A 55,071-nucleotide genomic window follows, 5' to 3' on the forward strand; every position below is an offset into this window, starting at 1 on the left:
GGAGTGAGCTTGCGAGCCCCGCAGTCGCGAACGAAAGGCCGGCTCGGTGAGCGCGAGGAGTGAGCTTGCGAGCCCCGCAGTCGCGAACGAAAGGCCAGCTCGGTGAGCGCGAAGACCTCCTCCCGCACCTCGGCCGACCGGCTGGCCCGGTTGCTCAACCTGGTGCCGTACCTGCTCGCCCGGCCCGGCATCGAGATCTCCGAGGCGGCCGGCGACCTGGGTGTCACCGAGCGTCAGCTCCGCGAGGACCTGGAGCTGTTGTGGGTCTGCGGGCTGCCCGGGTACGGGCCGGGTGACCTGATCGACATGGCTTTCGACGGCGACCGGGTGACGATCACCTACGACGCCGGGATCGACCGGCCGCTGCGGCTCACGCCCGACGAGGCGCTGGCCCTGGTGGTGGCGTTGCGGATGCTGGCCGAGACGCCCGGGGTGGCCAACCGGGAGGCGGTGGAACGGGCCCTCGCCAAGATCGAGGACGCGGCCGGTGACCAGGTCGCGGCGCCGGTGGAGGTGCGGCTGCCCGGCGACACCGGCCGGGTGGAGCAGCTCCGTGCCGCCGTGGAGGGCGGCCGGGCGCTGCGCATCACGTATTACACGGCGGCGCGGGACGAGACCACCGAGCGCGTCATCGACCCGCTGCGGGTGCTGATGGTCAGTGGCCGCACGTACGTCGAGGCGTGGTGCCGCCGGGCCGAGGCGGTCCGGTTGTTCCGGGCCGACCGGATCGACGCGGTCACCGAGCTGAGCGAGGCGGCCGTGGTGCCGCCGCAGGCCCGCCCGCAGGACCTCAGCGAGGGCGTGTTCCGGCCCTCGTCGGAGCTGCCGCTGATCACGTTGCGGATCGGCCGGGGGGAGCGGTGGATCACCGAGTACTACCCCTGTGAGCGGATCGAGTCCGACGGCGAGCGGTGGGAGGTCTCGCTGCGGGTCACCGACCTGGGCTGGGCCCGTCGATTCGTGCTCGGCCTCGGTCCGGACGTCACCGTCGTCGCCCCGGCCGAGTTGGCCGAGCAGGTCCGGGACGCGGCCGTGGCGGCGCTCGAGGCGTACGCGACGCCGGTGTCGCCGGGTGCGGACCCGGCGGGGTCGGCGGCCAGGCAGTAGGCTGACGCCGTGCTGAAGTGGATCGTGCTCGCGCTGGTGCTGGTGCCGTTGATCGTCCTCGCTCTGGCGGTTCGTCCGGTGATGGCCCGGTTGCCGCATCTGCGTCGTGCGGTCCTGCGGTTGCAGCGGCGGGCCGACGAGGCCGCCGCGCTGAGCGCCGCCGCGGAGAGCCTCCAGCAGCGCGCCGAGAGCATCCAGAGCCGGTTGGAGACGACCGAACAGCGGCTGACCCTGATCCGCGCCAGCCGGGGCGACTGAGCGCCGACCTGCCCCGATCCGACCCCGCATGATCGATTCGGTGGTTGACGGGATGCTCGTACGTGGTCGAGACTTCACCCACCGGGACGCCCCTTCGCCCGGCGGGTGGCAACAGCCGATGACGCACGTACGATGGGCTGCGGTACACCCTCATCGACACAGAGCGACTGGAGTTTCCCATGGGTGCCCTCAGGCCCTGGCACATCGCCGTACTCGTGGTCGTGATGATCCTGCTCTTCGGTGCGAAGCGGCTTCCCGACGCGGCGCGCTCCCTGGGCCGCTCGCTGCGGATCATCAAGGCGGAGACCAAGAGCCTCGCCGACGACGACCGCGACCTCGCCGGCAAGGCCGACGCGCAGGCCGGCTACCAGCCGTACCCGCCGCAGCAGCCCCAGCAGGCCCCGCAGCAGCCGCCGTACCAGGGCACTGTGCAGCCGCCGTACCAGGGTTCCGTGCAGCAGCCGGTCGCCGACCCGGTGCAGCGCGTCCGCGAGAACTGATTCCGGAGGCCGATCACCGTGGCCTTCGGACTCCGCAAACGCGGGCCGAGCAACTTCGAGCGGGCTTCCGACGGCTCGATGACCCTGATCGAGCACTTCCGTGAGCTGCGTAGCCGGCTGTTCAAGGCGTCGCTGGCCATCCTGGTCGGCTTCGGTCTCGGCCTCTGGCTCGCCCGTCCGGTGCTCGACCTGTTGTCCCAGCCGTACTGCCAGCTGCCCGGAAGCACCCTTGCCGACGGTCGGTGCAACTTCGTCCAGCTCGGCCCGGCAGACGTCTTCCTGCTCAACCTGAAGATCAGTCTCTGGGTCGGGCTCATCGTCGCCGCGCCGATCTGGCTCTACCAGCTCTGGGCGTTCATCGCTCCCGGCCTGCACCGCAACGAGCGGCGGTACGCGTACGTCTTCACCGCCCTGGCGGCGCCGCTGTTCGCGGCCGGCGCGGTGCTGGCGTACTTCGTGACCTCCAAGGGCCTGGAGTTCCTGCTCCAGGTCTCCGGCGACGACATCAACACGACGCTGGACATCACCCGCTACATATCGTTCGTCACCAACCTGATCCTGCTGTTCGGGGTGGCGTTCGAGTTCCCGCTGATCGTGCTGATGCTCAACTTCGTCGGTATCGCCAGCGCGAAGAAGCTGCTCGGCTGGTGGCGGATCGCCGTCTTCCTGTTCTTCGCCTTCGCCGCGGTGGTCACCCCGACGCCCGACCCGTTCGGCATGACCGCGCTGGCACTGTGTCTCTGCGCGCTCTACTTCGCCGCCGTCGGGGTCGCGTTCCTCAACGACAAACGGCGCGGGCGCGGCAAGGAGGTCTACGCCGGTCTCGACGACGACGAGGTCTCCCCGCTGGAGCCCGATCCGGAGCCGGTGCAGGCGGGTGCGCGGGTGGAGGCGTCCAGCCCGATCGAGGCCCCCGAGCCGGTCACCGCACCCCGGCCGATCGAGCGTCGCTTCGACGACGTGACCTGACCGGACCGATCACCACGAACGCCGCTCCCGTCGGGGGCGGCGTTCGTGCTGGGCGGACCGGGGAATTCGGCCCGTTCACCGCTGACCCCGGGACCGGATGGCGGGTACGGTGCACGCCGTGACCGCAGACGATCACCTCCCGAATCCCGACGGGCCTGTCGCCGTACTGGCGAATCCGACCGCCGGGCGCGGCCGGCACCGGGGCCTGTTGCCGGACCTGGTGGACCGGCTCTCGACCGCCGGACGTCCGGTCCGGCTGCTGCGCGCGGGCAGCGCGATCGAGGCGGAGGCGGCCTGCCGGGCGGCGGTCGCCGAGGGCGCTTCCGCGCTGGTCGCGGTGGGTGGCGACGGCACGGTCCACCGGGCGATGCAGGCGGTGGCCGGCACCACGGTGCCGTTCGCCCCGGTACCCGCCGGCACCGGCAACGACTTCGCGATCGAGACCGGATTCCCGAGCGATCCGCGCGCGGCGGCGGACGTGATCGCGGCGGCGCTGCGCGCGGGCCGCAGCCGTCCCGTCGACCTGGCCAGGATGACCGGGTACGACGACACGGTGCGCTGGTACGGAGCTGTGCTCGCGGCCGGCTTCGACGCGATCGTCAACGAGCGGGCCAACCGGATGCGCCGGCCGAAGGGCGCACGCCGCTACGATCTGGCGATCCTGGTGGAGTTGGCCCGGCTGCGCCCACGCCGGTACACGCTCACCCTCGACGGTGAGCGGGTCGACGTCGACGCGGTGCTGGTGGCGGTCGGCAACAGTGCCAGCTACGGCGGCGGGATGCGGATCTGCCCGGACGCGGACCCGACCGACGGGCTGCTCGACGTGGTGGTCGGTGGCCGGTTCGACCGTCGTACGCTGATCCGCGTCAAGCCGCGCATCTACGCCGGCACGCACGTGGACCACCCGCTGGTGCGCACCTATCGCGCCCGCACGGTCACGGTGGCCGCCGAGGGCATCACCACGTACGCCGACGGCGAGCGTTCGCTACCCCTCCCGGTCACCGTCACCGCCGTCCCCGCCGCCCTCCACCTCCTCCACTGACCCGCTCCCACCCCGCCTGCACTCCCCTGCACCCCCGCACTGCCCGCGTCACCCACCCCGCATCACCCTCCGCCCTCGCCTGCACACCCTCCCCGGCGCAAGCCAGCCCCCACACCCGCCCCGACGTTCCGCACCTCACGCTGACCCCGCCGATCATGGAGTCGCGGCGGCCGAGAATGCTGGCAAAAGCCGCGAACCAGCGACCACGACTCCATGATCGCGTGAGCCGCCCACGCCCGCCTCGTCGATCAAGAAGTTTGATCGCGCCCGGGGGCGGCGGGTGACGCAAACTCCTTGATCAACCGGACGGGGGGAGGCGGGGGAGGCGGGGGAGGGCGGGAGGGGGAGGGGGGGGGGGCGCCGCGGCCCCGGGGCCCCCCCGCCCCCCCCGGCGCCGGGCGGCCCCCGCGCCGCCGCCGGCGGGGGGGGTTAGGGGTGGGGGAGGAGGTCGAGGACGGAACCTAGGCCGTTGGGGCGGCCGGGGTCGGCGGGAGGCAGGACCAGCACGGCGCAACCGGCGGCCACGGCACCGGCGTCGGCGGGAGTGTCGCCGACCATCAGTGACTCCTCCGGGTCGACGCCGAGCATCCCGCAGGCGCGCCAGAAGATCGCCGGGTCGGGCTTGCAGCGGCCCACCTCGTAGGAGAGGACGAACGCGTCGACCAGGTCGGCGAGGCCCCAGGCGTCGAAGATGGGCCGCAGGTCGAAGCCGATGTTGCTGACCACGCCCACCTTTACGCCGGCCGCGCGCAGCCCGGCGAGCGTCGGGGCGGTGTCCGGGTACGGTACCCAGCCCTCCGGCACCAGCACGCGCTCGTAGAGAGCGTCGGCGAACCCGTCGATCCCCGCGTCGACCGTCTCGGCCAGCCCGGTGTACGCGCCCCGGTGGGCGTGCTCGTAGAGGTCACGGTCGGCCCACAGCTCGGCCAGTCGGGGCGGCACCCGACCCGGCAGTGGTCCTCCGGCCCGGCCGGCGGTGAGCAGCCGGTCGGCCAGCGCGGTGGCGCGAATGCGGTCCAGCGTCACGCCGCACGCCGCCGCGGCGGCCAGCACCCACTCCCGGGGCTCCTCGACCTGCGCGAGCGTGCCGTGGAAGTCGAGCAGCACGGCCCGTACGGGCCGGCGGGACGGCCTGCGACGGGTGTCGTCGACACCGGGGAGGGCGTCGGTCGGTTCGGGATGATCCGGCACGACGTGCACCCTACCGACCCACCCGGACCGCCCTGCCGGACGGCCTTGCCGGGTGGCCGTCGGTGGCACGCACTAATCTTGGTGACATGTCGAGCCCCGCCGAGCGGTACGCCGCGGCACGCCGCCGGGCCGCCCAGGCCTCACAGTTCCCGGCCCTGGAAGAGTTCACCGCCGATCTCGGGTTCGACCTCGACGATTTCCAGCGCGAGTCGTGTCAGGCCCTGGAGCGGGGCAGCGGGGTGCTGGTGTGCGCCCCGACCGGGGCCGGCAAGACCGTGGTCGGCGAGTTCGCCGTACACCTGGCGTTGCGGGGTGCCCCCGGGCAGCCGGCGCCGGTCGACGGCGCCCGCCGCAAGTGCTTCTACACGACGCCGATCAAGGCGCTGTCCAACCAGAAGTACCACGACCTGGTCGACCGCTACGGCGCCGAGCAGGTGGGGCTGCTCACCGGCGACAACGCCATCAACGGCGACGCGCCCGTGGTGGTGATGACCACCGAGGTGCTGCGCAACATGCTCTACGCCGGGTCGAGCACCCTCCAGGGCCTCGCGTACGTGGTGATGGACGAGGTCCACTACCTGGCCGACCGGTTCCGGGGCGGGGTGTGGGAGGAGGTCATCATCCACCTGCCCGCCTCGGTCACGCTGGTGTCGCTGTCGGCGACGGTGTCCAACGCCGAGGAGTTCGCCGACTGGCTGATCACCGTTCGCGGCGAGACCACGGTGGTGGTCAGCGAGCACCGTCCGGTGCCGTTGTGGCAGCACATGCTGGTCGGCAAGCGGATGTTCGACCTGTTCCACGACGCCGACGCCGCCCGCAAGCACGACGTGCACCCGGAGTTGCTGCGCTACACCCGGGACACGGTGCGCCGCCTCGACCTGGGCGAGGGACGGTCCGCCGGGCCGGGTGCCGGGCGGCGGGGGCCGCGCTGGCGGGGGCCGCTGCGGCCGGACATCGTCGACCGGCTGGACCGCGAGGGCCTGTTGCCGGCGATCCTGTTCATCTTCAGCCGCGCCGGTTGCGACGCGGCGGTGCAGCAGTGTCTGGCGGCCGGGCTGCGGCTCACCTCGCCCGAGGAGCGCTCGGAGATCCGCCGGGTGGTGGAGTCCCGGATCACCGCCATCCCGGGCGAGGACCTGTCGGTGCTGGGCTACTGGGAGTGGCTCGACGGCCTGGAGCGCGGGCTGGCCGCCCACCACGCCGGCATGTTGCCGGCGTTCAAGGAGGTCGTCGAGGAACTGTTCGTCCGGGGGCTGGTCAAGGCGGTCTTCGCCACCGAGACGCTCGCGCTGGGCATCAACATGCCGGCCCGTTGTGTGGTGCTGGAACGCCTGGTCAAGTACAACGGCGAGGCGCACGTCGACCTGACCCCGGGGGAGTACACGCAGCTCACCGGGCGGGCCGGCCGGCGGGGCATCGACGTCGAGGGGCACGCCGTGGTGGTGTGGTCCCCGGAGACCGATCCGCGGCACGTGGCGGGGTTGGCCTCCACCCGGACGTATCCGCTGCGGTCCAGCTTCCGGCCGTCGTACAACATGTCGGTCAACCTGGTCGGCACCGTCGGCGCGGCACCCGCCCGCGAGCTGCTGGAGTCGTCGTTCGCGCAGTTCCAGGCGGACCGGTCGGTGGTCGGCCTGGCCCGGCAGGTGCAGCGCAACACCGAGACCATCGAGGCGTACGGCGCGGAGGCGGCCTGTCACCACGGCGACTTCGACGAGTACTTCGCGCTGCGGGTCGCCATCGCCGACCGGGAGCGGGCCATCGCCCGTCAGGGGCAGAGTCAACGCCGGGCGGCGGCGGTGGCGGCGCTGGAGCGCCTGCGGGTGGGTGACGTGATCCGGGTGCCGTCGGGGCGCCGCGCCGGTCTGGCCGTGGTGCTCGATCCGGCGGCCGGCGGGTTCAGTGAGCCCCGGCCGCTGGTGCTCACGCAGGACCGGTGGGCGGGTCGGATCAGCCCCGGCGACTTCACCACCCCGGCCGAGGTGCTGGCGCGCATCCGGGTGCCCAAGCACTTCAACCACCGCAATCCGGCCGCCCGGCGTGACCTGGCGGCGCAGGTCAGCGGCACCGGGCTGGACCGGCACTCCCGTCGGGGCGCACGCGGCCGGCAGTCGGGGGAGGACCACCGGCTGACCCAGCTCCGCACCGAGATGCGGCGGCATCCCTGCCACGCCTGCCCGGAGCGGGAGGAGCACGCCCGCTGGGCGGAGCGTCGGCGTCGGCTGGAGCGGGACACCGAGGAGCTGCGGCAGCGGGTCTCCGGGCGGACGGGGTCGTTGGCGCGTACGTTCGACCGGATCGTGGCCCTGCTCACCGCGCGGGGCTACCTGACCGCCGAGGGCGCGGTGACCGACGCCGGGCGGATGCTGGGGCGGATCTGGACGGAGGCCGACCTGCTGGTGGCGGAGTGCCTGCGGCGCGGGGTCTGGGACGGGTTGTCCCCGGCCGAGCTGGCGGCGGCGGTCTCGGTGGTGGTCTTCGAGGCGCGCCGGGACGTCGACGAGCGGGCGTCGCTGCCGCGTGGCGGGGTCGCCGAGTCGGTCGACGCCACGTTGAAGCTGTGGAGCGAGATCGAGGCGGACGAGGCGGCGCGGGGCCTGACCGTCACCCGGGAGCCCGATCTGGGTTTCGCCTGGCCGGTCTACCGCTGGGCGCGGGGTGAGGCGCTGGCGAAGGTGCTGGCCAGCGGTCACGAGTTCGACGGCGAGATGCCGGCCGGTGATTTCGTCCGGTGGGCCCGTCAGGTGGTGGACCTGCTCGGGCAGCTTGCCGACTCGGGTGGGGCCTCGACCGAGCTGCGGGCCACGGCCCGGCAGGCGATCGCCGCCGTCAACCGGGGAGTGCTGTCCTACCATTCGCCGGCGTGAGGATGTCGCTCGGAAACCGACGCATCGCTGAGTAATCGTGACAACACGGCGTGAAGTGCCTCCGAACGCCTATTGTGCCTGCTCGGGTGCTCCCCGATCATGTCTTCGGCGCGTCGCTACGCGCTGGTAGCAGCTCTGGGGGGAGCCCGTTGTGGCGGAAATCAATCATTTTGAATACGGATGGATCACGCCGGCGATCAGTTATGCGCTGTCGGTGCTGGGTTCCATCCTCGGCCTGATCTTCGCGGGCCGGATCCGGATCGCGCAGTCCACCGGGCAGAAGATCTGGTGGGGGACGCTCGCGGCGTGGGCGCTCGGCGGCACCGCGATCTGGACGATGCACTTCATGGCGATGCTCGGCTTCGCGGTGACCGGCTCGCGGATCCGGTACGACGTGCCGATCACCGTCGTCAGCGCGCTGCTGGCGGTGATCGCGGTCGGCATCGGCCTGGCCATCGTGGGCACCGGCCGGCTGTCGGCGGTACGCATCCTGGCCGGCGGCCTGTTCACCGGTCTCGGTGTGGCGGCGATGCACTACACCGGCATGGCCGCGATGCGACTGGACGGCCAGATCGGTTACGACACGCTGCGCGTGGTGGCGTCCATCGTGATCGCGGTGGTTGCCGCCACCGTGGCGCTCTGGCTCGCGGTGACCGTCCGTCGCGGGCTGGCGATCTTCGGCTCGGCGCTGGTGATGGGCGTGGCGGTCAACGGCATGCACTTCACCGGGATGAGCGCCATGTCGGTGCACCTGCACGACCAGCGGACCGACATCGCCGGGGCCACGGTCAGCACCATGCTCCTGCCGATCGTCCTGCTGGTCATCTTCGGCGTGGTGGGCCTGGTGTACGCCCTGCTCGCCGCGCCGACCGAGGAGGACCGGGCGGCGATGGCGTACCTGGACTCCCTGCGCGACCCGGCCGTGGCCGCGCCGGCGCCGGCCGCCGTCACCGCTCCCGACCCGGTCGGACTGCGGGCCCGGTCGAGCCTGGCCCGGCCCGGCGCCCAGTTCCCGTCCCGCCGGGACCGCCCGACTCGCTGAGTGTCGGCCCGGCCCCAGGGCCGGTGGTGGCCCCGAGCAACGGCGCTCGGGGCCACCACCGTGTGTGCCGTGGATCAGGACAGGGCCTTGAGGAACGGGCCGTGGGTGCGGCCGAACTCCCACTGGTAGAAGCGGTCCCAGTTGATCGACCACGTCATCAGGCCACGGAAGTTCGGGTTGGTGCCGCTGCGGGGCGTGTAGCCGCCGCAGTTCTGCCCCCGGACCAGGCAGGTGACGGCCGCCTGCACACCGGCCGGGGCGACGTAGCCGTTGCCGGCGCTGACCGACGACGGTGCGCCGAAGGCGACCTGGTCCTCCCGCAGCGCGGGGAAGACGCGGTCCGGGTTGCCGGCCACCGGGAAGCCGGCGAGCAGCATGTCGGTCATCGCGATGTGGAAGTCGGCCCCGCCCATGGTGTGGTACTGGCCGTCCAGTCCGACGATCGGGCCGGAGTTGTAGTTCTGCACGTGCAGCACGGTCAGGTGGTCCCGCAGCGCGTGGATCACCGGCAGGTACGACCCGGCGCGCGGGTCCTGGCCGCCCCACGGTCCCGGCCCGTAGAACTGGTGACCGAGCTGGACGAAGAACGTCTCCGGGGCCATCGTGAGCAGGAAGCCAGGCCCGTAGCGCTGCGTGAGCGTACGGATCGCCGAGATCAGGTTCACCACGACCGGGGTGGTCGGGTTGCGGAAGTCGGTGTCGCCGGGGTTCAGGTACAGGGAGTGGCCCTCGAAGTCGATGTCCAGCCCGTCGAGGCCGTACCGGTCGACGATCGCCGACACCGAGCGGACGAAGGTGTCCCGGGCGGTGGTCGTGGTGAGCTGGACCTGTCCGTTCTGCCCGCCGATGGAGAGCAGCACCTTCTTGCCCTGCTGCTGCTTGGCGCGGATCGCGGCGGTGAATTCGGCTTCGCTCTCCACCCCCGGGCACTCGGCGACCGGGCAGAGCTGGAACCGGATGTCGCCGGAGGTGACCGTGGTGGGCTCACCGAAGGCGAGGTTGATGACGTCCCAGTCGGCCGGTACGTCGGCCATCCGCAGGTAGCCGGAGCCGTTGGCGAAGCTGGCGTGCAGGTAGCCGATCAGGGCCCGTCGGGGCAGCCCGCCGGTGGGCGGCGTCGTCGGGGGCGGCGTGGTGGGTGGCACCGTGGTCGGCGGCGGGGTGCTGGGCGGTGTCGTGGTGGGCGGCGGTGTGGTGGGTGGCGGGGTGGTCGGCGGGGTGGTCGGTGTGCCGCCGCCGCAGGACGCGCCGTTGACCCGGCAGTCGGTGGGGGATCCGGGGCCGGTGGCCAGGAAGCCGAAGGAGGCCGAGGCGCCCGGGGCGAGGGTGCCGTTCCACGACCGGTTGGTGAAGGTGTGCCGCTGGCCGACGCTGCTGACGGTGGCGTCCCAGAAGGAGCCCAGGGTGGTCCCGGCGGGCAGCGTGAAGGCGACCTGCCAGGAGGTGATCGTGCTGCTGCCGCCGTTGGTGACGGTGTACCTGCCCTCCCAGCCGGTGCCCCAGTCGGCGGTCTTCACGAAGCTGGCGGTGGGACCGGCGGCCTGTGCCGGGGTGGCCGCCACCAGCGTGGTGGCGGCGACGGTGGCCAGGGCCGCGACGGCGGTGAGCAGTAGATGTCGGGTGGGGCGACGCATCCGGACCTCCCGGGGGACGAGGGCCGTCGATCGACGGATGCATAATTATTAAGATTGTTTACTGTAGATGTCCAGGGTTCGGTGGTGGCCTGATGGGCGCGGTCCCTGATGGACGGTCGCGGAAAGTGTCGTACCCCGCACGCACCATGTATTCATGGCTGTCCCCGCCCTCACCCCAGGCACCGTCCCGCCGCGCTCGCTGCCGCTGCGCGAGGCGCGCACCCGGCTGAGTCAGCTCGTCGCCATGGCGGAGCTGACCGACACCGTCACCGTGATCACCCGCGACGGCGATCCCCGTCCGGTCGCCGCGATCGTGCCGGCCGGCGCGGTGCGCACCGCCGCCCAGGCCCGCGCCGACGCCGACCGGCTCGCCGAGGTCACCGCCGGCTGGGCCCGTCGGCTGGAGGCCCAACGGGAGCAGAGCGGCCGTCGCCACGCCGCCGAGCTGCGCGCGGTGACGACCGCGCTCGCCGAGGTCTGGGCCGAGCTGGAGCGCCGCGCCCCGGCCGGTGGCGACGCCGCGCTCGCCCGGCTGCGCGCGGCCCACGAGCACCTGCTCGCCGGCTGATCACCGACCGGTCGCACGCCCTTCGGCGTACCGGCCCGTCCGCCCCTTGAGGCGACGACCCATCTCCCGGGCGATCTCCCGATCGGCGTCCCGGGCGGCCAGCGCCTGCCGCTTGTCGTACGCCTTGCGGCCCTTGGCCAGCGCCAGCTCGACCTTGGCCCAGCCGCCCGAGAAGTACATCGACAGCGGCACGAGGGTGAACCCGCCCTCGCGGATCTGTGCCAGGATGCGTTCGATCTCCACCCGGCGCAGCAGCAGCTTCCGGGTCCGGCGGGGCGCGTGGTTCGTCCACGTGCCGTAGCCGTACTCCGCGATGTGCAGGCCGTAGAGCATGATCTCGCCGTCGAGTTCCTGGGCGAAGGCGTCGACGAGCGAGACCCGCTTCTCCCGCAGTGACTTGACCTCGGTGCCGGCCAGCACGATCCCGGCCTCGTAGGTCTTGAGGATCGTGTAGTCGTGCCGCGCCCTGCGGTTCGACGCGACGACCGTCCGCTCGCTGTCACCGGAGGTGCCCACCCGGCGAAGGATAGTGCCTGGCCGCACCGGCCGCGCAGGCTTACCCGGCCCCGTCGACCGGTCGCCGACGAGAGACCTCCCTCGGCACGGCGGAGTTCACCGGCCGGGTGGACTCCTCCGGCGCGGTGCCGGCCGTCCTCGCGTGGCGGGCCCGCGCCCGGGCCCGCAGCCGGGCGGTCAACTCGGCCACCGCCGCGGCGAACCGGGGATCCGACTCACCCGGCCAGTGACCGACGATCGGTGGCGGCACGCTGTCGCCCGGTGGCGGCACCACGTCGACCGGGTCCCGCAGTCGACGGTCGACGTCGCCGGCCGGGCCGGGCACCGTGGGCCGCCGGTCCGGTCGGTGGGGCGAGAAGACCCAGCCGCCGATCGGGTCGGTGTCCCGCCACAGGTTCACCCAGCGCCAGTTCACCCGGCGACCCACCTCGCGGAGCACGTCCTCGTCGACGTAGGCGGGGAACAGCCGCGCGTAGAGCCGGCGCAGCGGTGAGCCGTACGTCAGCAGGGCCAGTCGGCCGCACACCTGCGGCGGCAACTGGAGGATCGTGGCGGCCAGCAGCACCGCGCCGTGACTGTGCCCGGCCAGCAGCACGCCGTGCCCCTGGCCGGTGAGGTACGTGATGCGCCGACTCAGCTCCGGCACGGCCCGTTCGGCGTAACAGGGCGGCGCGAACGGGTGCGCGGCGCGGGGCCAGAAGGTGCCCAGGTCCCAGAGCACGCCGACGTACCGCCGGAACCCCGCCGTGCGGTAGGCGAAGATGCCGCCGACCAGCAGGGCCAGCACCACCGCGGCGATCAGGAAGCTGCCCACCTGGATGCCGAACTCGGTGGCGGCGGCGGGAACCCCGGTGAGGCGCTGCACGACGGTGCCGGGCGACAGGTCGAGCATGCCGAGCAGGCTGGTAGGCATGCCCGCGCCGACGACGCAGGCGTAGACCACGGCGAGGACCTCCAGGCGCTCGGTGAACCGGGCCCGGGCGATCGTCCGTTCGATCTGGCGCAGGCGGTAACCCGCCGCCGGTGGCGCGTCGGGGAAGTCGCGCGCCACGGTGGCCCGGGCGGTGCGCCGCCGCGCGAGGCGACTGGACAGCGTGATCACGACCGCGCCCACCAGGACGGTCGCCGCCGCCACGAGGAAGACGAAGATGGCCCACTTGTAGCCCAGCGGTGGCCCGATCTCCCATTCGTCGTCGGCTGCGGCACGGCGGTTGAGCAGGTCGGCGATCCGATAGACGAGGTCGGCGGTGATCGCCACGGCGAGCCCGGTCGCGGTGGCGGCGATCACCGGAGCGCCCAGCCCCTGCAACGGCCCGGCACCGAGCCCGTCGCGGCCGGGTCCGCGACCGCTCTCGTCCATGTCGGCTCCGTCGCCCGTCTCGCCGTCAGCGATCCCCGCCGACGTCGGGACGGCGCCGCGAACCCGGTGGCGCAGGGCCAGCGACACCGTTCCGAGGACGAACAGCAGCACGGCCTGGGCCAGGATGACCGCCCCGACCATGAAGGCGTACCCGGGCAGGCCGTTGCCCAGGCGCCAGGGCGACGGATCGAGCGCCACCACGACCAGCGCCAGCGGGGTCAGTACGCACGCGGCGGTCCGCAGCCCGCCGGTCAGCCGATCCATCCGCCGGTGGGTGGTCGGGGCGTCGATCAACGGGTGGACGCAGACCAGGGCGACGCAGCCGACGAGGACCAGCCCCGTGACGACGGTGAGCGCCGTTCCCGTCGCCGACGAACCGGATCCGATCCGGGCCACGAGCAGGCTGAGGGCCAGGGTGGCGAGGCCGGTGGCCACGTGCAGCGACCGCAGCCGGCCGACGGTCGGCCCGCTGTCCCACTGACCGACCGCGCTGAGATGGTGCGGACCCGTGGTGGCCATCGGGGTGTGGAACGCCTCGAAGTCGTGCCCGGGTCGGGCGCTGAGCCGCCAGACCAGCCCGATGGCCGCCGCCGGGATCAGTGCGAAGACCGCCAGCGTCACGCCGGTCGGTCGGTCACCGAGCCAGGAGAGCCAGGGACGGTCCTGGAGGCAGTACGGGTTCGGCAGGCAACGCCAGGCGACCAGGTCCACCGCCATGCCGACGGCGCCGAGCACGTACAGCATGGTCAGGGTCAGCGCGAGCAGCCGGCACACCGCCTTGAGGCCGGCCCCGGAGGTGCCCCGGTGCGCCGGGCGCATCCAGATCGCGACGTTGCACAGCATGAACGGCAGCAGGAACATCAGCGACAACGTCCGGACCAGGGTGCCCGACGGAAGGTCACTCCAGCGGTACGCCTCCAGCGTGACCCCGGCCGGCCCCGTGGTGTCGGGGTAGCCGGGACGCGGGCGGTGGAACCCGCCGCTGCCGTCCCCGGCGACCTGGTGGCTGTGCGGGCGGTTCAGGATCTGTTCGGCGCCTGCGCCGGACACCCCGTGCACCCGCAGTTCCACGACGTCGTCGGTACTCCTCGGCCAGTCGGTCATCGGCCCCCCGGAAGATCACCCTGTCCCGGCAATCGACGGGCCGGCCGCCGGCTGGCGCGGCACGGCGCCGCCCCGTCTACCCGTCCAGGGGCCGACCACGCCTCGGCGGCCGGGTGTCCGGTCATGTCGGCCCGGCAGGTGCCGGTCCCCGAGGTGCCGCCTCGCCTCCACCGCCCGGTGCCGGTCGCCCTAAGCTGCTCGGCGATGAACTCCGTCGACTCCAGCGATTCCGCTCGCATCGCCGCCCAGATCGTCGCCGCCCGGGGCGCCCTGGCCGACGATCTCGCCGATCTGACCGATGCCCAGTGGGCCACCCGCTCGCTCTGCGGCTCCTGGACCGTCGAGGAGACGCTGGCACATGTGACCTCGGCCGCGCGGATGACTCCGTTCCGCTGGATCCGCAGCATGGCCGCAGCCGGGTTCCGCCCGGACGTGCACAACCGGCGACGCCTGCGCGAACACCTCGGCGCGACGCCCGCCGAGACGCTGGCGACGTTCCGGGCCGCCGTGTCCGCCACCACCGCGCCGTCCGGGCACTCCGCCGCGTGGCTGGGCGAGGTCGTCGTGCACGGCCAGGACATCCGCCGCCCGCTCGGACTGCACGGTGGGCCGTCGGTCGAGGCGGCCACCACGGTCGCCGAGTTCTTCGTGTCCAGGAACTTCGCCGTCAACAGCCGCACCGTGGCGAAGGACCTGCGGTGGGAGGCGACCGACGGACCGTTCCGCAGCGGTGCCGGTCCGGTCGTCCGAGGAACGACGGAAGCGCTGGTGATGGTGCTCGCGGGCCGACGCGCCTACCTCGCGGACATCACCGGCGACGGTGTCGAGACCGTGGGCGCCCGCATCTAGGGCATCGGCGCGTTAACGCGCCGACCCGGTGCCGACCCAGGGGGCTGGGCCTCGCCGCCGGTCGTCGCGGCTCCGGCGGCCATGTCGTCGTTCGTCGAGGAAATGGAACCCGCCCGGATCGTGGACAGCTCTTGTATTCCTACTTTCTCGGTAGGAATATAGGTCGGTGGTCACCGATCTGCGACTCACCTCCCGCCGGGTCGTCGACCTGATGCGGGTCGCCTCGGAGCTCTGTACCCGCTCGGGCCGCGCCTGACCGGCGCGAGCCCGACGAGCCCGTCACCCGGCCACCCCGCGCGCCCGTACGCCTCCGCGTCGCCGTGCCCTCTCACCCCCGGAGGAACCTCCATGAGTGCCCCCGCACCCCAGCCCACCCCCACCACGCCGGAGAGCCGGTTCGCCGTCAACGAGGACTGGGCCGCGACCCTCCTCGGTCTGGTCCTGCTCGGTCTGGTCCTGATCGGTGCCATCCCCGCCGGGCTGGTGCCCTGATGACCACCGACGCCAACCGACCCGCGACCGGCACCGACTCCGAGACCGCCACCGGCTCGACGGCCGCTGCGGACGCCTCCACAGTGGGCGCGACCGGTGCGCCCGTACGGACCGAATCGGCACCCGCCGGTCCGGCCGCACTGCCGCCTGCCGCGACACCGCCTGCCGACGGCTCCTTCTGGGCCTGGACCGCCGTCGGCCTGCTGGTCGTGCTCGTTCTCGCCGTCCTGACCCGCTACCTCGAACAGAACGTGCCCACCTGGGTCGAGGGCACGGCGGTCGAGGACGTCGCGGGCGCAATCGAATACCCGGTGTACGCCATCCTGCTGGGCCTGCTCGGCAACGCGGTGGTGACGCTGACCGGGTGGCGTGACCGGATCGCCGCCGCGTTCCGCACCGAGTTCTTCATCAAGACCGGTCTGGTCCTGCTCGGCGCGTCGATCAACCTGGCGGTCATCGCCAGCGCCGCCGGGCCGGCCATCGCCCAGGCGTTGCTGCTGATCAGCGGCGTGTTCCTGTTCACCTGGTGGCTCGCCGGGCGGCTCGGTCTGGACGACAAGCTGCGCGCCCTGCTCGCCTCCGCCGTCTCCATCTGCGGAGTCAGCGCCGCCATCGCCGCCGCCGGTGCGGTACGCGCCCGCCGGGAACAACTGGCGTACACGGCCAGCCTGGTGATCGTCTTCGCGTTGCCGTCGATCTTCCTGCTGCCCTGGCTGGCCGACGTGCTCGGGTTGGAGTCGGCGGTGGCCGGCGCCTGGATCGGCGGCAACATCGACACCACCGCCGCCGTCACCGCCGCCGGTGCGCTGGCCGGTGACGAGGCGTTGCAGATCGCCAGCATCGTCAAGGTCACCCAGAACGCGCTGATGGGCGTGGTCGCGGTGGCGCTGACCGCGTACTTCGCGCTGCACGTCGAGCGTCGGGCCGGCGCGGCCCGTCCGGGGCTCGGCGAGCTGTGGCGCCGGTTCCCGAAGTTCGTCCTCGGCTTCGTCGCCGCGTCGGTGATCGCCACCTGGTATCTCGACGTCGCCGGAGCGGACGGCAAGGCCACCATCGCGATCGTCAACGACCTCCGGACCTGGTTCTTCATCCTGGCCTTCGTCAGCATCGGTCTGGAGGTGCGGGTGGCGGCGCTGCGGCAGGCCGGGTGGCGGCCGGTGGTGGTATTCGGCGCCGCCACCGTGTTCAACCTGGTCCTCGCGCTGGGCCTCGCCTCGGTGCTGTTCGCCGGCTTCTCGACGAGCTGAGGCGCGATCGGCCGGGAACCGGACCTCCCCCCGGTTCCCGGCCGTCGGTCTAGGCAGGCCCGGTGGCCGACAGGTAGGCGTGGCCGCGAGCGGAGAGTTCGTACCCGGAGGGCAGGCTGAGGGTCAGGCCATGTGCTTTGAGGGTTCGGAGGCGTCGTTTCAGGGAGTCCTTGTCGATCGACAGCTCGGCGGCGAGCCGCGCGGCGGTGATGCCCGGCTGGCGGCCGATCCGGTCCAGCGCGGCGCGGGCCCAGGGAGTTCGGGCGTCGAGCCGGTCCAGCACGGCGTCGAGATCGGCGATGTCGGCTGGCGAGAGCACCGGGTTCTCGGCGAGCGCGGTGCGGGGATCGGGCCCGGCCCACGACAGGGTGATGCGCCAGAGTGGATCGGCGTCGTCACCGCGCAGGGTCGAGAGCAGGGCCTCCCGTGTGGCGTACCCGGCGTCCCGCGCGGCGGTCGTGTCGAGCTGTTCGGGCTCGGCGCGGTCGACGGCCTCGACGCGTACGATTCCGGCCACCGTGTGGAACGTCGAGCCGGGTCGCACCCGTGGCCGGATCCAGCGCCGGTAGGCGACGGTGACCTCCCCGGCGGCGACGCCGTGCGCGATCTCGTGGGTCAGGATCACCGGCGACCTTCGTCGAACTGGGGCAGAGGTCGCTTCCGGGGCCGAGCCTGACGCAGCGCCAGAGTCGAACCCCGGTTGCCCGGCACGAGTCTCCACCCGCTCATGTCCACACGGTACCGGGCATCTTCCTTCTTCCCGGTCCACGAATCGGCAGGCGCGTCGGTGCGGTACGCAGCCCGGCCGGCTGCACGAAGACGGCCCGCCGGGTGACAGCCTCTCCCCGCATGTCGAGCTGGTAGCCCTCCAGCTAGATCCACCCGTCGTACGTGGTCCAGGTCAACACCCGGATCACGCGGAACAGGATCGGCCGACGAAACTGCACGCTGGCCTGCGGCCCGATCAGGAGCAGATCACCGGCGCGCGGCGCGATGGTCACGGCAACCACCCGAGGAACCGCCGATGCAACAGCCCGGCCGGAGCCCACCCCATGTCCTGACTGGCCGCCACCAGGCACGCGCCTAGATAGAGCGCCAACGACATCGGAGCCTGGTCGTACTCGGCCCGCAATTCCTGACGACGCGTACGGCAGGGCCAGGGTGCACCACATCCCGCACAGGTCCAGATCGGCACCACCGGCCCGTGCGCTGTCATGACGCCTCTCCCGGCCAGTGGCCCCGATTGATCGGCACCCGGTACCGCACTCGACACGGCAGATCCCGGCCGCACCGACACGTCACCCGCCTCAGCACGTGGTTCCACCTCGGCCGATGCCGACGCGCGAACGTGAGAGCCGCAGCGAGCAGGAACTCGTTGTAGGTCATCTGCCGGACCATCTGCCCCTCCTCCGACGAGGGGCGTGGCGGCCGGGCCACGCCGGGTCATCCGACCACCACACCCAGTGACACCGTTTCACGCAACCAAGCAATCCGCAATATGCGGATCCGGCATGTGCGATCAATTCTTATGCGAAAGGAAGTCACATCGTTTGTGTGGCACGATGGCCCCATGGCCACCCGTCAAAGTCCCACCGTCCAGCGGCGGCGGCTGGCGCTCACCTTGCGGAAGCTTCGTGAGCGGGCCGGCCATACGTCCGCAGATGCGGCCCAACAGGTGGATCACGACGGAAGCTGGCTCAGCCGCGTCGAGAACGGCGACGTGCGTCCACACCCGAACGACGTGCGGGCACTACTGACGCTGTACGGAGTGGAGGGCGACCAGGCCGAAGCGGTGGTCGCGGTGGCACGTCAAGCGAAGCAGCGTGGGTGGTGGCAGCGGTACAGCGACGTCCTGCCCGACTGGTTCACGGCGTACGTGGGCATGGAGTCCGAGGCATCGGTCATCCGCACGTACGAGTGCCAGATGTTCCCGGGTCTGCTTCAGGGTGAGGAGTATGCCCGCGCGGTATTCCAGACCGGTCCGATACCTCTGCGCGACGACGAGATCGAGCGGCAGGTGTCACTCCGCATGGAACGCCAGAAGATCCTGGCCAAGGATGACCCGCCGATACTGCGAGTGGTGATCGACGAAGGAGCCGTCCGCCGCGTGGTGGGAGGACCCGAGGTGCTGCACCGGCAGATCAGGCTCCTGGTCGAGCACTCCACTCGGAGCAATGTCCAAGTTCAGCTACTGCCGTACTCCACCGGCCTCGGCTTCGACGGCAGCTTCGTCATCCTCGACTTCCCACCCCTGCCGGAGCCCTATCCGGACGCTGCCGAAGAGAAGATGGTGTACGTCGGCACTCTCACCGGTGCGCTGTATCTGGACAGGCCTGCGGAGATCTCTGCATACGCCACAGCTCATGAACAGCTTCAAGCTGTGGCTCTGGGACCGAAGCCCACTCGGGATAGGCTGCTCGCGTTGGCCGAGGAGTTGGTCAAGTAGGAGGACCCGCATGAACCCGACTCGCGCGACCTGGCGCAAGAGCACCCGGTCGGGGTCGACCGGGAACTGTGTCGAGGTGGCCGACAATCTCCCGGCCGTGGTCGCGGTGCGGGACAGCAAGGACCGGCAGGGGCCGGTGCTGTCGTTCGGCACCGATCAGTGGGCCGGGTTCGTCCGGGGTGTCAAGGGCGGCAGACTCACCGCCTGAGCGGCGAGACTCCCGTCCTCACGTGGGTACGCCGAGTCGGTCGAGCAGGCGGCGGCGTAGTGCGCCGAAGGCCGGGTCGTCGGGAGACCGGTTCGGGCCGAGGGGCACGTCCAGTTCCTCGGCGATGACGCCGGACTCCAGCAGGAGCAGCCGGTCGGCGAGCAGCAGTGCCTCTTCGACGTCGTGGGTGACCAGCAGCGCGGCGAAGCCGTGTTCGGCGCGTAGCCGGCGCAGCAGTGCCTGCATCCGGAGTCGGGTGAGCGCGTCGAGCGCGCCGAAGGGCTCGTCGAGCAGCAGCACGTCGGGTTCGCGTACCAGGGCTCGGGCGACCGCGACCCGCTGTGCCTGGCCGCCGGAGAGTTCGGCGGGCCAGGCGCGGTGGCGGTCGGCGAGGCCGACCTCGGTCAGCGCCCGGTCGACCCGCTGGGCCACGTCCGGGCCGGAGAGCCCGAGCGCGACGTTGTCGGCGACCCGTTTCCACGGCAGCAGCCGGTGCTCCTGGAAGACGACCGCGGCGGTGCCGCGCAGGGCGGTCTCGCCGGTGGCCTCCTCGTCGAGGCCGGCGAGTACGCGCAGTAGGGTGCTCTTGCCGGAGCCGCTGCCGCCGAGCAGGGCGACCACCTCGCCCGGCGCGATGCTCAGCGAGGCACCGGCCAGCACGGTGGTGGTGCCGAAGTCGCGGCGTACGCCGGTCGCGGTCAGCACCGCCGTCGCGCCGGTCAGGTTGCCCGAAGTCCGCGTCGCCATGACAGCGTCCTCCTTTCCAGGGTGCGGATGGCCACGTCGGAGAGCAGCCCGAGCAGGGCGTAGACGAGCAGGCCGAGGACCACCACGTCGGTCTGGCTGAACTCGCGGGCCTCCATCATCAGGAAGCCGATGCCGGTCTGGGCGTTGACCTGTTCGCCGACCACCAGGCTGAGCCAGGCGGCGCCGATGGCCAGACGGAGGCCGAGGAACAGGGCGGGCAGCGCGCCGGGCAGCACCACGTGCCGCAGCCGGGCGACGGTGCCCAGGCCACACGTACGGGCCGCCTCGACAAGTCTCTCGTCGATGTCCCGGATGCCGGCGTAGGTGTTGAAGTAGAGCGGGAAGAAGGCGCCGAGGGCGACCAGGCTGATCTTCAGCGACTCGCCGATGCCGACCCAGATGATCAGCAGCGGTACCAGCCCGAGGTGCGGCAGCATCCGGGCCATCTGGACCGGTGGGTCGATCAGGTCGTCACCGAGCCGCAGCAGCCCGGCGACGGCGCCGAGGATCAGGGCGAGTCCGCCGCCGATGAGCAGTCCGGCACCGGCTCGGCTGAGCGAGTCGAGCAGGTGGGTCAGCAGGGTGCCGTCGCTGGCCAGGCGCCACCCGGTGGCCAGCACGGTGCTCGGTGCGGGCAGCTTCTCCGGCGCGAGCCACCCGGCCCGGGCCGCCAGCTCCCAGGCGGCCACCAGCAGCACCGGGCTGGCCAGCCGCCACCAGGCGACCGTCAGGATCGTGGTGCGTCGCCGCCCTGCGGCGGGCCGGGGTGTATCGAGATCTGCGGGGCCCGATGTCGCCGGCGCCTCGGCGGGTGGCGCGGTCGCCCTGGTCACCGGTACACCTCGGTGAAGCGGTCGTCGATGCGGGAGCGGATGTCGACCGGGCCGGGGATGAGTTCCAGGGTGGCGAAGCCGTCGGCGATGGCCTGCAACTCGTCGCCGACCGCGGGGGTGACCGGGGCGAGGGCGCGGGCGCTGCGGTCCAGGGCCCGGCTGGTCACGTCCTCGGGGATCTTCAGCTCGGGGGCGAGCACCGCGGCGCGTTCGGCCGGGTTGGCGATGCCCCAGTCGGTGACCGTCCGGTACGTCCGCAGGAACGACTCGATCTGCGGGGACTTCTCCGCCAACGCGTCCGGGTGTGCCAGCACGTACTCCCGGTTGCTGGCCAGGCCGGTGGCGTCGGCCAGGATCCGGACGCCGGGGCGCTCGGCGAGGGCGAAGTACGGGTCCCAGATCACCCAGGCGTCGACCTGCCCGTTGTCGAAGGCCGGTCGCCCCTCGGCGGGCTTGAGGTACTTCACGTTGATGTCCTGCAACGTCAGGTCGTTCGCCTCCAGCAGCCGGACCAGCAGCCAGTGCACGTTGGAGCCCTTGTTCAGGGCGACCGTACGTCCCTTCAGGTCGGCGAAGGTCCGGATCCCGGAGTCCTCCTTGACCAGCACCGCCTCACCCTGCGGGATCGGCTCGGAGGTCCCGATGACGGAGAACGGGATCTTGCCGGCGGCGGCGAAGATCGGCGGTGCCTCCCCGGTCTGTCCGATGTCGATCGAGCCCGCCTTGAGCGCCTCGGTCAGCGCCGGGCCGCTCTCGAACAGCGACCATTCGGCGTCCGGGGCCTCGCCGCGCGCCTTGACCAGGCTCAGCCCGCCGAACCGCTGGTAGCCGATGCGCAGTCGGGGAGTGTCGTCGTCGCCGCTGGCCGACCCGCCGCACGCGGTGAGGCCGACCGCGGCGACCAGGGCGAGCGCCGTGAGCAGGGCGGTGCGGGCACGACGTGGGGGAGGGGTACGCATGAGGTCTCCTGGACACGGGAAGAGGGGATCGGCGGACATCGACGGAAGTCCGGGACGGCAGCAGCCTACTAAACCGATAGGTTTTATCGGTAGTCTGTCCGCATGGTCGTCCCATCTCTCAGGAGTGGACGGCCGGACCCACCCCTGCGCGCCCGAAGGATCGAGTCATGTCGTTGACGTTCCACTGGTTCCTGCCCACGTACGGCGACAGCCGGGACATCGTCGGCGGCGGGCACGGCATGTCGGCGGGAAGGGCCGGCGGCTCCCGCCCACCCACCATCGGCTACCTCGGCCAGATCGCCCGTACGGCGGAGCAGCTCGGCTTCGTCGGCGCGCTGACCCCGACCGGGGCCTGGTGCGAGGACGCCTGGCTGACCACCGCCATGCTCACCGAGGTCACCGAGCGGCTGAAGTTCCTGGTCGCCTTCCGGCCCGGCCTGCTCTCGCCGACCCTCGCCGCGCAGATGGGCGCCACCTTCCAGCGCCTCTCCGAGGGGCGGCTGCTGGTCAACGTGGTCACCGGTGGCGAGTCGCACGAGCAGCGGGCGTACGGCGACTTCCTGGACAAGGAGGCGCGGTACGCGCGTACCGACGAGTTCCTGCACGTGGTGCGGGCGCTCTGGCGCGGTGAGACGGTCGACCACGCGGGTACGCATGTCCGTGTCGAGCAGGCCCGTCTGGCCCGCCTGCCGGAGCCGGCCCCGCCGGTCTACTTCGGTGGCTCGTCGGCCGCTGCCGGCCCGGTCGCTGCCAGGCACAGCGACGTCTACCTCACCTGGGGTGAGCCGCCGGCACAGGTCGCCGCCAAGCTGGACTGGATCCGCAAGTTGGCCGCCGAGGCCGGGCGGACGGTCCGGTTCGGCATCCGGCTGCACGTCATCTCCCGGGACACCGGCGACGAGGCGTGGGCGCAGGCGCGACGGCTGCTCGACGGCATCGCCGACGCCGACATCACCGCCGCCCAGGAGGGGCTGCGCCGCAGCGAGTCCGAGGGTCAGCGCCGGATGCTCGACCTGCACGGCGGCTCCCGGGACGGCCTGGAGATCTCGCCCAACCTCTGGGCCGGCGTCGGGCTGGTCCGGGGTGGTGCGGGTACCGCCCTGGTGGGCAGTCACACCGAGGTCGCCGACCGGATCGCCGAGTACCACGCGCTCGGCCTGGACGAGTTCGTGCTCTCCGGGCACCCGCACGTCGAGGAGGCCTACTGGTTCGGCGAGGGGGTGCTGCCGATCCTGCGCGCACGGGGGCTGTGGCACCACCCGGCGGGCGCGCCGACGGTGTCGCAACCCGCCGGCATCCCGTTCGCCACGCCGCCGGTACCCACCGCCCGGCGCTGATCCACGCGGAGGTGGGTGGCGTCAGCGCCGGGCGGCGAAGAAGTCGGCCAGTACCCGGGTGTGGGTGGAGAACGCCAGCTCGGTCGGCTCGGTCAGCACCAGCCATTCGGTGGCCTCCGCCGTCGGCGTCGAAGGGGGAAGCTCCTCGGCCCGGCGGGCCGGCAACTCACCGAAGATCATCATGGTGCCGCCGGCCGGTGCGCTGTGCACCGCGACCAGTCGGGCGTCGGCCGCGTCCGCGCGCAGCCAGGTCTCCTCCCACAACTCCCGGACCAACGCCTCGCGCCAGTCCTCGCCGTACTCGACGAAGCCGCCGGGCAGCGCGAGCAGGCCGCGCGCCGGCTCGATGTCCCGCCGCACGACGACCAGGCCGACGCCGTCGGCGGTCCGCACCGGCAGCAGCGCCACGGCCACCGGCAGCGGGTTGCGCCAGACCGTCTGGCCGCAGGCCGCGCAGACCCGGGGCCACCCGGCGTCCGCCGGATAGGCGGCACCACAGTACGAGCAGTGCGAGTACGGCAGGCCGGTCATGTCGCTGCACGTTACCCGCCGGACGGCTGCGCACCTGCGCCGCCGCCGATCCCGTCCGCTCAGGGCGCGCCCGTGCGGGCGTTGCCGATCGCGTCCTTGTGACCCCAGCGACCCGGGATGTCGAGCAGCTCGATCCGGCCGAACCGCTGGGGGATCGCCGGATGCACCACCAGGTGCTCACCGTACGGTTCCAGGCCGAGCAGGGTACGCAGCAGCAGGAAGATCGCGCCGGTGGCGGAGGCCTGCGGGCTGTTCGCCGCCGGGTACGGCACCGGGAACCGGGTCAGCGCCCGGTCGTAGCCGGCGAACGACTCCGGTACCCGCCCGGCGAAGTGCTGCGCCGCGTCGATGATGCTCTCCGCGATGACGCCCGCCTCGGCCAGGAAGCCGTACCGGCGCAGCCCCATCGCGATCAACGAGTTGTCGAACGGCCACACGGTGCCGACGTGGTAGCCGAGCGGGTTGTAGCTGACCTGTTCGGTGGCGAGCGTGCGTACGCCCCAGCCGGAGAAGAGCCGGGGCCCGAGCAGGTGGTCGGCGACGGCGGCGGCCTTGTCGTCGTCGGCGATGCCGCTCCACAGCAGGTGCCCCATGTTCGACGCCAACGCGTCCACCCGGTCGCCGTCGGGGCCCAGCGCCAGCGCGAAGTACCCGCCGTCGTCGATCCAGAAGTCCCGGTTGAACCGCTGCTTGAGCTCCGCCGCCTGTTGCTCCAGGCGGTCGGCGTACGCCGGGTCGTCCCAGAACTCGCGGGCCAGCCGGGCACCACGCCGTTTCGCGTCGTACGCGTACCCCTGCAACTCGCACGTGGCGCGGGGCAGCCCGGGCAGCCGGCCGTCGCGATAGCAGATCGCCTCCGGGGAGTCCTTCCAGCAGTGGTTCTTCGCCCCGCTGCGGTCGTTGCGCGGCTGGTACCAGATGTACCCGTCGCCGCGTACGTCGCCGTACTCGTCGATCCAGCGCAACGCGGCCCGGGCGGTGTCCTCCAGTTCGCGGACCAGCGCACCGTCACCGGTCCAGCGTTCGTACTCGTCGAGCAGCACGACGAAGAGCGGCGTGACGTCGGCCCCACCGAAGTACGGCGACTGCGGGCGTTCCTCGAAGGCCGCCAGCTCGCCGTACCGGAACTCGTTGAGGATCTTTCCGGGCTCCTCGTCCCGGAAGTCGTCGAGCACCGTGCCCTGGTTGAGCGCGAACAGACGCAGTGCGGTGGTGGCCAGGCGGGGCACGAAGGGCAGCGTCTGGAAGCAGGTGAAGATGCTGTCCCGGCCGATGAGCGTCGCCGACCAGGGCAGTCCGGCAGCCGGCATGGACTCGTTCGGTGTGGCCAGCGGGGTGTACCGCAGACCCGCCAGGTCGACCAGCCCGCGCCGGTAGGTGGTGGCCATCGGCTCCCAGTCGCAGGTGAGCTGGGGTGCGTCGGCCAGCCACTCGCTCAGGTCGTGGTGTAGCCGCGCCCCCTTCTGGTGCCCGTGGTGGCCGAGCCGGGTCCGGATGTCCTCGCCGTTGGGGCTGGGGACCAGGCCGTCCACCTGGAGCCTCGTGCTCCACCTGCCCTGCCGCTCGACCCGGATCCGGAATGTCAGCCCGCGCTCGTCGATCTCGGCGGGTTCGGAGGAGGAGACGTCGGTGAGCCGGTGGAACCTCTCCCGCCGGTATCCCAGCCGCAGACGGTCGGCGGAGACCTCGCGGTAGCCGCGCAACGTCGAGGCACGCGGCCAGACCACGTTGTAGATCGGGGCGAAGTCGCTGTCCACCTCGACGCGCAGGACGTGGTCGACCGGCTCGCCGGTGTGGTTGAGTACGGTCAACTGCTCGACGAAGCCATAGCCCGAGATCCACCGGTCCCGGATCACCGACACCTTGGCGTCCACGTAGTGGGTGGGATGGCCGGGGACCAGGAAGAACCTGATCTCGTAGTAGCTGGGGTCGTGCACGGCCAGCGGGTGCAACTCCTCGCCGTCCAGGCTCAGCCGCCAGGTCGACAGGAACCGGGTGTCGAAGGCGAAGAAACCGCTCGGGTTGGTGGGGCTGAACGCCATGTCGCCGTTGTCCTCGCTGAGCGCGAAGACGTTGCCGTCGAGGATGCGGACCAGCTTCTTCACGTCAGGCCCGATCCCGGGCCGGGCCGCCGCCTCCGGCTACCTCCCGGGGGTGCCGGGCGCCCGGTGGCGGGGCGAAGATCCGCTCAAGCATGATCACGAGCCGGAACTCGCCGTCCGCGGTGAAGTCGTTGCGCAGCCAGGCAGGCAGCGGCTTGACCTCGCCGTGCGCCATCCGCAGGAACAGCGCCTCGTCGGTGCCGATCACCGTGTCCGCGGGGGCCGCCTCGCCCCGGGAGACCGTCACCCGCCCGTGGTCGATGCGGACCAGCCAGTGGTCGACGTGGTCGGGGTAGCGCAGGTCGAAACGGACCGTGCCGCAGACCTGGCGCAGCATGCGACCGCCGTCGCGCGCGAGACCGGCGAAGAAGTGGTGCACCGCCTCGGACATCCCACCACCTCCTGCGGACCGGCGGCAGCAGACGGCGACCGCCCCACGGCGCGGCGGACGTGCCGGTCAAGCTGCGGTATCTGTCACCTTAGCGGCTTTGGTACGCATACGGGCGGGTCTGATGCTGGGACCGCCGGCATTTGCCATTGGATTCCGGTGCCACCCCACCTATGGTGGTGCGATGCATCCCACCGCGCTGCTGGACCGCGCCGCCGTCGCCACGGCGGTGCCGCTGGCGGCTGCGCTGGGTCGGTGCGCCGCGACGCGACCGGCGTGGGTGTCCGCGCGGGCCGGTCACGGCCAGCCGCGTCCCGCCGGTCGAGGCCCCCCGGCATCCCGTCGCACAGACACGACGGCCAGGGGCGAAGCGGACAGCTTCGGCCCTTTTCTATTTTCCGAGGAAGGAAGCTCAGCATGAGCGAGCAGGGCGAGCGAATCATCAGGTGCAGTGCGGTGAGGTCTCATGGCGGCACGCAGCGGAGCGGAGTGACGGCATGAGCGAGCAGGGCGAGCGAATCATCAGGTGCAGTGCGGTGAGGTCTCATGGCGGCACGCAGCGGAGCGGAGTGACGGCATGAGCACGAATACGTACGACCCGCAGTGGCGCACCGAACTCCGAGCGACGTTGACCCACGAGTTCGAGGCGCAGACGGCCCGCCTGACCGAGCTGACGGCCGACACCGGCGACCCGGCGGAGGCGCTCACCAACGGCGCGCTGATCGCCGCCACCCGGCAGAGCCTGGAGCAGATCACCGGAGCGCTGCGCCGTCTCGCCAACGGCAGCTACGGCAGCTGCGAGAAGTGCGGCACCACGATCCCTCAGGAGCGCCTGGAGATCCTGCCGCACGCCCGCTTCTGCGTGCCCTGCCAGCAGAAGCACAAGGGCTGACGCGGGTACCGGCTGCCGCGCCTACCGGCGCGGCAGCCCCTCGCCGCCGCCGGGCGGACCGCCGGGGGGTGGCCCCGGCAGCACGGTCGGCTGGTCGGTCAGGCTGGCGGTGACGGTGGCGGTCATGCCGTCGGGCCGACGGGTGAGGGTCAGCGCTCCGGTGAGCTGGTGGGCCAGCCAGAGGCCCCGTCCACCGGCGGTGGTGGTCGCCGGCAGATGCACCGTCAGGTCGGCGTCGGGTTCGTCCCCGTGGTCGGAGACCTCGCAGACGAGCAGGTCGGCCCGGCGGATCAGGTCCAGACGACCCTGCCCGCCGCCGTGCAGCACGGCGTTGGTGACCAACTCGTGCACGGCCAGGACGAGATCCTCGGCCAGGTCGCCGGTGAGTCCGGCGGCGGCGATCCGCGCGGCGAGCAGGTGCCGCAACGGCGTCACCGTCTGTGCGGTGAACGACTCGGACAACAGGCAGGTCTCCTCGCCGACCCCCGACATCGGGCCGCCGGTGCCACCGGCGTCCGGTTGGGCGAGGTTGCTCATGCAGGCAGGTTACGTCGTCCCCAGGTATCTGCGACTCTTGCCAAGCAGCAAGTATCGCGGTCCGGGTGCTGCTCGGGGCCCGACTAGCATGATCGAATGCCGCAGCTCGCCGCGATCGTCATCCATTGCCGTGATCCTTACCTGATGGCCCCGTTCTGGAGCCAGGTCACCGGCCTTCCGGTGGCGGCCGAGGACCGGATCAAGCTCGCCGACCGTACCCTCGGGCCGACCGAGTCGGTGCTGCTGCGCGACGCGGCCGAAAGCGGACCGGAGATCTGGATCGCACCCGCTGGGGACCTGCCGCCGGTCGGCCGGATCCACCTGGACCTGGTCGCCGAGGACGACGAACTGGCGGCGGTGGTGGCCGCCGGGGCCACCGTGCGGCACACACTGCCGCGCTGGACCGTGCTGACGGATCCGGAGGGAAACGAGTTCTGCCTGTTCCGCCGGCACTGAACCCTGTCCCGCCGGCACTGATCGCCGTTCCCACGGCACCGAACCTCCGTCCGACGGCACCGCACCGGGCGGGAGCGTCGGCCCGATCAGCCCGCCGGGGCCGAACGGTCGGCCGGGCGGGGCAGCGCACCGGTGGTCTCCAGGATCAGCGTGGCGACCGCCTCGGGATCGTCGCTCATCGGCACGTGACCGCAGCCGGAGAGGGTCTGCACGCGGGCGCCCGGCAGCTCGGCGCGGGCCCGTTCGGCCTGATGGACGCCGAAGATGCGATCTCGGTCACCCCAGCCGATGGTGACCGGTGCCGCGCACGCCCCGAGCGCGCCGCAGTCGACCCGGTAGCCCCGCGCGGCACGGGCGACGGTGCCGAAACCGGCACACCGGCGCAGGGCGAGCGCGTCGGCCAGAGCCCGCTCGGCGTCCAGCGCCGCCGGACGGGCCACCAGCGGGCCGAGACTCCACGCGCGCAGGCCCGGCGAACGCAGTGCGGCCCGGATCAGCGGCGTGGGCAGGTGGCTGGTGACCCGCATCCAGCTCAGGGCGCGCAGCGCCCGACGGCGTTCGGCGTCGGTGAAGAACCCGGCGGGGGAGAGCGCGGTGACCGAGGCGGCCAGCCCGGACACGGCCAGCTCCAGGCCGATCGCGCCGCCGAGGCTGTACCCGGCGACGTGCGGCCGGTCCAGCCCCCAGTCGGCGAGGACCGGCCGGATGGTCGCGATGATGGCCGCCATGTCGGTGGGCATCCCGGTCGGCGGCACCGGGGACTCGCCGAAGCCGGGCAGGTCGATCGCGATCACGTCGTGATGCGCGGCGAGCCGGTCGAAGACCGGGTCCCACGCCTGGTGGCGGTGCCCGATGCCGTGCACGAGCAGCAACGGCTCCCCGGTCCCGGCCCGCCGGAAACGCAGCGTCACGAGCCGCCCCCCTCCACCGAGGTGCGCCCGAAGGATCGCCCCAGCAGGCGTACCTCGTCCTCCATCTGCGTGACCATGGTCGTACCCCCGAAGCGGGTGATCACCGCGTCGGCCAGCCGGCTCTGCGCGATCGGCCGCATCGCCTGGACCAGCCCGATCGAGCGCGGCACGTACACCTTGCGGCGGCGGCGCTCGATGCCGCGCAGCAGCTCCTCGGCGCACCGCTCGACGCTCACCACGGTGTTCAGCGGCCAGGGCAGCCGGCGTTGGGCCTCCCGGAACGAGGCGAGATCGTCGCGCAGGTCGCGGACCATGTCGGTGTCGATCCAGATGGGGTGGGCGGTGCCCACGGTGAGGCCGTGTCGATGGTTCTCCAGGCGCAGGACGTTGCCGAACTGCTCCGCGCCCGCCTTCGACGCGCAGTACGCGGCCATCCCGGGCATCGCGCCGAAGGCCGCCGCCGAGGAGACGATCAGCACGTGCCCCCGGGCGGCGAGCACCTGCGGCAGGGCCGCGCTGACGGTACGCACCACGCCGGTGAGGTTGACCTCGATGGTGCGCGCGAGCGCGTCGACCGGACCCAGCGCGACCGTCCCGAGGTTCGCGATGCCGGCGTTGGCCACCACCACGTCGATGCCGCCGAACCGCTCGACGGTGGAGGTGACGGCGTCGTCCAACGCGGACTGGTCGGTCACGTCCGCCTCGTACCAGTGGCCGTCCAGCTCGACGGCGAGCTGCCGCAGCAGCGCCGGCTCCAGACCGACCAGTGCGACGCGGGCGCCCCGGGCGGCGGCGCGCCGGGCCAGCTCCGCGCCGATGCCCCGGGCCGCTCCGGTGATCAGGATCGTCCGGTCGCGAAGGTCGTACCGCATCGGCGTGCTCCCTGTCCCGGTCGGCGCCGCCGGTGGTGGTGGCGCGGTGGGCGACCGGACGGAACCAGACCGTACCGCGACCTGTGGTCGGCAGCGCGGCGGAGGCCGCCGGCCGAGGGGCACGAGCGTGCAGCTCGGCGTCGTCCTGCTGCGGACATCGGGGTCGACATCGGGAAGGATCGGCCCGACGACCACGACGAGCAGGAGACCCCCGCATGGCTGACTTCGTCGGTGCCGTGGACCAGGGCACCACCAGCACCCGCTTCATGATCTTCGACCACGGCGGTAACGAGATCGGCCGTCACCAGCTCGAACACCAGCAGATCCTGCCGTGCGCCGGGTGGGTGGAGCACAATCCGCTGGAGATCTGGGAGCGGACCCGGACCGTCGTGCGTACCGCCCTGAACACGCACGGCATCGCCGCCTCCGACCTCGCGGCGCTCGGCGTCACCAACCAGCGGGAGACGACGGTGGTGTGGAACCCGCGCACCGGCCAGCCGTACTACAACGCCATCGTCTGGCAGGACACCCGCACCGACCGGATCGCCGCGGCGCTGGAGCGCGACGGGCGGGGCGACGTGATCCGCAGGCGGGCGGGCCTGCCCCCGGCGACCTATTTCTCCGCAGGCAAGATCCAGTGGATCCTGGAGAACGTCGACGGGGTACGGGCCGCCGCCGAACGCGGCGAGGCGGTCTTCGGTAACACCGACACCTGGCTGCTCTGGCACCTCACCGGCGGTCCCGACGGCGGCGTGCACGTCACCGACCCCACCAACGCCAGCCGGACCATGCTGATGGACCTGGAGACGCTGGACTGGGACGACGAGCTGCTGTCGTTCTTCGACATCCCCCGGGTCATGCTGCCCGCCATCCGCCCCTCGTCCGACCCGCACGCCTACGGCAGCACCCGCCCCGACGGTCCCTTCGGCGGCCCGGTGCGGATCACCGGCGACCTGGGGGACCAGCAGGCGGCCACCGTCGGGCAGGTCTGCTTCGCGCCAGGCGAGGCGAAGAACACCTACGGCACGGGCAACTTCATGCTGCTCAACACCGGTACGGAACTGGTCCGGTCAAAGGCCGGCCTGCTCACCACCGTGTGCTACCAGTTCGCCGGGGCGGACCCGGTCTACGCGTTGGAGGGCTCGATCGCGGTCACCGGGTCGGCCGTGCAGTGGCTGCGTGACCAACTCAAGATCATCAACAGTGCGGGGCAGAGCGAGGACCTGGCCCGCCAGGTCTCCGACAACGGCGGGGTGTACTTCGTACCCGCCTTCTCCGGCCTCTTCGCCCCGTACTGGCGGTCCGACGCGCGCGGCGCCATCGTCGGGCTGTCCCGCTACAACACCGACGCCCACATCGCGCGGGCCACGTTGGAGGCCATCTGCTACCAGAGCCGGGACGTGGCCGAGGCGATGGCCCAGGACTCGGGCGTGGCCCTGGAGTGCCTGAAGGTCGACGGCGGCGTCACCGTCAACGACCTGTGCATGCAGTTGCAGGCGGACGTCCTCGGGGTGCCGGTGAGCCGGCCGGTGGTCGCCGAGACCACCGCCCTCGGTGCCGCGTACGCCGCCGGGCTGGCGGTCGGCTTCTGGCGGGACACCGGCGAGCTGCGGGCGAACTGGAACGAGAGCCGGCGCTGGCAGCCGACCTGGTCGCCGCGACAGCGGGCGGAGGGCTACGCCGGCTGGCAGAAGGCGGTACGCCGCACGCTCGACTGGGTCGACGTGGACTGACCGGACGGCGGCGGACCAGACGGGTTTCCATCACGTTTCGTGGACACGCCATCACTGCGTGTTGGTGACGCGTTCCCGGGATGTCCGGTCGGTCTGCCTTAGCATCCCGATGTCCGGCAGGTGCCGGTGTGGTACAGGGAGGGGCAAACATGCGGATCACGCGGGCCATCGTGGCGATCGTGGTCGTGTTGTCGGCCGGCGTGCTCGCGGGCACGGCGAACGCGGCGGAGCCGTCACCGTTCACGGTGGTCAACGGGTCGATCAACCCGGCGACCGGCACGCCCGTGCCCCCGTCGGGCACCCACGCCACCCTGTGGCGCAACAGCAGTCACGCCACCACCGTGCTGCAGGGCTCCGGCCAACTGGTGATCGGCGCGATCGGCGACGAGTGCGACGGCTGGCCGGTCGTCCGGGTGAGCGTGGGCGGCCAGCCCGTCGGCGAGGTGACCGTCACCAGTGCCACCGACTACGGCAGCTACCTGGTCGGCGCGCCGCTGGCGTACGGGCGGCACTCCGTCCGCATCGAGCTGGTCAACGACCGCTACACCGCCGCCTGCGACCGCAACGTGCACGTGGCGTACGCCCGGACGGAGGAGGCCGGGCCGGTCGACACCACGTTCGGCTTCGCGGTGGTGCCGGACACCCAGGAGGAGGTGCTGACCTCGGGCGACACCCGGATGCGGCAGCGCATCGACTGGCTGGTGGCCCAACGCACCGCCCTGGACCTGCGCTTCGTCACCCACTCCGGGGACGTGGTCAACTACGACACCCCCGACCACGTGCAGTACGCCCGCGCCAGTGCCGCCCTGCGTCCACTGGAGGCGGTCGGCCTGCCGTACACGCTGGCGGTCGGCAACCACGACACCCAGGTCTTCGGTCCCGACGGCGTGCTGCGCAGCCCGGCCGGGCCGTTGCTGCGCGACACCACCACCTTCAACCGGTACTTCACCGCCGACCGCTTCGGGGTGGTCGGAGGCCGCTTCGAGTCGGGCAAGGTGGACAACGCGTTCGCCACCTACCGTGCCGGTGGGGTGCAGTGGCTGGTGCTGACCCTGGAACTGTGGCCCCGGAGGGCGGCGGTCGCCTGGGCGCAACAGGTCGTCGCGGCCCACCCCCGGCACAACGTGATCGTGGTGACCCATCACTTCCTGGAGAGCGACGCCACCATCGGCCAGAGCGCCGGCTTCGGGTCGACGAGCCCGCAGTACGTCTTCGACAACCTGATCCGTCGGTACGCCAACATCCGGTTCGTCTTCTCCGGACACACCGGCACCGCGGCGTCGCGGGTGGACACCGGGCTGCACGGCAACCGGATCCACTCGTTCCTGCAGACGTTCCACTCGCCACGGACCAACCCGGTCCGACTGGTGGAGATCGACACGGCCGCCAACTCACTGCGCACCTGGATCCATGCGCCGTACACCGACGAGGACTTCCCGGCCCACAACCGCACCTACACCAACCTCAACCTCATCCGCTGACCCCCGCCGGCGTGCCCGCCTGCTGTGGTTGATCAAGAAGTTTGGTCGCGACACGCCGACCCCGGTACGACCAAACTTCTTGATCAACGCGGGGGTGTGTGGGGTGCGGAGGGGGGGTCTCAGAACTGGCTCAGAATAGTCGCAGTATCACTATGAGATTCGAGATGGCGGTAGACGGTGGCTCGGGACACCCCGAACTCGGCGGCGATCTCGTCGGCCGAGTGGGTGCCCGCCAGGTGCATCCGGCGGGCCGCCGACACCTGGTCGGGGCTCATCGCACGCGGTCGCCCCGGCCGCCGTCGGCCGCCTCGCGGGCGCGGGCCGGCTGCCGGGGCGGTCGAACCGTCCGCGCCGGTGCCGGTGGTCGGCGGAGCGGCCAGCGGGGAGTCCTCCAGCAGTCGGCGGACGCCGTCGAGCATGTCCTCGCGCAGCGCACGCTCGGGTACGTCGGTGAGGAAGAGGACCGGATCGCCGCACATCGCGAGCGCCTGTACCGCCCGGACCCGCTCCCGCACAGCCGGGTTCGGCCCGGCCACGATCTCGTTGGCGCGCATCGCGATCCGCATCAGCCGCTGGTAGTCCGTGCCACGATCGACCAGCGCCAGGTCGTGGTAGAGCATGCCCAGCGAGTGCCGGTGGGCGAGCATGACGTCCACCCAGCCCTCCAGGAGCGACCACCGGGCCTGTCCCGCCGGTAGGGCCTCGGCCCGGTCGAGCAGCTCCTCCAGGTCCCGCACGAACGGCTCGGCGAGGTCGGTGAGCAGGTGTGCCTTGCTGGGGAAGTGATAGAGGATCGCCGCCTTGGTCAGTCGCAGGCGTTCGGCGATCTGGCGCAGCGAGGTGCGTTGGTAGCCCTGCTCGGTGAACATCTGCAACGCCGTACGCAGGATCCTGCTGCGCGTGTCGTCGACTTCCTCCCAGCTCATGGCGTTCAGCGTAGCGGTCCCTGACCGCTGGACGGGCGCTGCGGGAATCCACTTACCATCGGTCAGTACAGTGAGGGGTGGTCGGTACACCGAGCGACAGGAGGCACCCATGTCCGTGATCTCGATCGAGAACCTCGTCAAGACCTTCGGTGGTGTACGTGCCCTGGACGGACTCGACCTGACGGTGGAACCGGGGGAGGTGCACGGCTTCCTGGGACCCAACGGCGCGGGCAAGTCCACCACCATCCGGATCGTTCTCGGCCTGCTGCGCCGCGACTCCGGACAGGTACGCGTCCTCGACGGCGACCCGTGGCGGGACGCGGTCGCGCTGCACCGGCGGCTGGCGTACGTACCCGGTGACGTCAACCTCTGGCCCAACCTCACCGGCGGGGAGGCGATCGACCTCTTCGGCGCGTTGCGCGGCGGTCTCGACGAACGCCGCCGCGACGAGCTGCTGCGACGCTTCGAACTGGACCCGACGAAGAAGTGCCGCACCTACTCCAAGGGCAACCGGCAGAAGGTCGCCATCGTCGCCGCCTTCGCCTCCGGCGTGGAGCTGTACGTCCTGGACGAACCCACGTCCGGTCTGGACCCGCTGATGGAGGCGGTGTTCCAGGAGGAGGTCCGCACGCTCACCCGGGCCGGAGCGAGCGTGCTGCTCTCCAGCCACGTGCTCGCCGAGGTGGAGGCGCTCTGCGACCGGGTCAGCATCATCCGGGACGGGCGCACCGTGGAGTCCGGCAGCCTCGCCGAGCTGCGCCACCTGGCGCGTACCACGGTGACCGTCGAGACCGCACGGCCGCTGACCGGGCTGGCGGAGCTGCCCGGCGTCCACGAGGTCCGTCCGGTCGACGGCCGGGTCAAGCTGGAAGTGGAGCCGGCGCACCTGGACACCCTCCTCGGCCACCTGGTCCGGTTCGAGGTCCGTGCCCTGACCAGCACGCCGCCCACCCTGGAGGAGCTGTTCCTGCGGCACTACGGCGGCAGCACCGACGCGGGACGGCAGGCCGGCGACGTCGAGCGGGAGACCACCGCCGGAGGTACCCGATGAGCGCCTTCACCGGCACCGGGCGACTCGCCCGCCTCGCGCTGCGTCGGGACCGGATCCGCCTGGCGGTCTGGGTCCTCGGCACCCCGCTGATCGGCTACGGGCTGGCCGAGAGCGTCGCCGGTCTCTACCCCGACGAGCAGACCCGCCTCGGGTACGCCGAGACCGCCCTGTCCAGTGTGGTCGCCCGTGCCTTCAACGGTCCGATCGCGAGCGCCGACCTCGGCGCGGTGGTGGTCGCCGAGACGTACCTCACCCTCACCCTGCTCGCCGCGCTGCTGAGCACGTTCGCCGTGGTCCGGCACACCCGGCAGAACGAGGAGACCGGGCGCGCCGAACTGCTCGGCGCCACCGTCGTCGGCCGGTACGCCCTGCTCACCGCCGCCCTGGTGGTGGTCGTCGGCGCGAACCTGGCCTCCGCCGCGCTGCTCGCCCTGGCCTTCGTCGGGGCCGGGCTGCCGGTCGTGGGTGCGGTGGCCGCCGCCGCCGCGATCGGCGGGGTCGGCGTCGCCTTCACCGGCCTCGCGGCCGTCACCGCCCAGCTCTCGGTCAGTTCCCGGGGCGCCAACGCGCTCGCCGCGGCCACCGTGGGCGTCGCGTTCCTGCTGCGCGCCGCCGGTGACGTGCTGGGCGAGCGCGGCAGCGACGGTACGCGGCTGGACAGCGCCTGGCCGACCTGGCTCTCGCCGTTGGGCTGGGGCACCCAGGTACGCGCCTTCGGCGCCGAACGATGGTGGGTGCTCGCACTGCCGGTGGCCCTGCTGGTGGCCGGTGTCGCGCTGGCCTACCTGCTGACCGAGCGCCGGGACGTCGGCGCGGGTCTGCTGGCCGCGCGGCGTGGACCGGCCCGAGCGGGCTCGGGGCTGCTCGGACCGGTCGGCCTGACCTGGCGGTTGCAGCGCGGCGCACTGGCCGGCTGGGCGGTGGCGGTGGTGGTGCTCGGCCTCTCCATGGGGGTGGCCGGTCACGAGGTCGACGCGATGATCGCCGAGAACCCGGCGGCGGCCGACGTGATCGCCCAGCTCGGCGGCGGGGCGGAACTCGTCGACGCGTACCTGGCCGCGATCCTCGGCCTGTACGCGCTGACCATCGGCGCGTACGTCGTGCAGGCCCTGCTGCGTACCCGCAACGACGAGTCCGACGGCATCCTGGAGGCGCTGCTGGCCACGGCGGTGAGCCGGACCCGGTGGCTCGGCACGCAGGTGTGCGGCGCGGTGCTCGGCGCGGCGCTGCTGGTGCTGCTGGCCGGTCTCACCACCGGGCTCGGGTACGGCCTGGCGGCCGGTGACGCGGTCGGCTGGACGGTCGAGCTGGGCGGGGCGGCGCTGCTGCGGTTGCCCGCCCTGCTGGTGCTCGTCGGGGTGGTGACCGCCCTGTTCGGCGCGGTGCCCCGCTGGTCGGTGGCGTTGAGCTGGGCGGTGCTGATCGCCTTCCTGCTGCTCGGACAGTTGGGCGCGGTGCTGGAGCTGCCGCAGGCGGCGCTGAACCTGTCGCCCTTCACGCACGTGCCGTCGGTGCCCGCCGCCGACCTCAGGGTGCTGCCCCTGGTGGTGCTCACCGCCGTGGCGGCCGTGCTGCTGGCCGTCGGAGTGGGCGCGTTCCGGCGGCGCGACACCCCGGTCTGAGGTGTAAGGAGGGGACCCCTGCTAACGCCTCGTGCATAGCAGGGGTCCCCTCCTTACATCCGACCCCGCGCGCTACAGCACCTGGGACAGGAAGCGGCGCAGGCGCGGGTGCTCGGCCGACTCGAAGATCGTGGCCGGCTCGCCGGCCTCCAGCACCACTCCGGCGTCCATGAACGCGACGGTGTCGGCGACCTCGCGCGCGAAACCCATCTCGTGGGTCACCACCACCATGGTCATGCCCTGCGACGAGAGGTCCGCCATCAGCGACAGCACGCCCTTGACCAGCTCCGGGTCGAGCGCCGAGGTGGCCTCGTCGAAGAGCATCACCTGCGGCTGCATGGCCAGCGCCCGGGCGATGGCCACCCGCTGCTGCTGCCCGCCGGAGAGGTGCGCCGGCCGGGCGTCGGCCTTCGCCGCCAGCCCCACCCGGTCCAGGTGGGTACGCGCCACCGCCACCGCCTCGTCCTCGCCGAGCTTGCGGATGCGCCGCAACGCGACGGTGATGTTGCGCAGCACGCTCATGTGCGGGAAGAGGTTGAACTGCTGGAACACCATGCCGACCCGCTGCCGCAGGGCGTCCGGGTCGTCGCGCAGCACGCTGCGCCCGTCCAGCAGCACGTCGCCCTTGTCCGGTTCGAGGAGCCGGTTGACGGTCCGCAGGAGCGTCGACTTACCGGACCCGGACGGGCCGATCACGCAGGCGGTCGCGCCGCGTGCGACGTCCAGGTCCACCCCGCGCAGCACCTGGTGACGGCCGAAGGCCAGGTGTACGTCGCGCAGGCTCAGACTGACCGAGGTGCTCATCGTTGGTTGCCTCCGGCGGCGCCGGGCAGCGCCAGGTCGAGGTCGTCGGGGTCGTCACCGGCCGGTCCGGTCGCCGGGCGGCCGTGCCGCAGCCGCCGGTCGATCCAGTTGACGACGTGCGTCAGCGGCACGGTCAGGGTCAGATAGACGAGCCCGGCGAGCAGCAGCGCCGACTGGTTGCCGGTGTTGGCCGCGTAGTCCTGCCCGATCCGGAACAGCTCCCGCTGGCTGGCCAGCAGACCGAGGAAGTAGACCAGGCTGGAGTCCTTGATCAGGGCGATGAGCTGGTTGACCCAGGCCGGCAGGACCCGCCGGACACCCTGCGGGATCACCACCACCCGCATCGCCTCCCACCAGGAGAAACCGAGCGCGCGGGCGGCCTCCACCTGGGTGGCCTCCACCGACTGGATGCCGGAGCGGAAGATCTCCCCGATGTACGCCGACGCGATCAGCGACAGCGCCAGGATGCCCAGCGGGTACGGGTTGGGTCCCCACACCTGCATGCCCAACGGCGCCAGACCGACCCCGATCAGCAGGATCGTCGCCGCCGCCGGCAGACCGCGGAACACGTCGGTGTAGACCCGGGCCGGCCACCGCAACCAGCGGGTACGCGAGATGCCCGCGACGGCCAGCACGATGCCCATGGCGGAGCCGAGCAGGGCGGCGGTGACCGCCAGGATCAGCGTGTTCGGCAACCCGACGGTGATCATGTCGGGCAGCGCCTCGCGCATCGACTCCCAGTCGAAGAACGTCTCCCACAGGGTGCGCAACGGATCCACGGTCGACCTCCGCCCTACTCGCTCGTCGTCCTACCTCAGGAGGCGGCCGGCGCCGACACCTCGCCGCTGCCCGGGGTGAAGTCGGCCGGGATCGGCCGGCCCGGGTAGTACTGCTCCTGGAGGCGGGTCCAGGTGCCGTCGGCGATGACCTCGTCCAGGGCCCGGTTCAGCGCCTCGCGCAGCGTGTCGTTGCCCTTGGCGACCGCGTACGCGGTGGGTGCCGGGCTGAGTTCCTTCGCCGCGACCGTGATCCTGCCGCCGCTGTCGGCGGCGGTCTTCTCGCCGATCTCGGCCGGGGCGATCCAGGCGTCGGCGGTGCCCGCCTTGAGCTGGTTGATCGCGCCGTTGTAGTCCGGCACCCGCACCGGGTCGAGGCCACGCCCGGTGGCGTAGTCGTCCTGGACGGTGCCCTGCACGACGACCACCCGCTTGCCCGACAGCTCGTCGAAGCTCGCCAGCGTCGAACCGGCGGGCACGTCGAGGCCGAAGTATCCGAAGTCGTAGCCGTTGCCGAAGTCGACCGTCTTCTTCCGCGCCTCGGTGATCGTGATCGAGGAACTGCCGACGTCGAACTTGCGGTTGTTGACCTGGGCGAGCAGACCGGAGAAGTCGGTGCCGACGAACTCGACCCGCAGCCCGAGCTTGTCGGCGGCGGCGACCAGCAGGTCGTTGTCGAACCCGGTGAACTCGCCGTCCTTGAGGTACACGTTCGGCGGTGCGTCGGTCAGCGTGCCGGCCCGCAGCACCCCCGGCTGGAGCAGGTTGTACGGGTTCTCGGCGGGGTCACCGTCCGCGCCGCAGGCGGTGAGGGTGACGGCGGCGAGCACGGCGGTGACGCCGACGGCGGCGGCCCGGGTGAGGGCAGGAAGGAATCGCACAGGTGTCTCCTGATGAGCGGCGGCGGGCACGCACGTGCCACACCGACGGTCCGCCGTGGGACGGACCGCGAAGGATGGGAACGAACGGGGTGGTCGTCCGACCGGGTGGGGTCGACGGCCGGGTGGCGACGCGGTCAGCTACACGCGGCGCTGCACACCCGCATCATGTCGACGTGTCGACGCCGGGTCAGGTGCCGGCAGGCAACCGGTCGATCGGGGTACGCCATGGCTCTCCTCGAGGTCGTGATGACCTGGGACACCAGGCCACGCTTGCACCGGAGATCGCTCCGATGCCTGGTCCTCACCCGGGGCACCCCTGCGCGGACGAGGGTTGCCGGCCAGCGAGCCGGGGCTTGACGCTGACGCTCTTGACCTGCCGCCGAGGCTAGCAGCCCGTGACGGGGCAGCGTCCACCCGTTATGACCACGCTCACGCGGGGTGTTGCCCGCTGCCCGCGTGATCCCTTACGGTCTGCTCAGCGGTGGGCGGTGCGGTCCGCATCCGACCCGACACCGCCGGTGGTCCGTCACGCGGACCGGGGAGGTGGAAACCCCGGGCCCCGCGCACGTGGCGGTCGGGACCGGCGGGCGAACCCCGACCGGCGGTCGGCGCGTCGAGGCGCCGGGCCGACGGTGTCCGGGGCGCGGAACCCACCGGGAGCACCCCGTGTATCTCACCCCTCACGAGCAGGACCGCCTGCTCGTCCACGTGGCGGCGGACGTCGCCCGACGCCGCCGCGAGCGCGGCCTGCGTCTCAACTACCCGGAAGCCGTCGCGGTGCTCACCGCCTTCCTCCTCGAAGGTGCCCGCGACGGGGCGTCCGTGGTCGACCTGATGGCCTCCGGCCGCACCGTCCTGAGCCGGGACGACGTGCAGGACGGCATCCCCGAGCTGCTGAGGGAGGTGCAGGTGGAGGCGACGTTCCCGGACGGCACCAAGCTGGTGACGGTGCACCACCCGATCCCGTGATCCCCGGGGAGATCCTGCCGGCGGCGCGGCCGGTGGAGATCAACGCCGGACGTCCGGTGACCACGCTGCTCGTGGTGAACACCGGTGACCGGCCGGTGCAGGTCGGGTCGCACTACCACTTCGCCGAGGCCAACCCGGCCCTGGACTTCGACCGGTCCGCCGCCTGGGGGCAGCGTCTCGCCGTACCGGCCGGCACGTCCGTGCGGTTCGAACCGGGCGTGAGCCGCACCGTGGACCTGGTGCCGCTGCGCGGCACGCGGATCGTCCCCGGCCTGCGCGGCGAGTGCGCCGGCCCGCTGGACCCGGCCCCGACGACGGCGGTGCCCGACGACGGCGCGCAGCGGAGCGGAGCGACGGCATGAGCATGGTGGAGCGGGAGCGCTACGTGGCGCTCTACGGGCCGAGTACGGGCGACCGGATCCGGCTGGCCGACACGAACCTGCTGATCGAGGTGGAGCACGACCACTGTGCCGGCGGCGACGAGGCGGTCTTCGGCGGCGGCAAGGTGATCCGCGAGTCGATGGGGCAGTCCCGGGCCACCCGGGCCGAGGGGGCCCTGGACACCGTCATCACCGGCGCGGTGGTCCTCGACCACTGGGGCGTGGTCAAGGCGGACGTGGGGATCCGCGACGGGCGGATCGTCGCGCTGGGCCGGGCGGGCAACCCGGACACCATGGACGGTGTGCACCCGGAGCTGGTGATCGGACCGGCGACCGAGGTGATCGCCGGCAACGGCCGGATCCTCACCGCCGGGGCGGTCGACACCCACGTGCACTTCATCTGCCCGCAGATCGTCACCGAGGCGCTGGCCGGTGGGGTCACCACCCTGGTCGGCGGCGGCACCGGACCGGCCGAGGGGACCCGGGCCACCACCGTCACGCCGAACGCCTGGCACCTGGCCCGGATGCACGAGGCGCTGGACGCGTTCCCGGTCAACGTGCTGCTGCTCGGCAAGGGCAACACGGTCTCCGCCGAGGCGCTCTGGGAACAACTGCGGGCCGGTGCCGGCGGCTTCAAGCTGCACGAGGACTGGGGCACCACCCCGGCCGCGATCGACGCGTGCCTGCGGGTGGCGGACGCCTCGGGCGTGCAGGTCTCCATCCACACCGACACCCTCAACGAGGCCGGGTTCGTCGCGGACACCCTGCGGGCGATCGGCGGCCGGGCGATCCACTCGTACCACACCGAGGGGGCCGGGGGCGGGCACGCGCCGGACATCATCACCGTCGCCGGGGAACCGAACGTGCTGCCCTCGTCGACCAACCCGACCCGTCCGTACACCCGCAACACCCTGGCCGAACACCTCGACATGCTGATGGTCTGCCACCACCTCAACCCGGCGGTGCCGGAGGACCTGGCGTTCGCCGAGAGCCGGATCCGACCGTCCACGATGGCCGCCGAGGACCTGCTGCACGACCTGGGCGCGATCTCGATCATCGGCTCGGACTCGCAGGCGATGGGCCGGGTCGGCGAGGTCGTGCTGCGGACCTGGCAGAGCGCGCACGTGATGAAGGCGCGGGTGGGGGCGTTGCCCGGTGACGGTGCCGCCGACAACCACCGGGCCCGGCGGTACGTGGCGAAGTACACCATCTGCGCGGCCATGGCCAACGGACTCGACCACGAGATCGGCTCGGTCGAGCCGGGCAAGCTCGCCGACCTGGTGCTCTGGGAACCGGCGTTCTTCGGCGTCCGACCGCACCTGGTGATCAAGGGCGGGTTCATCGCGTACGCCCAGATGGGGGACGCGAACGCCTCGATCCCGACGCCGCAGCCGATGCTGCCCCGCCCCATGTTCGGCGCGTACGGCGTCGCGGCCGCCGCCACCAGCCTGGCGTTCGTGGCACCCGCCGCGCTCGACGCCGGGCTGCGCCTGGACGTGCGTCGCCGGGTGGTGCCGGTCGCCGACGTACGGCAGCGCGGCAAGACCGACCTGCCGGAAAACGGTGCGCTGCCGCGCATCGAGGTGGACCCGGACACCTTCACCGTCCGCATCGACGGCGAGGTGGTCGAACCCGACCCGGTGACCGAGTTGCCGATGGCCCAGCGCTACTTCCTGTTCTGATGAGCGCGCCGACCATGCTCCTGCTGCTCGCCGACGGGCGGTTCCCAGCGGGGGCGCACGCCCACTCGTCGGGGCTGGAGGCGGCTGTCGCGGCCGGGCGGGTGACCGACCTGGCCACGTTGGGGGAGTACCTGCGCGGGCGGCTGGCCACCGCCGGGCTGGTCGCGGCGGCGTTCGCGGCGGCGTCCCGTCGGGCCGCCCGGTCGGCCGGACGCCGGGACCTGCTGGCGCGGCTCGACGCCGAACTGGACGCCCGGACCGCGTCGCCGGCCCAACGGGCGGTGTCCCGTCGCCAGGGCCGGGCGCTGCTGCGGGCCGGGCGGGAGATCTGGCCCGGTGACACCTTCGACGACCTGCCCGCCAGGCCGCCCGGCCCGCACCAGCCGCTGGTGCTGGGGTTGGTCGGCGCCGCGGCCGGTCTGGACCCGGCGCAGGTCGCCACGGTCGCCGCCCACGCGACGGTGACCGGTTCGGCAAGCGCCGCCGTACGTCTGCTCGGCCTCGATCCCTACCGGGTGCAGGCCCTGCTGGTGCGGCTCGCGGTCGCCTGCGACGCCACCGCGGCGCGGGCGGCGCGGGCCGCCGAGGAACCACCGGAGCGACTGCCGGCCGCCGCCGCTCCGCTCGCCGACATCCATGCCGAAGTCCACGCCACCTGGGAGGTGCGTCTCTTTGCGTCCTGAGACCGAGCACGACGAGTCCGTTCCCCACACCCACCCGGAACCCGGAGTAGACCCGCACGCCCCGCTGCCCGCCGCGTCGCGGGCGCTCCGGGTCGGCATCGGCGGTCCGGTCGGCTCCGGCAAGACGGCGCTGGTCGCCGCGCTGTGCCGGGCCTTCGCCGACGAGTTGCGGCTGGCGGTGGTGACCAACGACATCTACACCACCGAGGACGCCGACTTCCTCAAGCGGGCCGGGGTACTCGACCCGGACCGGATCCGGGCCGTGGAGACCGGCTGCTGCCCGCACACCGCCATCCGTGACGACATCGGTGCCAACCTCGACGCGGTCGACGAGTTGGCCGAGGCGCTGGGCCCGCTGGACCTCGTGCTGGTGGAGAGCGGCGGGGACAACCTGACCGCCACCTTCAGCCGAGGTCTGGTGGACCGGCAGATCTTCGTGGTCGACGTGGCCGGCGGGGACAAGGTGCCGCGCAAGGGTGGCCCCGGCGTGACCGCCGCCGACCTCCTGGTGATCAACAAGACGGACCTGGCCCCGATGGTCGGCGCCGACCTGTCGGTGATGGACCGTGACGCGCGGGCCCGCCGGGGCAGCCTGCCGACGGTGTTCCAGTCCATCACCGAGGATCCGCTGGCCACCCGGGTCGCCGGGTGGATCCGGCACGAGTTGGCCCACCACCGGGCCGCGACCGCGCACGCCGACCACCCGGTACCCGCCGGGCAGGCCTGATGCGGGCCACCGCCCGGCTCGTGGCCAGGGCCGACCGGCACGGGCGCACCGTGCCGGCGGAGCTGCGCGGGGAGAGCCCGCTGCTGCTGCGCCAGGTGCCGGCGTCGGACGGTGGCGTCACGGTGTACGTCGTCGGCGGTGCGGCCGGTCCGCTCGCCGGCGACGACCTGCGGCTGGACGTCGAGTTGGGCCCCGGTGCGGTGGTCCGCGTCCGCACCGTGGCCGCCTCGATCGCCCTGCCCGGCCGCCCCGGCGCGGTCTCCCGGATGCTGGTCCGGGTGACCGTCGCCGCCGACGCCACGCTGCACTGGCTGCCGGAGCAACTGGTCGCGGCGGCGGGTTGTGCGCACGTGGCCGACGCCCAGGTGGACGTCGCCGAGGGCGGCACCCTGCGCTGGCGGGACGAACTGATCTGCGGTCGGTACCAGGAGGCACCCGGCAACGCCGAGGTCGTCACCCGGGTCGACGTCGGGGGCCGGCCCCTGCTGCGGCAGTCGCTGGCGGTCGGGCCGGACACACCCGGCTGGGCCGGACCGGCGGTGCTCGGCGGCGCACCCGCCACCGGCTCGCTGCTCGTGGTCGACCCGTCCGAGCCGTCCGTACCCCCGGCGGTCATGGGCACGGTCGCCCGGTTGCCACTGGCCGGCGGCCCGGCCACCCTCTGGACCGCCACCGCCCCGGACGCGCACACCCTGCGGAGGTACCTCACCCCGACGGCGACGGCGTTCCCGGTCGACGGCGACGAGGCCGTCCGAGTCGGGTGAGCCCCGCCGGCTCGCGGCGACCGATCCGCTCCACTCTGGAGGAGGGGGCGGCGATAGATGGGCGGGTATGGCAGGGTGTGTCCGGTGCCGGTATCCCGCCGGTCGCACGCCGGACCAGAGGAGTGGCAATGGCCGAGCAGATGAGCCGTCGGGCCGCGATCGGGATCGGGGCCGCTGCGGCGGCCCTGGTGGCGACACCGGGCGGCGCTGCCGCCGCGCCCGGTACGTCGGGCGGTGCGGCACCGTCCGGTCACGATGCCGCGCAGGCGCTGATCCGGCGTACCTATCGGCAGCAGAAGGCGCGGGCGGGCGGTGAGTGGCGTTCGCACGTGGCGATGGTGGACGACTCCGGTGCGCTGCGGACCGTGGTGGCCGACGACGTCGATCGGGTGACGCACGGGTACAGCGTGCAGAAGCTGGCCGTCGCGGTGGCGGTGATGGACAAGATCGACCGGGGTGAGCTGGCGCTCGGCCAGCGGCTCGATCTGACCGGCGACATCATCCTCGGTGGCAGCGGCATCTACTTCCTGCACACCGTCTGGGGTGACGAGATCACCGTGGCGAACTTCCTCACCGCCATGCTGCTCGTCTCCGACAACACGTCGGTGCGGATGTGCGGGCGGGTGGTGCCGGCACTGGAGATCAACGAGATCCTCGCCGCCAAGGGCTTCACGCACACCCGGGTCGAGCCGGTGGCCAACCCGAACCGCTTCTTCCTCGGCGTCACCACCCCGCGCGAGACCCACGACCTGCTGTGGCGGCTGGCCACCAAGACCCTGCTGTCGACCCGGTCGTGCGACTTCCTGCTGGGCATCCTGCGCTGGGTGAACGGCTACCACGACGGGATCCGTCGCGACATGTCCTCGGCGGAACGCAGCCGGGTGGCCACCAAGTACGGTGCGGACTACGACGAGAGCGGCGCGGCCCGGCACGAGGCCGGCATCATGTTCGACGCGACCGGCGCGCCGACGCTGACCTACGCCTTCTTCGCCGACTCCCTCGGCGACCTGGACAACTACGGCGGCACCCACCCGGCGGTACGCGCCCACGCGACCCTGGGTCGGGTGATGTTCGACGCCGTCGGGCCGGTCACCAACCGCGCGGCACGAGCCCGGCACTCCGTCAACCGGTTCCGCCCGGTCAACGGCGGCTGACCCGACGTCACCCGGCACCGTGGCCGGCCGGCCACGGTGACCCGCCCGCCCGCCCGCCGGCCGGTGGCGGCGTCAGACCCGGGTGGGGGCCGGGCGGCGGTCCGGCTCCAGCCGTCCGATCAGGTCGTCCAGGTGCCCGGCCAGGTCCGCGTCACCGGAGGCGGTCAGCCCGGACAGGTCGGTGTGGACCCGCGCGGCGATCCGCTCGTGCTCGCGTCGCCCCCGGTCGGTCAGGTACGCCCGGATGCGTCGCCGGTCGAACGGGTCGACCCGCCGGAACACCAGGTTGCGGTCCACGAGCTGGTCGACCAGCTTGGTCAGGGTGCCCGGGGGCAGGGACGCCTCGGCGGCGACCTCGCTCATCGGGTGCCCCCGACCGTCGGCGAGCAGGCAGAGCACCCGCCACGCCTCGATGGTGAGCGACTCGACGGCGAGCACCCCACCGACCCGGCGGGCGAGCAGACGCTCGGCGCGGGTGAGCAGGGGAAGCAGGTCGGCTGCGGAGCCGGGAAGGTCTGACATGGCACTCCCGCCTGGCGGTTGCCGAGTCATCGTACCGAGACGTCCCGTCTGCTGGGGAGGTCTGGTCATCATCCCCGGCTGCGGCCACGATGTGTTCATGTCCGCGCCGGCACCGGGGTACGGGCGCCCGCAGGCGGGGGAGAGGCTCGCCGCCGGGGCGCCCTGGCTCACCGTCGACCGGGGCGTGGTCAGCATCGCGCTGGTGTACCCGATGCGCGGACCGGCCGGCATGTTCGGCCCGAGCTGCGAGCAGTGTGCCCAGCTCGCGATGGAGGAGGTCAACCAGCGCGGCGGGGTGCTCGGCCGCGAGCTGCGGCTGGTGCCGGTCGACGGCGGTGCGCCACCGGCCGAGGTCGCCGCCGAGGTGGAGGCGTTGGTGTCGACGGGCGCCGTGCAGGGCGTCACCGGCTGGCACATCTCGTCGGTCCGGCAGGCGGTGGCGCCGCGCATCGCGCACCGGGTGCCGTACGTCTACACCGCCCTGTACGAGGGTGGCGAGCGTACCGAGGGGGTCTTCCTGACCAGCGAGACGCCGGACGCGCAGCTGTGGCCGGCGATGCGGGTGCTCGCCGCCGACCTCGGGGTCCGTCGCTGGTTCGTGGTGGGCAACGACTACGTCTGGCCGCGCCGGACCACCCGTGCCGCCTACCGGTACGCGCTGGACAGCGGCGGTCGGGTGGTCGGGCACCACTTCCTGCCGTTGGAGACGCACGACTTCGTCGAGGTGCTACGACGTATCGAGCGCAGCGACGCGGACGCGGTCCTGATGCTGCTGGTCGGTGCCGACGCGGTCCGGTTCAACCGGGCCTTCGCACGGTCCCGGTTGGACCAGCGCTGCCTGCGGTTGAGCACGCTGATGGACGAGAACATGCTGTTGGCCAGCGGGGCGACGAACACGCGGGGACTGTTCAGCACGGCAGGCTTCTTCGCCGGGCTGGTGACGCCGGAGAATCTGGACTTCCACGGTCAGTTCGCCCGCCGGTTCGGGTTGGAGGCGCCGCCGCTGGGCAGCCTCGGTGAGTCCTGCTACGAGGGTGTGATGCTGCTGTCCGCCCTGATCGCCAAGGCCGGCACGCTGGACGTCCGCGCGGTGGAGGCGTCCGCCGACGTGGTGTCGTACGACGGGCCGCGCGGCGAGCTGCGGTTGCGTCGTCGGCACGTACGCCAGCGGATCTATCTGGCCGAGGCCGACGGCCTGGACTTCACCGTCCTCGCCGAACTCTGAGCCGGCCGACCGTGGCGTGACCCGACCGTGCCTTGACAGGGTCGCGCGCCGGCCACATAAGATACTTCCTGTGTGAAGTATCCGGCCCTCGGTCGGGATGCGACCAACCACCCGCCGATGATCGGTAATTGCCGTCGTCGCGGTTCATATTGTTGTGCCGGTGCCATTCCGTCGATCCTCGCGGCGGGGCTCCGGCATTTTCTGTATCCGCTCCCGTGAACGGCGCCAGTCAGCGGAAACAGTCTATTGAGGATCGGGAAACATCCGCGCAATGAAGCGGATCGAAGCTTTCCCTGCCCGATATCCGAATCGCTGCCGGGGTCGGCGTCCACCCGTCGTTCCAGGCAGCGCGACGCACCTCAACGGACCGCACCGCACCGCGCAGATCCGCACTTCTCGACCCGGGACCGACGTACGTTCCCGGGCACTGACTGACGCCCAGGCGCGAAGCAGGGAGCATTGATGACACTGATCCGGGGCCGCCGCATCCTGGCGGGTGCCATGACCCTGGTCGCCGCAGCCGCACTGGCCGCGTGCGGCAGCAAGACCACCGATGGGAACACCTCCGCCGGCGTCAGCGCCGACGTCTCCGGCGACACCGTCAAGGTGGGCCTGCTCAACTCCCTCTCCGGCACCATGGCCATCAGCGAGGTGACCGTCCGCGACGCGATCACGCTGGCGATCGAGGAGATCAACAGCGCCGGTGGCGTGCTCGGCAAGAAGATCCAGCCGGTCGGCGAGGACGGCGCCTCGGACTGGCCGACGTTCGCCGAGAAGGCCGAGAAACTGATCCGTGAGGACCGCGTGGCCGCCGTCTTCGGATGCTGGACCTCGGCCAGCCGCAAGGCCGTCAAGCCGGTGTTCGAGAAGAACAAGGCGCTGCTGTTCTACCCCGTGCAGTACGAGGGACTGGAACAGTCTCCGTACATCTTCTACACCGGTGCCACCACGAACCAGCAGATCGTTCCCGGGCTGGAGTATCTGAAGGCGCAGGGTGCCAAGTCGCTCTATCTGGTCGGCTCCGACTACGTCTTCCCGCGCACCGCGAACAAAATCATCAAGGCGTACGCCGAGGCCAACGGAATGACGGTGCTGGGGGAGGACTACGCCCCGCTCGGGTCCACCGAGTTCGGCACCATCACCAACAAGGTGAAGTCCGCCGGCGCGGACGCCGTCTTCAACACCCTCAACGGCGACAGCAACGTGGCGTTCTTCAAGGAGTACAAGTCCGCCGGGTTGACGGCGGCCACCATGCCGGTGGTCTCGGTCTCCATCGCCGAGGAGGAGGTCAAGAGCATCGGCACCCAGTACCTGGAAGGCCAGCTCACCGCCTGGAACTACTACCAGACCACGCCGGGTGCGGCGAACGAGAAGTTCGTGGCCGCGTACAAGGCCAAGTACGGCGCGGACAAGCCGACCAGTGACCCCATGGAGGCCGCGTACGTCTCGGTCCACCTGTGGAAGGCGATGGTGGAGAAGGCCGGCACGTTCGACGTGGAGAAGGTCCGGGAGGCCGCCGACGGCATCACCTTCGAGGCGCCGGAAGGTCTGGTCACCGTGGACGGTGCGACGCAGCACATCGCCAAGACGGCCCGCGTCGGCAAGGTCGGCGCGGACGGGCTGATCGCCGAGGTCTGGAACTCCGGCCAGCCGATCACCCCGGACCCGTACCTGAAGAGCTACCCCTGGGCCGGCGGCCTGAGCTGACCGACGCCCCGGTCCCACGGCCCGGACGGGAGGAGTCCCGTCCGGGCCGACCCCCACCCGCAGTTCGGAGTACCCACCGTGACAGTTCTCATCGGTCAACTCTTCACCGGCGTCAGCATCGGCGCGGTGCTGCTGCTGATCGCGTTGGGTCTGGCGCTCACGTTCGGCCAGATGGGCGTGATCAACATGGCGCACGGCGAGTTCATCATGGCCGGCGCCTACACCACCTACGTCCTGCAACAGGTGATCACCGCGGCCGGCTGGTCGCTGCTGGTGGCGCTGCCGGTGGCCTTCGTGGTGGCCGGCACGATGGGCGTCCTGCTGGAGGTCCTGCTGATCCGCCGCCTCTACGCCCGGCCGCTGGACACGCTGCTGGTCACCTGGGGCGTGTCGCTGATCCTGCAACAGCTCGCCCGGGATGTCTTCGGCAGCCCGAACGTGCAGACCCGCGCCCCGGAACTGCTCACCGGGAACATCGCCCTGCCCGGCGGGATCACCGTCGCCAACAACCGGCTGTTCATCCTGGCCCTGGCCGGTGGCGCGGTGGTCGCGCTGACCCTCGCGTTGCGCCTCACCCCGCTGGGGCGGCGGATCCGCGCCGTGGTGCAGAACCGCGACCTGGCCGCCGTCTCCGGCATCGCCACCGCCCGGGTGGACCGGACGACCTTCTTCATCGGCTCCGGCCTGGCCGGCATCGCCGGAGTCGCGCTCACCCTGCTCGGCCCGATCGGTCCCACCATGGGCACCAACCTGATCATCGACGCCTTCCTGGTCGTCGTGGTCGGCGGCATCGGCCAGCTCAAGGGCACCGTGATCGTCGCCTTCGCGCTGGGTGTGCTCCAGGCGTCCGGCGAGTACCTGACCACCCTCAGCGTCGCCAAGGTGATGGTGTTCGTCGCCATCGTCGCGTTCCTCCAGTGGCGACCCCAGGGCATGTTCACCCTGCGTACCAGGAGTTTGGCATGACCACCGTCGCCAGAGATCCCGTCACCGACGCCGCCCCCGCGCCCCCGCCGGCCACCCCGGCCGCCGGCCCGTCCCGGCACCGGTTCCGGGCCGCCGCCGGGTTCGCGTTCGGCGCGGCCCTGCTCTTCGCCGTCGCCCCGCTGCTGCTCTCCGACTTCCGGCTGTCCCTGCTGGCCAAGTACCTCTGCGTGGCGATGGTCGCGGTCGGCATCGGCCTGGCCTGGGGACGCGGCGGCATGCTCGCCCTCGGCCAGGGCGTCTTCTTCGGCCTCGGCGGCTACGCGATGGCCATGCACCTCAAGCTCGCCGACGCGGGTCCGGGCAACATGCCCGACTTCATGATGCTGTACGGGCAACTCGACGAGTTGCCGCTGTGGTGGCGCCCGTTCGCCAGCCCGTGGTTCGCCCTGCCCGCCACGGTGCTGCTGCCGATGGCGGTCGCCTTCGTCCTCGGGTCGCTGGTGTTCCGCCGCCGGGTCCGGGGCGCCTACTTCGCCATCCTCAGCCAGGCCCTCGCCGCCGCCATGGTGATCCTGCTGATCGGCCAGCAGGGCACCACCGGCGGCACCAACGGCCTCACCGACATCCAGGGCTTCTTCGGCTACGACCTGGACGACCCGGTCAACCAGCGGATGGTCTACTTCATCATCGCCGGTACCCTGTTGGCGTTGCTGGCCCTGACCCGGCACCTGATGCAGAGCCGCTACGGCGAACTGCTCGTCGCGGTCCGCGACGGCGAGGAACGGGTCCGTTTCCTCGGCTACGACCCGGCCACCGTCAAACTGGTCGCGTACGTGGTGGCGGCGGGGATGGCCGGGCTGGCCGGGGCACTGTTCGTCCCGGCGGTCGGCATCATCTCACCGGCGCTGATCGGCATCGTGCCCTCCATCGAGTTCGTCATCGGTGTCGCCATCGGCGGTCGCGCCACCCTGCTCGGGCCGGTCCTCGGCGCGATCGCGGTGGCATGGGCCCGGACCGCCCTGTCGGAGCGGTTCCCGGGCACCTGGACGTACCTCCAGGGCCTGTTGTTCGTGGTGGTGGTGGCCTTCCTGCCCGGCGGTCTGGCGTCGCTGGTCGGCCTGGTGCGCCGCCGCTCCGACCCACCCGCCGATGGCGGGCCGCGGCCCGGTCCGTTCGGGCGACTACGGCGGCGCAAGGTGGAGGCGGCATCGTGAGCGAGCAGCTACACGGGCTCTACGTGCGTGACCTGCGGGTGAGCTTCGACGGTTTCACCGCCGTGGACGGCGTCAGCCTGGACGTCGCGCCCGGCGACATCCGGTTCCTCATCGGACCCAACGGTGCCGGCAAGACCACCCTGGTCGACGCCGTCACCGGGCTGGTCCGGGCCACCGGCTCGGTCCGCTTCGGCGACCGGGAACTGCTCGGTCGTCCGGTGCACCGGATCAGCCGCCTCGGCGTCGGTCGGACGTTCCAGACCTCGACGGTGTTCGAGGAACTGACCGTGGTGCAGAACCTCGACATCGCGGCCGGGGCCCGCCGGAGCTGGGCGACGCTGCTGCGCCGCCGGCACGGGGTGCCCGACGAGGTGGCCGAGGCGCTCGACGTGATCGGCCTGGCCGACCGGGCCGAGCAGCTCGCCGGCACCCTCGCGCACGGGCAGAAGCAGTGGCTGGAGATCGGCATGCTGCTCGTCCAGGACGCCCGCCTGCTGCTGCTCGACGAACCGGTGGCCGGCATGAGTCACGAGGAACGCGACGCCACCGGCCGCCTGCTGGAGAAGGTCGCCCAGGACCGCACGGTGGTGGTGATCGAGCACGACATGGACTTCCTGCGCCGCTTCGCGCGGACGGTCACCGTGCTGCACGCCGGTCGGGTGCTCAGCGAGGGCACCGTGGCGCAGGTGCAGGCCGACCCGCGCGTGCAGGAGGTCTATCTCGGTCACCCGGTCGACGCAGGGTCGGCTCCGACGGCTACGGAGGCATGATGCTCAGTCTGCGCGGCGTGCACGCCGGCTACGGGCGCAGCCGGGTGCTGCACGGCGTCGACGTCGAGGTGCCCGACGACGGGGTGTCGGCGGTCCTCGGACACAACGGCGCCGGCAAGTCGACCCTGCTGCGGGTCGCCGCCGGCCTGCTGCGTCCCAGTGCCGGTCGGGTCGAGCTGGACGGGGTGGACATCACCCGGCTGGCCCCGCACGAGCGGGTCGCCCGAGGTGTCGCCTACGTGCCGCAGGGCCAGCAGTGCTTCCCGCACCTGACGGCGGCGGAGAACCTGCGTCTGGTCGCCGACGGTCGGCGTGACGGCGCGGCGGCCACCGACGAGGTGCTGGACCTGTTCCCCGCGCTGCGCGGGCTGCTGCGTCGCCGGGCCGGGCTGCTCTCCGGTGGCCAGCGCCAGCAGTTGGCCATCGCCCGTGCCCTGATCACCCGGCCCCGACTGCTGATGCTCGACGAGCCGACCGAGGGCATCCAGCCGTCGGTGGTGACCGAGATCCAGGAGCGGATCGTGGCGCTGATCGCGCAGCGCGGGTTCAGCGTGCTCCTGGTCGAGCAGCACCTCGGCTTCGCGCTGCGGGTGGCCGACCGCTACCACGTACTGGAGTCGGGGCGGGTCACCTCGGCCGGCGACGGCGGGGCGAGCGCGGAGCGGACCGTGCGCCAGGCGCTCGCGGTCTGAGCCCGCCGAGGCTCCGGGACCCCTGCCCCACCCGCCCCCGGGTGAGGCAGGGGCCGTCCGGTGTCGCGACGCCACCCCGGACGGCCCCGCGCGGCCCGGGCCTGGGTGGGCCGCGTCCTGGTGTCGGCGCCGCTGGGACGTGTCCGGGTCAGGCGAGCCGGATGGCGTCCCCGTCGACGGAGACGTTCGCGGCGGGCAGCGGGGACCCCGCCGGGCCGCTGCGCACCGTACCGTCGGCGATGTCGAACACGCTGTTGTGGCAGGCGCAGACGATGGTGCCGTTGGTCACCGCGGTGACCGTGCAGCCCTGGTGGGTGCAGGTCGACGAGTACGCCTTGATGGTCCCCGGCGTCGGCTGGGTGATCACCACCCCGGCGTCGGCGTAGATCTGTCCACCACCGACCGGGATGTCGGCCAGGGTGGCCAGGGCCGGCGGGCCACCACCGGCGTCCGGCGCGCCCGACGCGGACGGGTCGGCGCTGGGGTTCGCGGCGGGCGGCGGTGGCGGGGGAGCCGACGTCGGCTGGCCGTAGGTGGCGCAGCCGGTCAGCGCGGCCACGCCCACCGCGCCGGTGCCGGCCAGCATCGCCCGCCGCGACCGGCAGCAGCCGGCCTGCTCGTGGTTCATCCGAGGTGCCTTTCCGTCAGAGCTGGAAACCGAACGTGGTGAAGTACCAGACCGACGAGGTCAGGAAGATGCCGATCAGGGCCACGAACACCACCCCGCCGACCACCGGCAGCACCCAGCCGGCGAGTCCGCGCTTGGGCAGGGTCAGCATCTTGGTGGCGAACGCGCCGAAGAAGAAGCAGCCCAGCAGGGAGTGCATCAGCACCCGGGTGTCGAAGTCGGCGAAGCCGAGCGCGTACAGGCAGTGCACCGCGACCGGGACGGTGAGCAGGAAGGCGATCCGTCCCGACCAGCGGTGCGCGGTGCCGGCCCAGGACGGGGAGAACCCGCCGAGCCGGCCCCACATGGACAGCGCCGAGAGCAGTTGGACGACGGCGAAGAAGGCCGCGCCGGTGCCCAGCCACACCTTCACCGTCAGCGGCGAGGAGAACCCCGCCACGTTGACCGCGATGCCGGTCGGGGTGTGGGTGCGGCCGTACACCCCCAACGCCACCGCGACCCCCGCCCCGACCAGCAGCGGGACCACCATCGACGGTCGTGGCCTCGGCGCGCTCGGCGGCGGCGGGCCGTCGAGGTCGCGCATCACCTCCATCGAGGGCTCCCGGGGGCGGCGGGGCACCGTCCGGACGCTGCTGTGGCGGTGCTGGGACATCACCGTGCTCCGGGGACGACCGGTGCGGCGGTGATGGTGACTCCGTTGACCTTGGTGGTGAAGAAGGCCGGGTCCAGCGGCGGTGCCGGGATGGGCTTGCCGTTCCAGGTGACGATGCCGATCTGGGTGCCGTCCGGCAGCATGATCCAACCGCCGTCGATGCCGGCCGCGCGGATCTCCTCGGTGGCCCGGTAGATCGCCGGTGCGGTGCCGGAACCGGACTTGACCACCGGAGCGTCGTCGGTCTTCTCCTCGGGACGGGCGGTGAACTTCCACCGGCGTACGCCGACGACCATCTCGCCGCTGGCGACATCGCCCCGGATCACGCCGGTGAGCTTGGCGTCCTTGCCGGTGAGTTCGATCTTGCCGTCGCGGACCGTGCCGGAGAGCCACACCTCCATCTCGCGACCGTCGCAGACGTACGCCTCCGCCTTGCCGTTCTTGACGGTGATCGCGATGGTGGCGCCGTTCTCGAGCTGGCCGATCCAGTTCTGCTCCACCGAGTTGACCTCGGTACCGGCCGACGACGGGTCCCGGTCGGTCGGTGGCGAGGTCACGCCCGGTCGTGCGCCGTCGGTGCCGTCGGGGGCGTCCGGGTCCACCTCCGGCTCGGCGGGGTCGTCCACATCGCCGTCGACGTCTGCCTCGACGTCGTCCTCGATCCCGGGCGACGGTGCCGGCGCGGCGGCCGGCGGTCCGTTCCCGGCGGCGGGCTGGGTTCCCGGCGGGGATGCCTGCGCACTCATCGTGAACAGCACGGCGGCCGTCACCGCCCCCGAGAGGAGGGTGAGCAACGGGGTCATGCGCTTCATGGGCCACTCCCTTCGCCCAAGACGTACGGCCGGCGGCGGTGTATCGGTTCAATCGGCGCGGGAGAACCTTTGCCGCAAGGTCGAGGCGGTGTCCGAGGTGGTCCGTTCGGACAGGTGTCGATCACCCTGAGCGGTCGGTCGGCCCACCGTCGGCGACATTTGCGGGCGGGGAAGCTGTCTCGCGAGATCGATAACGACTACCATTACACCGCTCGGGAGGTCCTCAAGGGACCGACGACCGCCGACGAGACGGGGTGGGCGATGGCCGCCGGTACCGACACGGACGCCGGTGGTGGCGGCCGGGAACTGCTCCGATCACTGGTC

General features: G+C 72.1%; 56 protein-coding genes, 1 pseudogene and 1 riboswitch (1 of these 58 running past the window's edge). Of the genes and pseudogenes, 34 read left to right on the forward strand and 23 right to left on the reverse strand.

Going from position 1 to position 55,071, the window contains the following annotated elements; genetic code table 11:
• Positions 1-102 precede the first annotated feature (102 nt).
• The 5 genes from ABZ738_RS09135 (at position 103) to ABZ738_RS09155 (ending at position 3,876) form a co-directional block, all read left to right on the forward strand.
• Positions 103-1,107 (forward strand): YafY family protein, encoded by a 1,005-nt coding sequence (locus ABZ738_RS09135; protein WP_131052327.1) that lies wholly within the window; start codon positions 103-105, stop codon positions 1,105-1,107.
• A gap of 9 nt (positions 1,108-1,116) precedes the next feature.
• A complete protein-coding gene (locus ABZ738_RS09140) occupies positions 1,117-1,365 on the forward strand; it encodes a hypothetical protein (protein WP_357212081.1) in 249 nt (82 codons plus the stop codon).
• 179 nt (positions 1,366-1,544) lie between these two features.
• Complete coding sequence (gene tatA, locus ABZ738_RS09145) at positions 1,545-1,865, forward strand: Sec-independent protein translocase subunit TatA (RefSeq protein WP_131052329.1); 321 nt, start codon at positions 1,545-1,547, stop codon at positions 1,863-1,865.
• Between the two features lie 18 nt (positions 1,866-1,883).
• The gene (tatC, locus tag ABZ738_RS09150) at positions 1,884-2,834 is read left to right on the forward strand and encodes a twin-arginine translocase subunit TatC (protein WP_131052330.1); all 951 of its coding nucleotides are present in this window, start codon (positions 1,884-1,886) and stop codon (positions 2,832-2,834) included.
• 97 nt (positions 2,835-2,931) lie between these two features.
• A complete protein-coding gene (locus ABZ738_RS09155) occupies positions 2,932-3,876 on the forward strand; it encodes a diacylglycerol kinase (protein WP_176094017.1) in 945 nt (314 codons plus the stop codon).
• 429 nt (positions 3,877-4,305) lie between these two features.
• Here ABZ738_RS09155 and ABZ738_RS09160 read toward each other — a convergent pair whose 3' ends face one another.
• Positions 4,306-5,067, reverse strand: coding sequence for an HAD-IA family hydrolase (locus tag ABZ738_RS09160; protein WP_131057824.1), 762 nt, complete (start codon positions 5,065-5,067; stop codon positions 4,306-4,308).
• 86 nt (positions 5,068-5,153) lie between these two features.
• Between ABZ738_RS09160 and ABZ738_RS09165 the strand changes: the two genes are divergently transcribed.
• Together ABZ738_RS09165 and ABZ738_RS09170 are read left to right on the forward strand one after the other, a co-directional pair.
• Entirely contained in the window at positions 5,154-7,934 is a 2,781-nt protein-coding gene (locus ABZ738_RS09165) for a DEAD/DEAH box helicase (protein WP_176094301.1), read from the forward strand.
• A gap of 151 nt (positions 7,935-8,085) precedes the next feature.
• Positions 8,086-8,976, forward strand: a complete 891-nt coding sequence (locus ABZ738_RS09170; RefSeq protein ID WP_131056350.1) for an MHYT domain-containing protein — start codon at positions 8,086-8,088, stop codon at positions 8,974-8,976.
• A gap of 74 nt (positions 8,977-9,050) precedes the next feature.
• Here the strand turns inward: ABZ738_RS09170 and ABZ738_RS09175 are convergent, their stop codons facing one another.
• Positions 9,051-10,610 carry a cellulose binding domain-containing protein gene (locus ABZ738_RS09175; RefSeq protein ID WP_357212085.1) on the reverse strand — a complete coding sequence of 520 codons (1,560 nt, stop codon included), beginning with the start codon at positions 10,608-10,610 and terminating at the stop codon, positions 9,051-9,053.
• A 154-nt stretch (positions 10,611-10,764) separates the two neighbouring features.
• Between ABZ738_RS09175 and ABZ738_RS09180 the strand changes: the two genes are divergently transcribed.
• On the forward strand, positions 10,765-11,178 hold the full coding sequence (locus tag ABZ738_RS09180; protein ID WP_357212087.1) for a type II toxin-antitoxin system Phd/YefM family antitoxin: 414 nt from the start codon (positions 10,765-10,767) through the stop codon (positions 11,176-11,178).
• Here ABZ738_RS09180 and smpB read toward each other — a convergent pair whose 3' ends face one another.
• Positions 11,179-11,694, reverse strand: coding sequence for an SsrA-binding protein SmpB (gene smpB, locus ABZ738_RS09185; RefSeq protein ID WP_176094298.1), 516 nt, complete (start codon positions 11,692-11,694; stop codon positions 11,179-11,181).
• Positions 11,695-11,734: 40 nt separating this feature from the next.
• Positions 11,735-14,158 (reverse strand): hypothetical protein, encoded by a 2,424-nt coding sequence (locus ABZ738_RS09190; RefSeq protein ID WP_357212089.1) that lies wholly within the window; start codon positions 14,156-14,158, stop codon positions 11,735-11,737.
• A gap of 204 nt (positions 14,159-14,362) precedes the next feature.
• Here ABZ738_RS09190 and ABZ738_RS09195 point away from each other — a divergent pair, with 204 nt between their 5' ends.
• From ABZ738_RS09195 to ABZ738_RS09205, 3 genes are all read left to right on the forward strand, one after another.
• Positions 14,363-15,007: a maleylpyruvate isomerase family mycothiol-dependent enzyme gene (locus tag ABZ738_RS09195; RefSeq protein ID WP_131055654.1), complete on the forward strand. Its 645-nt coding sequence runs from the start codon at positions 14,363-14,365 to the stop codon at positions 15,005-15,007.
• Between the two features lie 348 nt (positions 15,008-15,355).
• On the forward strand, positions 15,356-15,499 hold the full coding sequence (locus ABZ738_RS09200; RefSeq protein ID WP_162854383.1) for a hypothetical protein: 144 nt from the start codon (positions 15,356-15,358) through the stop codon (positions 15,497-15,499).
• Entirely contained in the window at positions 15,499-16,746 is a 1,248-nt protein-coding gene (locus ABZ738_RS09205; RefSeq protein WP_357212092.1) for a putative sulfate exporter family transporter, read from the forward strand. The genes ABZ738_RS09200 and ABZ738_RS09205 overlap by 1 nt, the downstream gene beginning before the upstream one ends.
• Positions 16,747-16,795: 49 nt before the next feature.
• On the opposite strand, the gene ABZ738_RS09210 is transcribed toward ABZ738_RS09205, so the two are convergent.
• Complete coding sequence (locus ABZ738_RS09210) at positions 16,796-17,371, reverse strand: helix-turn-helix domain-containing protein (protein WP_161595027.1); 576 nt, start codon at positions 17,369-17,371, stop codon at positions 16,796-16,798.
• Between the two features lie 100 nt (positions 17,372-17,471).
• Positions 17,472-17,741 (reverse strand): annotated as a pseudogene (locus ABZ738_RS09215) (hypothetical protein).
• A gap of 575 nt (positions 17,742-18,316) precedes the next feature.
• Here ABZ738_RS09215 and ABZ738_RS09220 point away from each other — a divergent pair.
• Both ABZ738_RS09220 and ABZ738_RS09225 read left to right on the forward strand, forming a co-directional pair.
• Positions 18,317-19,192, forward strand: a complete 876-nt coding sequence (locus ABZ738_RS09220) for a helix-turn-helix transcriptional regulator (protein WP_357212095.1) — start codon at positions 18,317-18,319, stop codon at positions 19,190-19,192.
• Between the two features lie 10 nt (positions 19,193-19,202).
• On the forward strand, positions 19,203-19,400 hold the full coding sequence (locus tag ABZ738_RS09225) for a DUF397 domain-containing protein (RefSeq protein WP_357212097.1): 198 nt from the start codon (positions 19,203-19,205) through the stop codon (positions 19,398-19,400).
• A gap of 18 nt (positions 19,401-19,418) precedes the next feature.
• Here ABZ738_RS09225 and ABZ738_RS09230 read toward each other — a convergent pair whose 3' ends face one another.
• Genes ABZ738_RS09230 through ABZ738_RS09240 form a run of 3 tightly spaced genes read right to left on the reverse strand, consistent with a single transcriptional unit; the run spans position 19,419 to position 21,939 of the window.
• On the reverse strand, positions 19,419-20,147 hold the full coding sequence (locus ABZ738_RS09230) for an ABC transporter ATP-binding protein (protein WP_357212099.1): 729 nt from the start codon (positions 20,145-20,147) through the stop codon (positions 19,419-19,421).
• The gene (locus tag ABZ738_RS09235) at positions 20,120-20,980 is read right to left on the reverse strand and encodes an ABC transporter permease subunit (RefSeq protein WP_357212101.1); all 861 of its coding nucleotides are present in this window, start codon (positions 20,978-20,980) and stop codon (positions 20,120-20,122) included. The genes ABZ738_RS09230 and ABZ738_RS09235 overlap by 28 nt, the downstream gene beginning before the upstream one ends.
• The gene (locus tag ABZ738_RS09240) at positions 20,977-21,939 is read right to left on the reverse strand and encodes an aliphatic sulfonate ABC transporter substrate-binding protein (RefSeq protein ID WP_176094294.1); all 963 of its coding nucleotides are present in this window, start codon (positions 21,937-21,939) and stop codon (positions 20,977-20,979) included. Before ABZ738_RS09240 ends, ABZ738_RS09235 begins: the two co-directional genes overlap by 4 nt.
• A gap of 167 nt (positions 21,940-22,106) precedes the next feature.
• Here ABZ738_RS09240 and ABZ738_RS09245 point away from each other — a divergent pair, with 167 nt between their 5' ends.
• Positions 22,107-23,276 carry an LLM class flavin-dependent oxidoreductase gene (locus tag ABZ738_RS09245; RefSeq protein ID WP_176094293.1) on the forward strand — a complete coding sequence of 390 codons (1,170 nt, stop codon included), beginning with the start codon at positions 22,107-22,109 and terminating at the stop codon, positions 23,274-23,276.
• 21 nt (positions 23,277-23,297) lie between these two features.
• Here the strand turns inward: ABZ738_RS09245 and ABZ738_RS09250 are convergent, their stop codons facing one another.
• Genes ABZ738_RS09250 through ABZ738_RS09260 form a run of 3 tightly spaced genes read right to left on the reverse strand, consistent with a single transcriptional unit; the run spans position 23,298 to position 26,300 of the window.
• Positions 23,298-23,807, reverse strand: coding sequence for an NUDIX domain-containing protein (locus ABZ738_RS09250; protein WP_357212104.1), 510 nt, complete (start codon positions 23,805-23,807; stop codon positions 23,298-23,300).
• A 59-nt stretch (positions 23,808-23,866) separates the two neighbouring features.
• Positions 23,867-25,912, reverse strand: a complete 2,046-nt coding sequence (locus tag ABZ738_RS09255; RefSeq protein ID WP_357212106.1) for a glycogen debranching N-terminal domain-containing protein — start codon at positions 25,910-25,912, stop codon at positions 23,867-23,869.
• Between the two features lies 1 nt (position 25,913).
• Positions 25,914-26,300 (reverse strand): SCP2 sterol-binding domain-containing protein, encoded by a 387-nt coding sequence (locus ABZ738_RS09260; protein ID WP_131056572.1) that lies wholly within the window; start codon positions 26,298-26,300, stop codon positions 25,914-25,916.
• A gap of 574 nt (positions 26,301-26,874) precedes the next feature.
• Here ABZ738_RS09260 and ABZ738_RS09265 point away from each other — a divergent pair.
• Positions 26,875-27,189: a TraR/DksA C4-type zinc finger protein gene (locus tag ABZ738_RS09265; RefSeq protein WP_131056570.1), complete on the forward strand. Its 315-nt coding sequence runs from the start codon at positions 26,875-26,877 to the stop codon at positions 27,187-27,189.
• Positions 27,190-27,210: 21 nt separating this feature from the next.
• Here the strand turns inward: ABZ738_RS09265 and ABZ738_RS09270 are convergent, their stop codons facing one another.
• Positions 27,211-27,726: an ATP-binding protein gene (locus tag ABZ738_RS09270; protein ID WP_176094290.1), complete on the reverse strand. Its 516-nt coding sequence runs from the start codon at positions 27,724-27,726 to the stop codon at positions 27,211-27,213.
• Positions 27,727-27,822: 96 nt separating this feature from the next.
• On the opposite strand from ABZ738_RS09270, the gene ABZ738_RS09275 reads away from it, so the two are divergent.
• Positions 27,823-28,182: a VOC family protein gene (locus ABZ738_RS09275; protein WP_357212108.1), complete on the forward strand. Its 360-nt coding sequence runs from the start codon at positions 27,823-27,825 to the stop codon at positions 28,180-28,182.
• An 86-nt stretch (positions 28,183-28,268) separates the two neighbouring features.
• Here the strand turns inward: ABZ738_RS09275 and ABZ738_RS09280 are convergent, their stop codons facing one another.
• Both ABZ738_RS09280 and ABZ738_RS09285 read right to left on the reverse strand, forming a co-directional pair.
• Positions 28,269-29,093: an alpha/beta fold hydrolase gene (locus ABZ738_RS09280; protein WP_176094288.1), complete on the reverse strand. Its 825-nt coding sequence runs from the start codon at positions 29,091-29,093 to the stop codon at positions 28,269-28,271.
• Positions 29,090-29,965: an SDR family oxidoreductase gene (locus ABZ738_RS09285; RefSeq protein ID WP_176094287.1), complete on the reverse strand. Its 876-nt coding sequence runs from the start codon at positions 29,963-29,965 to the stop codon at positions 29,090-29,092. Before ABZ738_RS09285 ends, ABZ738_RS09280 begins: the two co-directional genes overlap by 4 nt.
• A 215-nt stretch (positions 29,966-30,180) precedes the next feature.
• On the opposite strand from ABZ738_RS09285, the gene glpK reads away from it, so the two are divergent.
• Positions 30,181-31,698: a glycerol kinase GlpK gene (glpK, locus tag ABZ738_RS09290; RefSeq protein ID WP_131057081.1), complete on the forward strand. Its 1,518-nt coding sequence runs from the start codon at positions 30,181-30,183 to the stop codon at positions 31,696-31,698.
• Between the two features lie 149 nt (positions 31,699-31,847).
• Positions 31,848-33,179, forward strand: a complete 1,332-nt coding sequence (locus ABZ738_RS09295) for a carbohydrate-binding domain-containing protein (protein ID WP_357212111.1) — start codon at positions 31,848-31,850, stop codon at positions 33,177-33,179.
• 119 nt (positions 33,180-33,298) lie between these two features.
• On the opposite strand, the gene ABZ738_RS09300 is transcribed toward ABZ738_RS09295, so the two are convergent.
• Positions 33,299-34,105 carry a TetR family transcriptional regulator gene (locus ABZ738_RS09300; RefSeq protein WP_357212113.1) on the reverse strand — a complete coding sequence of 269 codons (807 nt, stop codon included), beginning with the start codon at positions 34,103-34,105 and terminating at the stop codon, positions 33,299-33,301.
• Between the two features lie 109 nt (positions 34,106-34,214).
• On the opposite strand from ABZ738_RS09300, the gene ABZ738_RS09305 reads away from it, so the two are divergent.
• Positions 34,215-35,156 (forward strand): ABC transporter ATP-binding protein, encoded by a 942-nt coding sequence (locus tag ABZ738_RS09305; protein ID WP_176094285.1) that lies wholly within the window; start codon positions 34,215-34,217, stop codon positions 35,154-35,156.
• Complete coding sequence (locus ABZ738_RS09310; protein ID WP_357212114.1) at positions 35,153-36,778, forward strand: anibiotic ABC transporter; 1,626 nt, start codon at positions 35,153-35,155, stop codon at positions 36,776-36,778. Before ABZ738_RS09305 ends, ABZ738_RS09310 begins: the two co-directional genes overlap by 4 nt.
• Before the next feature lie 72 nt (positions 36,779-36,850).
• Here ABZ738_RS09310 and ABZ738_RS09315 read toward each other — a convergent pair whose 3' ends face one another.
• Genes ABZ738_RS09315 through ABZ738_RS09325 form a run of 3 tightly spaced genes read right to left on the reverse strand, consistent with a single transcriptional unit; the run spans position 36,851 to position 39,239 of the window.
• A complete protein-coding gene (locus ABZ738_RS09315) occupies positions 36,851-37,582 on the reverse strand; it encodes an amino acid ABC transporter ATP-binding protein (RefSeq protein ID WP_357212115.1) in 732 nt (243 codons plus the stop codon).
• Complete coding sequence (locus ABZ738_RS09320) at positions 37,579-38,361, reverse strand: amino acid ABC transporter permease (protein WP_131055126.1); 783 nt, start codon at positions 38,359-38,361, stop codon at positions 37,579-37,581. Before ABZ738_RS09320 ends, ABZ738_RS09315 begins: the two co-directional genes overlap by 4 nt.
• 35 nt (positions 38,362-38,396) lie before the next feature.
• The gene (locus tag ABZ738_RS09325; protein WP_131055127.1) at positions 38,397-39,239 is read right to left on the reverse strand and encodes an ABC transporter substrate-binding protein; all 843 of its coding nucleotides are present in this window, start codon (positions 39,237-39,239) and stop codon (positions 38,397-38,399) included.
• A 261-nt stretch (positions 39,240-39,500) separates the two neighbouring features.
• Positions 39,501-39,613, reverse strand: a riboswitch (SAM riboswitch).
• A gap of 292 nt (positions 39,614-39,905) precedes the next feature.
• Here ABZ738_RS09325 and ABZ738_RS09330 point away from each other — a divergent pair.
• From ABZ738_RS09330 to ABZ738_RS09360, 7 genes are all read left to right on the forward strand, one after another.
• The gene (locus ABZ738_RS09330) at positions 39,906-40,208 is read left to right on the forward strand and encodes an urease subunit gamma (RefSeq protein ID WP_131055129.1); all 303 of its coding nucleotides are present in this window, start codon (positions 39,906-39,908) and stop codon (positions 40,206-40,208) included.
• The gene (locus tag ABZ738_RS09335) at positions 40,205-40,570 is read left to right on the forward strand and encodes an urease subunit beta (protein WP_357212118.1); all 366 of its coding nucleotides are present in this window, start codon (positions 40,205-40,207) and stop codon (positions 40,568-40,570) included. The genes ABZ738_RS09330 and ABZ738_RS09335 overlap by 4 nt, the downstream gene beginning before the upstream one ends.
• Entirely contained in the window at positions 40,567-42,270 is a 1,704-nt protein-coding gene (locus ABZ738_RS09340) for an urease subunit alpha (protein ID WP_131057779.1), read from the forward strand. The genes ABZ738_RS09335 and ABZ738_RS09340 overlap by 4 nt, the downstream gene beginning before the upstream one ends.
• The gene (locus ABZ738_RS09345; RefSeq protein ID WP_176094275.1) at positions 42,270-42,953 is read left to right on the forward strand and encodes an urease accessory UreF family protein; all 684 of its coding nucleotides are present in this window, start codon (positions 42,270-42,272) and stop codon (positions 42,951-42,953) included. The genes ABZ738_RS09340 and ABZ738_RS09345 overlap by 1 nt, the downstream gene beginning before the upstream one ends.
• Positions 42,943-43,680: an urease accessory protein UreG gene (gene ureG / locus ABZ738_RS09350; RefSeq protein ID WP_131057516.1), complete on the forward strand. Its 738-nt coding sequence runs from the start codon at positions 42,943-42,945 to the stop codon at positions 43,678-43,680. Before ABZ738_RS09345 ends, ureG begins: the two co-directional genes overlap by 11 nt.
• Positions 43,680-44,444, forward strand: coding sequence for an urease accessory protein UreD (locus tag ABZ738_RS09355; protein WP_131057514.1), 765 nt, complete (start codon positions 43,680-43,682; stop codon positions 44,442-44,444). Before ureG ends, ABZ738_RS09355 begins: the two co-directional genes overlap by 1 nt.
• A gap of 128 nt (positions 44,445-44,572) precedes the next feature.
• A complete protein-coding gene (locus tag ABZ738_RS09360; protein ID WP_131057512.1) occupies positions 44,573-45,598 on the forward strand; it encodes a serine hydrolase in 1,026 nt (341 codons plus the stop codon).
• 72 nt (positions 45,599-45,670) lie between these two features.
• On the opposite strand, the gene ABZ738_RS09365 is transcribed toward ABZ738_RS09360, so the two are convergent.
• Positions 45,671-46,120: a MarR family transcriptional regulator gene (locus ABZ738_RS09365; protein WP_176094272.1), complete on the reverse strand. Its 450-nt coding sequence runs from the start codon at positions 46,118-46,120 to the stop codon at positions 45,671-45,673.
• A gap of 97 nt (positions 46,121-46,217) precedes the next feature.
• On the opposite strand from ABZ738_RS09365, the gene ABZ738_RS09370 reads away from it, so the two are divergent.
• From ABZ738_RS09370 to urtE, 6 genes are all read left to right on the forward strand, one after another.
• The gene (locus tag ABZ738_RS09370; protein WP_236145985.1) at positions 46,218-47,345 is read left to right on the forward strand and encodes a substrate-binding domain-containing protein; all 1,128 of its coding nucleotides are present in this window, start codon (positions 46,218-46,220) and stop codon (positions 47,343-47,345) included.
• A gap of 462 nt (positions 47,346-47,807) precedes the next feature.
• A complete protein-coding gene (gene urtA / locus ABZ738_RS09375) occupies positions 47,808-49,052 on the forward strand; it encodes an urea ABC transporter substrate-binding protein (RefSeq protein ID WP_176094271.1) in 1,245 nt (414 codons plus the stop codon).
• Between the two features lie 78 nt (positions 49,053-49,130).
• The gene (urtB, locus tag ABZ738_RS09380; protein ID WP_131056678.1) at positions 49,131-50,018 is read left to right on the forward strand and encodes an urea ABC transporter permease subunit UrtB; all 888 of its coding nucleotides are present in this window, start codon (positions 49,131-49,133) and stop codon (positions 50,016-50,018) included.
• Positions 50,015-51,193 (forward strand): urea ABC transporter permease subunit UrtC, encoded by a 1,179-nt coding sequence (urtC, locus tag ABZ738_RS09385; RefSeq protein WP_357212122.1) that lies wholly within the window; start codon positions 50,015-50,017, stop codon positions 51,191-51,193. The genes urtB and urtC overlap by 4 nt, the downstream gene beginning before the upstream one ends.
• Positions 51,190-51,963 (forward strand): urea ABC transporter ATP-binding protein UrtD, encoded by a 774-nt coding sequence (urtD, locus tag ABZ738_RS09390; RefSeq protein WP_131057573.1) that lies wholly within the window; start codon positions 51,190-51,192, stop codon positions 51,961-51,963. Before urtC ends, urtD begins: the two co-directional genes overlap by 4 nt.
• Positions 51,960-52,655 carry an urea ABC transporter ATP-binding subunit UrtE gene (gene urtE, locus ABZ738_RS09395; protein ID WP_254876885.1) on the forward strand — a complete coding sequence of 232 codons (696 nt, stop codon included), beginning with the start codon at positions 51,960-51,962 and terminating at the stop codon, positions 52,653-52,655. The genes urtD and urtE overlap by 4 nt, the downstream gene beginning before the upstream one ends.
• Positions 52,656-52,803: 148 nt before the next feature.
• On the opposite strand, the gene ABZ738_RS09400 is transcribed toward urtE, so the two are convergent.
• The 3 genes from ABZ738_RS09400 to ABZ738_RS09410 all read right to left on the reverse strand — a co-directional run bounded on the left by ABZ738_RS09400 (position 52,804) and on the right by ABZ738_RS09410 (position 54,747).
• On the reverse strand, positions 52,804-53,283 hold the full coding sequence (locus ABZ738_RS09400; protein WP_176094267.1) for a Rieske (2Fe-2S) protein: 480 nt from the start codon (positions 53,281-53,283) through the stop codon (positions 52,804-52,806).
• Positions 53,284-53,299: 16 nt separating this feature from the next.
• Positions 53,300-53,866 carry a DUF6529 family protein gene (locus ABZ738_RS09405; protein WP_236145824.1) on the reverse strand — a complete coding sequence of 189 codons (567 nt, stop codon included), beginning with the start codon at positions 53,864-53,866 and terminating at the stop codon, positions 53,300-53,302.
• A 68-nt stretch (positions 53,867-53,934) separates the two neighbouring features.
• Positions 53,935-54,747, reverse strand: a complete 813-nt coding sequence (locus ABZ738_RS09410) for a hypothetical protein (RefSeq protein WP_131054159.1) — start codon at positions 54,745-54,747, stop codon at positions 53,935-53,937.
• A 261-nt stretch (positions 54,748-55,008) separates the two neighbouring features.
• Here ABZ738_RS09410 and ABZ738_RS09415 point away from each other — a divergent pair, with 261 nt between their 5' ends.
• A protein-coding gene (locus tag ABZ738_RS09415; protein WP_131054160.1) for an ABC transporter ATP-binding protein crosses the window boundary here: on the forward strand, positions 55,009-55,071 show its 5' end (the start). The gene runs 1,734 nt beyond the window's last position; only the first 63 of its 1,797 coding nucleotides appear in the window; its start codon is at positions 55,009-55,011; its stop codon lies beyond the right edge, outside the window.

It is taken from the genome of Micromonospora sp. NPDC047793, assembly GCF_040642635.1.
Lineage (GTDB): Bacteria > Actinomycetota > Actinomycetes > Mycobacteriales > Micromonosporaceae > Micromonospora.

Coding starts and splice junctions, on each gene's coding strand:
- tatA (WP_131052329.1), top strand. CDS start 1,545: ATGGGTGCCCTCAGGCCCTGGCACATCGCCGTACTCGTGGTCGTGATG.
- ABZ738_RS09155 (WP_176094017.1), top strand. CDS start 2,932: ATGGCGGGTACGGTGCACGCCGTGACCGCAGACGATCACCTCCCGAAT.
- ABZ738_RS09165 (WP_176094301.1), top strand. CDS start 5,154: ATGTCGAGCCCCGCCGAGCGGTACGCCGCGGCACGCCGCCGGGCCGCC.
- ABZ738_RS09175 (WP_357212085.1), bottom strand. CDS start 10,610: ATGCGTCGCCCCACCCGACATCTACTGCTCACCGCCGTCGCGGCCCTG.
- ABZ738_RS09180 (WP_357212087.1), top strand. CDS start 10,765: ATGGCTGTCCCCGCCCTCACCCCAGGCACCGTCCCGCCGCGCTCGCTG.
- ABZ738_RS09190 (WP_357212089.1), bottom strand. CDS start 14,158: ATGACCGACTGGCCGAGGAGTACCGACGACGTCGTGGAACTGCGGGTG.
- ABZ738_RS09195 (WP_131055654.1), top strand. CDS start 14,363: ATGAACTCCGTCGACTCCAGCGATTCCGCTCGCATCGCCGCCCAGATC.
- ABZ738_RS09200 (WP_162854383.1), top strand. CDS start 15,356: ATGAGTGCCCCCGCACCCCAGCCCACCCCCACCACGCCGGAGAGCCGG.
- ABZ738_RS09205 (WP_357212092.1), top strand. CDS start 15,499: ATGACCACCGACGCCAACCGACCCGCGACCGGCACCGACTCCGAGACC.
- ABZ738_RS09220 (WP_357212095.1), top strand. CDS start 18,317: ATGGCCACCCGTCAAAGTCCCACCGTCCAGCGGCGGCGGCTGGCGCTC.
- ABZ738_RS09225 (WP_357212097.1), top strand. CDS start 19,203: ATGAACCCGACTCGCGCGACCTGGCGCAAGAGCACCCGGTCGGGGTCG.
- ABZ738_RS09230 (WP_357212099.1), bottom strand. CDS start 20,147: ATGGCGACGCGGACTTCGGGCAACCTGACCGGCGCGACGGCGGTGCTG.
- ABZ738_RS09240 (WP_176094294.1), bottom strand. CDS start 21,939: ATGCGTACCCCTCCCCCACGTCGTGCCCGCACCGCCCTGCTCACGGCG.
- ABZ738_RS09245 (WP_176094293.1), top strand. CDS start 22,107: ATGTCGTTGACGTTCCACTGGTTCCTGCCCACGTACGGCGACAGCCGG.
- ABZ738_RS09250 (WP_357212104.1), bottom strand. CDS start 23,807: ATGACCGGCCTGCCGTACTCGCACTGCTCGTACTGTGGTGCCGCCTAT.
- ABZ738_RS09260 (WP_131056572.1), bottom strand. CDS start 26,300: ATGTCCGAGGCGGTGCACCACTTCTTCGCCGGTCTCGCGCGCGACGGC.
- ABZ738_RS09265 (WP_131056570.1), top strand. CDS start 26,875: ATGAGCACGAATACGTACGACCCGCAGTGGCGCACCGAACTCCGAGCG.
- ABZ738_RS09270 (WP_176094290.1), bottom strand. CDS start 27,726: ATGAGCAACCTCGCCCAACCGGACGCCGGTGGCACCGGCGGCCCGATG.
- ABZ738_RS09275 (WP_357212108.1), top strand. CDS start 27,823: ATGCCGCAGCTCGCCGCGATCGTCATCCATTGCCGTGATCCTTACCTG.
- ABZ738_RS09285 (WP_176094287.1), bottom strand. CDS start 29,965: ATGCGGTACGACCTTCGCGACCGGACGATCCTGATCACCGGAGCGGCC.
- glpK (WP_131057081.1), top strand. CDS start 30,181: ATGGCTGACTTCGTCGGTGCCGTGGACCAGGGCACCACCAGCACCCGC.
- ABZ738_RS09295 (WP_357212111.1), top strand. CDS start 31,848: ATGCGGATCACGCGGGCCATCGTGGCGATCGTGGTCGTGTTGTCGGCC.
- ABZ738_RS09300 (WP_357212113.1), bottom strand. CDS start 34,105: ATGAGCTGGGAGGAAGTCGACGACACGCGCAGCAGGATCCTGCGTACG.
- ABZ738_RS09305 (WP_176094285.1), top strand. CDS start 34,215: ATGTCCGTGATCTCGATCGAGAACCTCGTCAAGACCTTCGGTGGTGTA.
- ABZ738_RS09310 (WP_357212114.1), top strand. CDS start 35,153: ATGAGCGCCTTCACCGGCACCGGGCGACTCGCCCGCCTCGCGCTGCGT.
- ABZ738_RS09315 (WP_357212115.1), bottom strand. CDS start 37,582: ATGAGCACCTCGGTCAGTCTGAGCCTGCGCGACGTACACCTGGCCTTC.
- ABZ738_RS09340 (WP_131057779.1), top strand. CDS start 40,567: ATGAGCATGGTGGAGCGGGAGCGCTACGTGGCGCTCTACGGGCCGAGT.
- ABZ738_RS09345 (WP_176094275.1), top strand. CDS start 42,270: ATGAGCGCGCCGACCATGCTCCTGCTGCTCGCCGACGGGCGGTTCCCA.
- ABZ738_RS09355 (WP_131057514.1), top strand. CDS start 43,680: ATGCGGGCCACCGCCCGGCTCGTGGCCAGGGCCGACCGGCACGGGCGC.
- ABZ738_RS09360 (WP_131057512.1), top strand. CDS start 44,573: ATGGCCGAGCAGATGAGCCGTCGGGCCGCGATCGGGATCGGGGCCGCT.
- ABZ738_RS09365 (WP_176094272.1), bottom strand. CDS start 46,120: ATGTCAGACCTTCCCGGCTCCGCAGCCGACCTGCTTCCCCTGCTCACC.
- ABZ738_RS09370 (WP_236145985.1), top strand. CDS start 46,218: ATGTCCGCGCCGGCACCGGGGTACGGGCGCCCGCAGGCGGGGGAGAGG.
- urtA (WP_176094271.1), top strand. CDS start 47,808: ATGACACTGATCCGGGGCCGCCGCATCCTGGCGGGTGCCATGACCCTG.
- urtC (WP_357212122.1), top strand. CDS start 50,015: ATGACCACCGTCGCCAGAGATCCCGTCACCGACGCCGCCCCCGCGCCC.
- urtE (WP_254876885.1), top strand. CDS start 51,960: ATGATGCTCAGTCTGCGCGGCGTGCACGCCGGCTACGGGCGCAGCCGG.
- ABZ738_RS09400 (WP_176094267.1), bottom strand. CDS start 53,283: ATGAACCACGAGCAGGCCGGCTGCTGCCGGTCGCGGCGGGCGATGCTG.
- ABZ738_RS09405 (WP_236145824.1), bottom strand. CDS start 53,866: ATGCGCGACCTCGACGGCCCGCCGCCGCCGAGCGCGCCGAGGCCACGA.
- ABZ738_RS09410 (WP_131054159.1), bottom strand. CDS start 54,747: ATGAAGCGCATGACCCCGTTGCTCACCCTCCTCTCGGGGGCGGTGACG.